At 67.9% G+C, this 47,189-nt stretch carries 31 protein-coding genes; 15 read left to right on the forward strand and 16 right to left on the reverse strand.

Going from position 1 to position 47,189, the window contains the following annotated elements; genetic code table 11:
* Window positions 1-104: 104 nt before the first annotated feature.
* On the reverse strand, window positions 105-1,424 hold the full coding sequence (locus LLH23_18365) for an FAD-dependent oxidoreductase (GenBank protein MCE5240428.1): 1,320 nt from the start codon (window positions 1,422-1,424) through the stop codon (window positions 105-107).
* Between the two features lie 175 nt (window positions 1,425-1,599).
* Between LLH23_18365 and LLH23_18370 the strand changes: the two genes are divergently transcribed.
* The 3 genes from LLH23_18370 to LLH23_18380 are packed head-to-tail and all read left to right on the forward strand — an operon-like array spanning window position 1,600 to window position 3,726.
* Complete coding sequence (locus LLH23_18370; GenBank protein ID MCE5240429.1) at window positions 1,600-2,856, forward strand: alpha-L-fucosidase; 1,257 nt, start codon at window positions 1,600-1,602, stop codon at window positions 2,854-2,856.
* A 31-nt stretch (window positions 2,857-2,887) separates the two neighbouring features.
* Window positions 2,888-3,202, forward strand: coding sequence for a hypothetical protein (locus tag LLH23_18375; protein ID MCE5240430.1), 315 nt, complete (start codon window positions 2,888-2,890; stop codon window positions 3,200-3,202).
* Complete coding sequence (locus tag LLH23_18380) at window positions 3,199-3,726, forward strand: hypothetical protein (GenBank protein MCE5240431.1); 528 nt, start codon at window positions 3,199-3,201, stop codon at window positions 3,724-3,726. Before LLH23_18375 ends, LLH23_18380 begins: the two co-directional genes overlap by 4 nt.
* 21 nt (window positions 3,727-3,747) lie before the next feature.
* Here the strand turns inward: LLH23_18380 and LLH23_18385 are convergent, their stop codons facing one another.
* Together LLH23_18385 and LLH23_18390 are read right to left on the reverse strand one after the other, a co-directional pair.
* The gene (locus tag LLH23_18385; GenBank protein ID MCE5240432.1) at window positions 3,748-6,486 is read right to left on the reverse strand and encodes a hypothetical protein; all 2,739 of its coding nucleotides are present in this window, start codon (window positions 6,484-6,486) and stop codon (window positions 3,748-3,750) included.
* A gap of 46 nt (window positions 6,487-6,532) precedes the next feature.
* Window positions 6,533-9,745, reverse strand: coding sequence for a hypothetical protein (locus tag LLH23_18390; protein ID MCE5240433.1), 3,213 nt, complete (start codon window positions 9,743-9,745; stop codon window positions 6,533-6,535).
* Window positions 9,746-9,970: 225 nt separating this feature from the next.
* Here LLH23_18390 and LLH23_18395 point away from each other — a divergent pair, with 225 nt between their 5' ends.
* Window positions 9,971-12,040, forward strand: a complete 2,070-nt coding sequence (locus LLH23_18395) for a hypothetical protein (protein MCE5240434.1) — start codon at window positions 9,971-9,973, stop codon at window positions 12,038-12,040.
* Between the two features lie 82 nt (window positions 12,041-12,122).
* Here the strand turns inward: LLH23_18395 and LLH23_18400 are convergent, their stop codons facing one another.
* The 3 genes from LLH23_18400 to LLH23_18410 form a co-directional block, all read right to left on the reverse strand.
* Entirely contained in the window at window positions 12,123-14,039 is a 1,917-nt protein-coding gene (locus tag LLH23_18400) for a hypothetical protein (protein MCE5240435.1), read from the reverse strand.
* A gap of 24 nt (window positions 14,040-14,063) precedes the next feature.
* The gene (locus tag LLH23_18405; protein ID MCE5240436.1) at window positions 14,064-15,902 is read right to left on the reverse strand and encodes a carbon starvation protein A; all 1,839 of its coding nucleotides are present in this window, start codon (window positions 15,900-15,902) and stop codon (window positions 14,064-14,066) included.
* A 187-nt stretch (window positions 15,903-16,089) separates the two neighbouring features.
* Window positions 16,090-18,213, reverse strand: a complete 2,124-nt coding sequence (locus LLH23_18410; GenBank protein ID MCE5240437.1) for a hypothetical protein — start codon at window positions 18,211-18,213, stop codon at window positions 16,090-16,092.
* Window positions 18,214-18,353: 140 nt separating this feature from the next.
* Here LLH23_18410 and LLH23_18415 point away from each other — a divergent pair, with 140 nt between their 5' ends.
* Entirely contained in the window at window positions 18,354-20,897 is a 2,544-nt protein-coding gene (locus LLH23_18415; GenBank protein MCE5240438.1) for a glycosyl hydrolase-related protein, read from the forward strand.
* Complete coding sequence (locus LLH23_18420; protein MCE5240439.1) at window positions 20,894-22,456, forward strand: trimethylamine methyltransferase family protein; 1,563 nt, start codon at window positions 20,894-20,896, stop codon at window positions 22,454-22,456. The genes LLH23_18415 and LLH23_18420 overlap by 4 nt, the downstream gene beginning before the upstream one ends.
* Window positions 22,457-22,548: 92 nt before the next feature.
* Here the strand turns inward: LLH23_18420 and LLH23_18425 are convergent, their stop codons facing one another.
* The gene (locus LLH23_18425; GenBank protein ID MCE5240440.1) at window positions 22,549-25,113 is read right to left on the reverse strand and encodes a hypothetical protein; all 2,565 of its coding nucleotides are present in this window, start codon (window positions 25,111-25,113) and stop codon (window positions 22,549-22,551) included.
* 158 nt (window positions 25,114-25,271) lie between these two features.
* Here LLH23_18425 and LLH23_18430 point away from each other — a divergent pair, with 158 nt between their 5' ends.
* The 8 genes from LLH23_18430 (at window position 25,272) to LLH23_18465 (ending at window position 32,292) form a co-directional block, all read left to right on the forward strand.
* The gene (locus tag LLH23_18430; protein ID MCE5240441.1) at window positions 25,272-27,026 is read left to right on the forward strand and encodes an alpha-L-fucosidase; all 1,755 of its coding nucleotides are present in this window, start codon (window positions 25,272-25,274) and stop codon (window positions 27,024-27,026) included.
* Between the two features lie 8 nt (window positions 27,027-27,034).
* On the forward strand, window positions 27,035-27,556 hold the full coding sequence (gene folK, locus LLH23_18435; protein MCE5240442.1) for a 2-amino-4-hydroxy-6-hydroxymethyldihydropteridine diphosphokinase: 522 nt from the start codon (window positions 27,035-27,037) through the stop codon (window positions 27,554-27,556).
* A gap of 12 nt (window positions 27,557-27,568) precedes the next feature.
* Window positions 27,569-28,579: a type II secretion system F family protein gene (locus LLH23_18440; GenBank protein MCE5240443.1), complete on the forward strand. Its 1,011-nt coding sequence runs from the start codon at window positions 27,569-27,571 to the stop codon at window positions 28,577-28,579.
* 35 nt (window positions 28,580-28,614) lie between these two features.
* Window positions 28,615-29,466 carry a pantoate--beta-alanine ligase gene (panC, locus tag LLH23_18445; GenBank protein MCE5240444.1) on the forward strand — a complete coding sequence of 284 codons (852 nt, stop codon included), beginning with the start codon at window positions 28,615-28,617 and terminating at the stop codon, window positions 29,464-29,466.
* Window positions 29,467-29,823, forward strand: a complete 357-nt coding sequence (locus LLH23_18450; protein MCE5240445.1) for an aspartate 1-decarboxylase — start codon at window positions 29,467-29,469, stop codon at window positions 29,821-29,823.
* Window positions 29,820-30,656 (forward strand): carboxylating nicotinate-nucleotide diphosphorylase, encoded by an 837-nt coding sequence (gene nadC, locus LLH23_18455; protein ID MCE5240446.1) that lies wholly within the window; start codon window positions 29,820-29,822, stop codon window positions 30,654-30,656. Before LLH23_18450 ends, nadC begins: the two co-directional genes overlap by 4 nt.
* Window positions 30,657-30,727: 71 nt before the next feature.
* Window positions 30,728-31,882 carry a GDSL-type esterase/lipase family protein gene (locus LLH23_18460; protein MCE5240447.1) on the forward strand — a complete coding sequence of 385 codons (1,155 nt, stop codon included), beginning with the start codon at window positions 30,728-30,730 and terminating at the stop codon, window positions 31,880-31,882.
* A gap of 74 nt (window positions 31,883-31,956) precedes the next feature.
* Window positions 31,957-32,292: a hypothetical protein gene (locus LLH23_18465; GenBank protein MCE5240448.1), complete on the forward strand. Its 336-nt coding sequence runs from the start codon at window positions 31,957-31,959 to the stop codon at window positions 32,290-32,292.
* A 155-nt stretch (window positions 32,293-32,447) separates the two neighbouring features.
* Here the strand turns inward: LLH23_18465 and LLH23_18470 are convergent, their stop codons facing one another.
* The 4 genes from LLH23_18470 to LLH23_18485 form a co-directional block, all read right to left on the reverse strand.
* Window positions 32,448-33,635: an alpha/beta hydrolase family protein gene (locus LLH23_18470; GenBank protein MCE5240449.1), complete on the reverse strand. Its 1,188-nt coding sequence runs from the start codon at window positions 33,633-33,635 to the stop codon at window positions 32,448-32,450.
* Window positions 33,635-36,094 (reverse strand): hypothetical protein, encoded by a 2,460-nt coding sequence (locus LLH23_18475; GenBank protein MCE5240450.1) that lies wholly within the window; start codon window positions 36,092-36,094, stop codon window positions 33,635-33,637. Before LLH23_18475 ends, LLH23_18470 begins: the two co-directional genes overlap by 1 nt.
* Window positions 36,095-36,197: 103 nt before the next feature.
* The gene (locus LLH23_18480; protein MCE5240451.1) at window positions 36,198-36,722 is read right to left on the reverse strand and encodes a zinc ribbon domain-containing protein; all 525 of its coding nucleotides are present in this window, start codon (window positions 36,720-36,722) and stop codon (window positions 36,198-36,200) included.
* 77 nt (window positions 36,723-36,799) lie between these two features.
* Window positions 36,800-37,720 carry a hypothetical protein gene (locus LLH23_18485; GenBank protein ID MCE5240452.1) on the reverse strand — a complete coding sequence of 307 codons (921 nt, stop codon included), beginning with the start codon at window positions 37,718-37,720 and terminating at the stop codon, window positions 36,800-36,802.
* A gap of 228 nt (window positions 37,721-37,948) precedes the next feature.
* On the opposite strand from LLH23_18485, the gene LLH23_18490 reads away from it, so the two are divergent.
* The gene (locus LLH23_18490; GenBank protein MCE5240453.1) at window positions 37,949-39,076 is read left to right on the forward strand and encodes a hypothetical protein; all 1,128 of its coding nucleotides are present in this window, start codon (window positions 37,949-37,951) and stop codon (window positions 39,074-39,076) included.
* 209 nt (window positions 39,077-39,285) lie between these two features.
* Here LLH23_18490 and LLH23_18495 read toward each other — a convergent pair whose 3' ends face one another.
* The 5 genes from LLH23_18495 to LLH23_18515 form a co-directional block, all read right to left on the reverse strand.
* Window positions 39,286-42,726 (reverse strand): FAD-dependent oxidoreductase, encoded by a 3,441-nt coding sequence (locus LLH23_18495; GenBank protein ID MCE5240454.1) that lies wholly within the window; start codon window positions 42,724-42,726, stop codon window positions 39,286-39,288.
* Between the two features lie 40 nt (window positions 42,727-42,766).
* Window positions 42,767-44,014: an alpha-L-fucosidase gene (locus tag LLH23_18500; protein ID MCE5240455.1), complete on the reverse strand. Its 1,248-nt coding sequence runs from the start codon at window positions 44,012-44,014 to the stop codon at window positions 42,767-42,769.
* A 138-nt stretch (window positions 44,015-44,152) separates the two neighbouring features.
* Window positions 44,153-44,956 carry a hypothetical protein gene (locus LLH23_18505; GenBank protein ID MCE5240456.1) on the reverse strand — a complete coding sequence of 268 codons (804 nt, stop codon included), beginning with the start codon at window positions 44,954-44,956 and terminating at the stop codon, window positions 44,153-44,155.
* A gap of 21 nt (window positions 44,957-44,977) precedes the next feature.
* Window positions 44,978-45,529 (reverse strand): YkgJ family cysteine cluster protein, encoded by a 552-nt coding sequence (locus tag LLH23_18510; GenBank protein MCE5240457.1) that lies wholly within the window; start codon window positions 45,527-45,529, stop codon window positions 44,978-44,980.
* A gap of 143 nt (window positions 45,530-45,672) precedes the next feature.
* Window positions 45,673-47,115, reverse strand: coding sequence for a trimethylamine methyltransferase family protein (locus LLH23_18515; GenBank protein MCE5240458.1), 1,443 nt, complete (start codon window positions 47,113-47,115; stop codon window positions 45,673-45,675).
* Window positions 47,116-47,189 lie beyond the last annotated feature (74 nt).

A 47,189-nucleotide genomic window follows, 5' to 3' on the forward strand; every position in this document is an offset into this window, starting at 1 on the left:
GGCCTGCCCGAATGCGCGCGTGGGGACACGCGCGCCCACGCGACAACCACTTCGTCCACGCGGCAAACGCTTCGTCCACGCGGCAGCCACTGCCTCGCCGCGACCTACTCCGACACGTTCGCGCCGTTCGCCGCCAGCTTCTCCAGCAGCACTTCGGCCGGCAGTGCCCGGGGTGTGCAGGCTCTCTCCAAGCACAACGCCGCTGCGGTGCCGGCCGCCTCCCCGAGGGCCCGACACGTGGGCTCGATGCGAATGGCCGCCTGGGCCTCGAAGGTCGCCGATATGCAGCGCCCGGCCACCAGCAGATCATCCACCCCCAGTGGCACGAGGCAGCGGTACGGGATGTCGTGGTACTCGCCCGGCGGCAGCTTCTTGAGCGTGATGCCCACACCCGAGGGATTGTGCACATCCACCGGGTAGCTGCTCTTGGCGATGCGGTCGGGGAAGCGCGTGGGCTGCAGGCAGTCCTCGGCCGTCAGGACATACTCGCCGACGATGCGGCGGCTCTCGCGAATGCCCGGCAGGGGCGCGGTCAGCACCAGGTAGGCGTCGTCGAAGCCCGCCAGGTAGCGCCGGCAGAACTCCATGATCTTCGGGATGACCTTGCGGCCCTGGACCTGCACCTTGGTCAGGTCCTCGGCCTTCGCGCCGTTGACAAACGTGATGCGCGGGCAGTTGAAGGCGACCTCCCCAGGGCGGCCGGGGATGCTGAAAAACTGCACATAGCCGCCCTCCTCCGGGGCGAACACGCCGTCGGCCGTGGCCTGGTCCACAATGGCCTCGATCTTGGGGGCCACGGTGAAGCCTTTGGAGAACCCCATGGACAGCTCCGGCGGCTGGCAGGGCCGGTCGGTCAGTTCGGTGATCTTCACGGCGAGGGCGTCCAGGTCCACGTTCCCCAGGACGAAGCGAAGCGAAGCCGACTGGTTCAGCCCGTCCTCCGGCCGCCCGCTCTCACACGGCACGCCCGCCCGGAAGGCGATGTCGGCGTCGGCCGTGCAGTCCACGAACTGCCGAGCAGCGAACTCCTGCCGGCCGGACTTGTTGTAGGCGACGACACGCGTGAGGCGCCCGCTTTCGGTGACTGCTTCGGCCAGGAAGGTGTGATAGAGCAGCTCCACGCCCGCCTCCAGGGTCATGTCCTCCAGCACGTACTTGAGCAGCTCGTAGTTGAAGGCCGAGGACCGGCAGCCGCCGGGCCACGCCGCGAGCCGGTCAATGATCTCCTGGTGCATCCCGGTGATGAGCTGCTGGCCGCCGGCATGGTAGCTCATGTACGGGACGACGAGCGCCCCGGTCTGGCTGCCGCCCAGGAAGCCGAACTGCTCGACCAGGAGCGTCTTTGCCCCGCCCCGCGCGGCGGCGATGGCTGCACACGACCCGGCGGTTCCCCCGCCGCAGACAACAACATCATATCCACTCATGGTCACTGGCCTCACGGACGGTGCGTGATGACGGTTGCGTCATCCGCACCGGTTGGTTCGGGCTACACCGGCAAGGCACCTGCGCGCGGCGGTATGGAACCCGGCCAGCCGAACGGCAGGTGACAGCCTAGCAGCGGCGAACCCCTGCCCCATCACCTTTCAGCGCGAGGTCGTCATGTCCGACTATCTGCCCACCGCCGTCCCCACCGCCCGGCAACTGGAATACCAGGACTGGGAGATGGGCCTGTTCCTGCACTTCGGCATTCGCACGTTCTACGAGGGCCACCGCGACTGGGACGGCAAGCCCATGTTCTCGAAGGCCTTCGTCCCCAGCGCCCTCGACCCTGAGGACTGGGTCCTGTCAGCCAAGAACGCCGGGATGAAGTACCTGGTCCTGACCGCCAAGCACCACGACGGCTTCGCCAACTGGCCGAGTGAGTACACCGAGTTCCACTGCGGCAACTCGCCCTGGCGGAACGGCGAAGGCAACGTCGTGCGGGACTTCATCGCCGCCTGCCGCAAGCACGACATGCACCCGGGGCTGTACTACTCACCCGCGCAGTGGGGCGGTACGGTGGACTTCAGGGGCGACGCCAAGGCCTACGATGACTACTTCATCAACCAGATCAGCGAGATCCTCGAGCCGTACGGGCCGATTGACGTCCTCTGGTTCGACGGCTGCGGCAGCGCCGACCACGAGTACGACTGGCAGCGCATCACCGACCACATCCGCAAGCTCCAGCCGGAGGTGAACATCTTCAGCATGGGCACGGACCCGAACTTCACCTGGGTCGGCAATGAAGCGGGCATCGCGCCGGTGCCGAACTGGAACACGCGCGTGGCCGACCAGGGCGCGCCGATTGACGGGCAGCAGCCGGTCAAGTGGCTCCCGGCCGAGTGCGACTGCATGATGCGCTTCTCCAACTGGTTCTACAGCGATCAAGACGAGCACACCGTCAAGAGCGTGGAGCAACTCATGGGGCTGTACTACTACTCGGTGGGGCGCGGGTGCAACCTGCTCATCAACATTGGGCCCGACCGGCGGGGGCTGCTGCCGGACAAGGACCGCGCCCGGCTGCTGCAGTTCGGCGAGGAGATCCGGCGACGCTTCGGCCGGCCGCTGGCCACGCTGGACGCCTTCACGCGCGAGGGGGACACGTGGACCTACGCCTCCCCTGAGCCGTTCCTGGTGGATCACGTCATCACCCAGGAGGACCTTACGCGCGGCGAGCACGTGCGGCGCTTCGTGGTCGAGGCGGTGCTGACCCACGGGGGACCGGCGGGCACCATCTGCCTGTGGGAGGGGCAGAACCTGGGCCACAAGCAGATCTGCCCGTTCTCCCAGCTTCAGGTGCGTCAGATCCGCCTGCGCGTGACGGAGTCCGATGGCCCCGTCAGCCTGCGCGCCCTGGAGCTGCACAAGACGCGGTAGCCGCGGCGACCAAATGGGGTATAATGCGAGCATGATCGAGACCAGCGAGATCCCGAAGACGTATGAAGAGGCCGTCACGACACTCGCGCGCTGGCAGGGGGAGATAGCCGACCCGGATCTCGTCATCTACGCGTGCCTGGACCCCGAGCATCAGGTGGTCCGGCTGATTGAGATCAGCGCGGGCTTCGTCAGCACCAACCCGCCCCACCCCTGGGCACTGGGGCCAACGCCGTATTTCCCCTATAGGAGCGAAGTCTTGCTGCTGACGCCGGGGGACTGGGAAGCCAGCAGGATTCCAGACGACTGGGCCTGCCTGACGCGCGAGCAGGTGTGGCCTCAAGCATGACCAAGGCCCACGCGTTCTTCCGTCAGGCCGCCAGTGACTTCCGCGTGTTTGAGTTGCTGCTGTCGCAACCAGGCCTGCCGCAATGCCATGCACTCCACTATCTGCAGATGGCGAGCGAGAAGCTGGCGAAAGCGATCTTCCTGGCGGGCGACCCATCGTTCAACTACAGGCGCCATGCAGTGCTGCGCAACCTACACCAACCACTTCGGCGTCAGGACGTCTGCCGGATGCTCGGCTTCGGCAGCATGAAGCAGTACGAGGCCACGCTGAACGGACTAAGGCCCGTGCTGGACCAGATTGAGCACCTGTGTCCCGCCGTGGACGATGGCGCCGCCGCGGACACGACCCCTAACGTGGAGTACCCGTGGCTCGGACGGGACGGGCAAGCGGGCCTCACGTGGCTGGTTCCAGCCGACCACCAGTTCGAGCTTGTTGCGGAGTTGCTGAAGCCTCGCCACGCTGGCTTGACCGCACTGCAGTTCATCGCCCTGCTCCTGGAACGCCTCTCACCGATCATCGAGTGACAGGATGGCGGACAGCACTGTTCACGGCTTCGCCACCAGCCGATACCGCAGCGTCACCTCCTGCCCCGCCGTGAAGCGGGACGGCAGGCTTACCAGTGCGCGGCCATACGTGTGCTTGCCGTTGTAGTGGTCCACCGTCTCGTCCTGCCCCAGCGTCACGGCTAGCGGCTCCGCGAAGACGACACTGTGCCCCTGGCCGGCGGCGTCGCTGAAGCGTATCGTCGTGGCAGGCTTCCCGCTCTCGACCGGCTGGCCCTGTGCGTCCAGCAGCTTGACCTGCATGTCCGGCTTGATGTCCGTTAGCGGGTACGGCAGGCACTCCCACACGTTCTGGCAGGTGAAGTCCGCCTCGCTCTTGGCCGCAAGCGCACACTCGATGCCGTCATCCAGGAAGCGGTACGCGCGGCGGTAGGTCAGCGGCGTCTCGCGGATCTTCCCGGTCAGTTCCGCCGTGCCGCGCTCCGTATCCAGCTTGCTCTTCACGTCCATGTAATAGGGCCACAGCACCCGGTCCTCCCCCACCTTGACCAGTAGTGTGTTCGCCCGTGACGCGCCCCAGTTCTTGCTCAGCAGCGACACGCCGAAGCCCGGCGACCAGAACAGGCACAGGCCGTCGTTGTGCGGGTACTGCTCGCCGTAGTCCTTCGGCCGCACGCCCATCTGCCACTCCTGGTAGGCCACGCCGCAGTACAAGAAGGCATAGTAGGCAGGGCGCTTGACGCAGAAGAACTCGTCGCCGAAGTTGCGGGCAAAGCGCTCCTCGGCCACGCAGGGGAGCTTCCCGGGCAGGCACTTGTTCTCGTAGATGCGCCAGTTGGCGAAGTTGATGTCGAAGGCGCCGCTCGCCCGACCGGTATTGGCTGGCTCCTTCGCGAAAAAGTCGTCCGGCAGGTAGTGGGCCGCTTTGCGCAGGTCCTCCTCGGCCTTCCGCCGACCTGCCTCGTCAGTGATCGGCTCGTAGTACGCCCAGGTGCCGTGCCCCGGATAGCGCAGGCCAGCCTCGGGCAGGTTGTCCGACATCGGCCCCAGCCCCGCGCCGTACTGGGGGCCGACCCAATCACCCGGCGTCCGGTGGCAGTAGCCGCTGCTGGCCAGCCACGTGTCATTCGGCTCGGGGACGATGGTGTGGTTGAACAGGTTGTAGGCATTGCGCAGCGATTCGAGTAGGCGAGGGTCCTGGGAGTGGTGGTAGATCTCCGACAGCGAGTGGCCGGTGATGCCGTTGTAGGTGGCGTCGGGGCCGTTGGCCTCGGTCATGTAGCCGGCCGGGCGCTGGCCCTGGAAGAGGCAGTCTATCAGCCAGTGGACGTTGCGCAGGACCGCCTGCTTGTACTGCTCCTCGCCCGTCCCCTCATAGTAGCGCCACAGCCCGACGAGCAGGATCGTCCACTGATTGGTGCAGCCGCCAACCGTGCCGTACAGGAAGCGGTCCGTCAGCCGCTGCTGCCCGGCATGCCAGATGGCCTGCACGTCGGTGGGCACGTCCTTGTACACGAGCGAGAACGCCCCGCTCTGGGAGTGCTCCAGCGTGAAGGCATGGATGCCCACATAGTAGGTGTTGCTGATGTTGCAGTACTCGCCCTCGCGCAGGACCATCTGATCGAGCAGCGCGCCGATGATGATGCGGTTGAGCAACTGCGGGTTGTGGTAGTACGGGTTGAGGCTCGCCTGCATCCAGTACATCGCGGCGAGGTCCTTGTTGAGCCCGGCGAAGGTCTCCAGGCCGGTGCGGTCGTAGTCGGCCAGCGGGTTGCCGGCCTTGGCTTGACCCTCCTTGTCCTTCCAAGTCCAGATGGCGCCGAACCACGGACTCTTCGGGTCGAGGTTCTGGGTCGCCAGGATCGGCGGCAGACATGCCATCACGCCATAGTAGCCAAACAGCAGCGTGTTGCGGCCGGGCTCCTTCAGCAGTTCCGGCATCAGCTTGTCCAGCGGCGCGACAGGCACCGCGTAGTCCGACGAGGGGCGCTGCTTGTACTGCTGCAGCAGCTTCCAGGCAGCTACCTGGTGCCTGTGGAAGCACACGCTGCCATCCGGCATGACGTCCACGCTGGCGTGGATGGCCTTCGCGGCGTCGGCTGAGGGGCACAGGATGATCGGGTAGCCCTTGAAGTCCAGCCGGTAGAAGTCGCCCGTGGCCTGCAAGCGCCAGACGTGCTCCCCCGTGGGCAGCGCCACTGCGCCGTCGCGCTTCTCCTTGGTCAGCTCCAGCTTCGCCGCGCCGGTCTCATCCAGCAGCTTGAGGCTGTCCAGTTGGTCGGCGGCGGCGACCGGCAGCCTCGGCAGTCCCGGGGGCAGGTAGACGTAGGTGTCGGCGAACTGATCCTTGACGCCGGTCAGCCACTGCAGGTGGCCGAACACGCCGAACTCCAGCTCGGGCGTGGTCTGTAGCTCCACGGTCGAGCGTCCCCAGGACACGCTGTAGCCGCCGGTGACGACGACCTGGTACACGCCCGGCCCGGCGGCCGCGATCTTGCCCTGGTACACATCGGGCTCAGGCTTGGCGATGACCTCACCCGGGAACTCGTGCCGCAGCACCAGCTTCTCCTGCGGGTCGAACACCCGCAGCAGCGTCGGGGTCGGGCGATCTTTGCGCCAGGGCTGCATGACCCTGACGCCCAGGTCGAAGGCCTGCCCCGTGGGGTTGACGAGATAGAACGTCAGCCCGTCGTTGAGGCAGAACGGCCCGGGGAAGGGCTTGGCGGCGCAGGGGAGCGCCGCCAGGATGAGCGCCAGTCCGGCGATGCCAACGCGAGACATGCACCATCATCTCCTCAAGACGGTCTCGGGACGCGACCGCGCCCCGTCAGTACTCGACCTTGATGCTGAAGCTGCTCGGCCCGGGCTTCAGGATGACCAGCTCACGGGCGGGATCTGTCTCGGCATGCGGCCGACCGTTCACCAGCACCCGCCGCCAGTGCTTGCCTTCAGGATGGCGCAGGCGCAGGACAAGGCGCTGCCAGGGGTTGCGGGTGGGCGGGCGGACGGTCGCGGTCAGGGAGCCCTGGCCTACTGCCGAATCCACCCGGAGGCTCACCGGCCCGAACTCGGTCGGCAGGTTCTCCAGCCGGATCGTCTTGCCGTGCTCGAACCACGCCCGCGGAGTGCCGTAGAGCAAGCGCAGTTCTGTGTTCGGCTCGCCCCACTTTGCCGGGGCTTCCATGACCAGCATCTCCCGCAGCAGCAGCATGGCGACGGCGCTGGAGCACGGGACCGGGTCACTCATGTCCGGGACCCTGTACTGACTGCGCACGTGTAGGTCGCTCGCGTACAGCAGGTTCGTCTCCCGCGAGGCAAAGGTCGTGTGGTCCATGCTGAAGGCCAGGTAGGCGTAGAAGCCCAGCAGGAACTCGTTGACCTGGTCCTGCTGGAGCTTGGACAGCATGTAGCCCAGGCCGTACAGGCCATCGAGGCCGCCCGGCCCCACATCGCGACGGAAGCGCGGCAGCAGGCAGAACGTGCGGTTGTCCTGCTCCATCCAGTCCGTCAGGTAGCGCATCTGCTGCCCGCCCGGCTCCAGGGCCGTCAGGTCCAGCAGACAGCCGATGAAGAGCTGGTCGTAGTCGTTGCCGACCGGCGCCTTGGCGTAGAGCTGCAGCGGCAGGAACGGCGGCGTGCGGTCGCGCAGCACGTTGCCCTCGACGGCACGATCCAGGCAGGCGCGGTAGTCCGCCGCCTCCTGGCGATAGCGCTCCGCGGTAGTCTTGTCCCCCAGGTCGTCCAGCAGCCACGCTGTGTCCACAAGCCCCTTCCAGCAACAAAAGTTGGCATAGAGGGCGTAGCACTGCAACTCCGAGATGTCACCGCCATACGACCACTTCGGCAGCAGCCCCCAGTGCAGCGGCTTCTCGCCGTTCTCCAGCACCATCGTCCGCCGCCGCTGGGCGACCGTCCATTCGGCGCACTCGCGGATGAGCGGCAAGTGCGTCTCGATCCACGCCCGGTTGCGGGTGAGCCTGTAGAGCCGGATCGCGTACGAGGGCTGCAGCCCGTTGCGGTACTGCTGGTGCCGGTCGGCATACTTCTTGTACTCCGGCACCTTCACCAGGAACTGCGGCGTGAGGTACGTGTGGTCCATGTAGCGCTCGGCATCAGCGGAGAAGCCGGACTGCGCCAGCGCCATCATGGCGTAGCCCTCCTCGACGCCGTACAGGTTGCCGTCATAGACCGAGGGGTACGACCCGTAGGGCATGACATCGCCATCGGCGTTGATGAAGAGCTGGGTGAGGACAGCCTTGTAGAGGTTGTTGACGCGCGCCTCGGGCACCTCGACGACGGCCGCGGGCTTGAGGAGGCTGTCCCAGTACGCGACGGGCTGCTCGCCCAGCGTCTCGGCCAGCCGGCGCAAATCCGTGAACTCCGGGACCGCGGGCGACAGCGGTTGCACGACCTTGATGATGCGTTCGGCGTCATTGCCCAGCTCGAACGGGACGCGAACGGTGTTGGGATCACCGGGGAAGGCTTCGAGGTGCTCGCCGATCAGTACGACCTCGCTGCCGCGCAGGAGGCGGTCGCCCTGGATCGTCAGCGGCTGGCCTTTGGCGTCAAGGGTGAGGTTCACGGAACTGCGGAGGCGATCGCCCTCGCCGCTGCGCGTCACCAGCACGGTCAGCAGCAAGCACGGGCACGTCTCACCCGGCCCGGCGTACCCGACACCCGCCATGAGCGTCACCCCGAGGTCCGCCAGGCGCCCCGCAGTCACCGTCGCCGGCATCCAGCCCTGGGCCAGACAGCGACTGACGGTGTCCCTGCTGTCGGCGAGGCGCTCCCGCCTGTCCCCGAACGAGACCCGCAGCGGCACGCTGGAGAGGACGTCGCCGTCCCACGTCACGCCGACCTCGCGCTGGTCATCCTTGAGCCCTAGCAGCGCCCGGGCGGGTGTCATGGGGAGTGCGGCGGTCGCCAGCGCCTCGAAGCTCGGCTCCTGGCCGGAGGTGAGCTGACTGCGCGTGAAGGCGTCGCTGACCAGCCGATCGGGCCACACGTTGGGCGCCACAGGGAGGTACCGGTACGCCTCGATCTCGACGGGCGGAGGGCAGCCGGCCGGCCACGCGAACGCCAGGGCCGTCGTGACGGCCGGCTCGAAGGCGTAGGTCAGGCAGTGCCGGGCGTCGTCTCGCTGGAGCTTCAGCCCGGCCTGGACGGGCAGCCAGTGGCCGTCGGCGCCCAGCAGCATCAGCGCGGGCGCGGTCGGCGGCAGTGCCCCTGCGAAGAAGAGCGCGGCTCCGTCCAGGACATGCGGGATCGGCCACGCCACGCCGACGCGAGCGCCCGTGGGGAGCTGCTCGCGCAGCGCCGCCAGCTTCCCATCCACCAGCTCCGGGGCTCCCACGCCGTCCTGCTCGCGGCGTCCCCACACCACCCCACGCGAGGCGTCCGGCTGCGTCTCGTGTAGACGGGCGATGTTGCGTTCGAGCGTCACCAGCTCCAGGGCTTTCAGTTCGTCCGCCGTCAGCTTCCGCATCCCCTCCAGCCCTGGCCGGGCCTCGGGCTGCATCAGCGGTGTGATCTCCTGCAGCGCCAGGAAGCCCCGCTCCGCTTCGCCGCCCCGCGGGTGCTGCAACAGGCGTATGGTGCGCGCCGTGACTGCCGGGAAGGTGATGACGCTGTGTTGGGCCGTGGGGCGCAGCCAGTCGCCGGGGCCGGTCAGCGACACCCAGTTGGCGTCGCTGAGCATGGCGACCCGGACGGCCTTCGGCCACCACTGCGGCTTGGTCCACCACAGGCCGACCTGGTTGAGGGTCACCGGCTGCGGCCAATCCAGGCGCACCCAGTGCTCCACCCCGGCGGTCGGAGCCGAGACCCAGCTATTGCCGCAGTTGCCCAGCGCGTCCCGGTGGCCGTAGACCTGCGTGATCTCCTGGCCCAGGACGACCCACTTGCCGTCGGTGAGCACGCCCACGGCATAGCCCGAGCAGGTCGTATCCGCCGTCACGGTAGCGCGCGGCAGGGCGTCGGCCAGGGCGACGCCCGTGCTCAGCGCCGCCACCAGCAACAGGGCCAGTCCGGGAGTGGTCATCAGCTTCCTCCAGCACCAGGTGTCCGGGCATGTTCCGCCAGCCGGGGCGGCGCTCCTGCGTGACAGGAGGAGTCGGCCGCCGGCGTGGTGAATAGGCCGGGCGGACCTGAGCGAACTGCCCGAGGTGACGCGTTGCCCTCCGTTGTGACTCCCGAATCTCATGCCGCCCACGTGCCGTCGCGGGCGAGTAGTGACCCGACCCATGACCACACCAGCCATGGAGCGGTGACACTCCGCGCCGTCATCATCGCGGTCGTGCTGTCCCTGCTCGTGACCGCGTGGGCCAAGCAGGCCGAGCTGGTGACGCTCACGAGCCAGATTTCCGAGAGTACGCCGCCGATCGCGTCCATCCTCGGGCTGTTCCTGCTGCTGGGCGCGACGGGGCTGCTCAACAAGCTCGCGGGGTGGGCCAGCCATAGTCCCGCCCGGGCCCACATCGGCCGTTGGGCCCATCGCCTCCGCCCCTCCCCCGGTGAGATGCTGGTGGTGTTCGTCTTCCTGGCCATCACGGCCGCCATGCCCGGTGTCGGCCTGTTCCGGCAGGTCATGCCCTGCCTGATGGTGACGCAGTACTTCGGGATGCCCACCAACCACCTGAACGAGATGGCGGCCAACATCCCGACGGCATGGGCGCCGACCGACCCGGAAGTCGCCCGCGTGTTCTGGGAGGGTGGGGATACTGCTGTGCCGACGTTCGGCCTGGAGGGCGTGCCCGTCATCGGGCCGGTGCTCGAGGCTACCTACCGCTTCCTGGCCGGTCCCCTGCTGATCCCCTGGCAGCACTGGCTCACCCCCTTCCTCATCTGGTCGCTGTACCTGAGCGCCTACTTCATCAGCGCCTTCTGCTTCATCACGCTCTTCCGCCGCTCGTGGGAGGAGGATGAGCGCCTGACGTTCCCGGTCTCGAGCTTCTCGGTCGAGATGATCCGCCCCGAGGGCAGCCTGCTGTCGGGCCATAGCTTCTTCCGCGACCCCGTGGTGTGGATCGGCTTCTCGCTGGCGTTCATCTACAACCTGACCAACGCCCTGAAGGTCTTCAACCCGGCGTTGCCCGCGCTGGGCATCTCCTATTCCCTGGGCAGCCTCTTCACCGAGTCGCCCTGGAACACGATGTCCGGGTTCTCGATCTTCTACAAGCCGGAGATCCTCGGCCTAGGCTACCTGGTGCCCTCGGACGTGCTCTTCTCCATCTGGTTCTTCACCATGGCCCAGTGGATCGTGCGGCCCTTCGCCAAGATGGCCGGCTACACGCCCTCCGGGTTCCCATTCATGGCCCAGCAGGCCCAGGGCGCGTTCATGTTGCTGGCCGTGTACTTCCTCTACCAGTCACGGCGCCGGCTGTGGGAAGTCGTGCAGAAGGCCACCGGCAGTGCCCCGCACGTGGATGACAGCACCGAGCCCCTGCCCTTCGCCGTCTCGTTCTGGGTCGCCCTCGCGGGCATGATCGTCGTCTTCACCATGCCGATGCTCTTCGGGGTTGCCTGGTGGATGTCGGTGATGTACTTCGGCATCATGTTCGCGATCCTGCTCGTGTACTGCCGCAACCGCGCCGAGATGGGCTTCCCGGTCGTGTGGGGCTACCCGCTGTACGCGCAGCGGTCCTCGATGATCAACTTCCTGGGCAGCGCCGCCTTCCTGCCCGGCGGCGACAGCCAGTCCTTCACGCTGCTCACGATGTTCTCGTGGCTCCAGCGCAGCGTCAACCAGGCCATCACCAGCACGGGCGTGGAGGCCTTCGTCTCCGCCCACCGCCTCGGCCAGAGCCGCCGCACGCTCGCCAAGGTGGTCATTGCCGCCCTGGTCTTCGGCCTGTTGACCTCGTTCGTGGTCAACCTAGCGTCATACTACGAGTATGGTGGGCTGGTGCTGTCCAGCCCCGGCGGCAACGAGGGCGGGCAGATGACCCAGGAGGTGCTGAGCCAGTTCAACGCCATCTCCCAGTGGCTGGACCGGCCCGAGCAGGCCGACCCGCGCAAGATGGGCTACACCATCGGCGGGGCCATGATCGCGTTGGGCCTGATCGCGGGACGCCGCGCGTGGGTCCAGTTCCCGTTCCATGCCGGCGGCTATGCGCTGGCCAACTGCCACGGCAGCCCCTTCATGTGGTTCCCCGCCTTCGTCCTGTGGCTGACGAAGGCGCTGACCCTGAGGCTGGGCGGCGTCAAGCTCTACCGGCGCATCGCTCCGGGCTTCCTGGCCTTCACCCTCGGGCACTTCTTCTCCGTCGGTCTGTGGAGCTTCCTGGGCTTGTGGGCCGGTGAGTGGGTGCGGCGCTACATCGTGTGGTTCCTGTAGCGGAGGCGCAATACCAGGGCGGGGTGTCGGCGCAGCCGACGGGGACCCCGCCCCACCGGCCGGGACAGTGACGCGGCTGCGGCTACTCCACGATCAGTTCCTTCCCCGGCACGAAGAAGTGGAACACGATCCAGAAGGTCATGATGAAGCAGACGCCAAGGATGAGGCCGTAGGCGGCGGGCTTCAGGCGCTGGAAAGCCTGGTAGCCCGCAAAGCGCACCACCAGCATCTTCACGATCCACCCCAGGAAGATCGAGATCCAGTAACGCTCCGTCGGCCAGCCCATCCAGGCCACGTAGCCCAGAGGGTGGAACGGCCACCACACGAACCGTTGGCGCATCGAGACCAGGAAGAGCGTCGCGAGCCCCCCCAGGCCCAGCCCGACCCAGTCCTCCGCCCCCGTCTTGACCGCCCCGCGCAGACCTGACGCCAGTTGGTTCACCGTGCCCAGCCCGCTGCCTTGCGGCCACCAGCCCAGCCGGAAGACGCCGTAGTGGTAGATCACGGCGGGCACCGCGACATGGCAGACGATCAAGGTCAGCGCGACAGCCACCATCAGGAAGGCGATCGTGCGCACGCGCGGCGTCTCGATCAGTGACCCAAGCTTGAGACACTGGAAGGCCTGCGGCATGAACTGGGTCGCCGTGCCGCGGATCTGGGTCCAGCTCATCATGGTCATCAGTGTCAGGTTCAGCGGCCCGATCTGCCGCACGCCGATGAGCCGGAAGAGCATCTGGTCGAGGCGGAAGGGGCTGGAGTAGATGTACATCCCCGCCTCGCACACGACGCGCGAGGCGACCATCGAGACCAGCGGGAAGAGCCCCATGAGCAGCGCGGCCCACCCCACGGGCAGCCCCACCTGACGCGCCCACCACAGGATGAACACGAAGCCCCCGGCCAGCCCCCACAGGGCGAGGCGTTCGCCCCTCGTGGAGGCCTCCTGGCGTCCGGCGGCCTCTCTCGCCGGTGTGCGAGTGAGCCTGCCCAGGGCGTCTTCGGCCACCGCCCGCAGGTAGTGGCGCGCGGACCACAGGAGCGTCAGGGCCAGCACCAGGTAGCCGCCGGCCGTCTGCATCTCGGCGAACTGCGCATGGTTCGTGCGCAGGCCCATGCTCATGCGCAGTGCCGCCTGCCCCAGGCGCAGCAGGTAGAAGAACCACAGGCTGAAGGCCACCTCGTGCGAGAGCAGGTAGGAGATGCCGACCATCTCGGGGTACAGGTGCAGGGGCATGTAGTTGAACGCCACGAGCGAGCCGCCGCCGAAGAGGCGGCCGCTGTCCTTCTGCAGGTTCAGGTCGGGCACCGCCGGGTAGTAGCTATGGAGGCCCTTGGTCAGGAAGGGGATCATGGCCGCCGCAAAGGTCGTCCACAACAGCCAGTTGCGCAGCAGCGGGGAGGCCTCCGGCTGCCCCTGGGTCAGCTCCATCGGCACCTGAATCAGGGGGTACAGCAGCCGCTCCTGCTGCTCCCAGCGCCGCGCCAGCAGGGCCGACAGGCACAGCAGCATCCAGTACAGGGCCAGCATGAACGGCGTCCATACCAGCAGCGGCACAAGCCACGGGCGCCACGGAACCCCCCGCCCGGCCGGCAGGCCCTCGTAGGCCCAGCGAATCGCCGGCGCATCGCGGTCCTTGCCCGGCACCAGCAGGGGGCTGAGGTCGTCCAGGTAAGTCTGCGGCGGGACGATCTCGGGGATGGCGTAGTAGACGACGGCGAGGGTGTTGAGGTAGAAGTGCTGGGCGTAATCCTGGCCCGGCATGGCGGCCATGATGGCCAGGAGCATGAAGATGACCAGCAACTCACGTCGCGACAGGGCCCGTCCGGGCATGAACTTGCGCCACAGGATGTTGCCCACGATGAGCAGCAGTAGCAGCGCCATGACCCCGCGCGGCAGATAGCCGGTGCCCAGGATCTCGTAGCGCAGCATGACCGCCACGCAGCCGGCCACGGTGAAGCCGATGACCAGCAGCAGGCCGATGATGACGGCGCGGGCGCTCATCGTGGGGTAGCCTTCGGTCGGGGGCTAGTCAGCAACCTCCGTGCCCTCCACTTGAGCCATCAGGTCCTGGTCAGACACGATCTCCGGTAGCGGAGCGCACGTGCCGCACAGCAACTGCCGCCAGTTGCGAATGCACTCCCAGCAGATGACGACCGCGAGGATCATCATCATGACCGTGAGGGAGCCCTTCAGGTAGTCCGGCGTCGCCCCCAGCAGCATCTTCTGGCTGAACTGGAGGCCCGAGTCGAAGACGGTGACGGACAGGACCACAAAGGGCAGGAACGTCGTGAGCGCATAGGACTTCTTCGCCGCGTGGCGGAGAATGTACGACGTGCCCACGGCGAGGGCGACGACGGCCAGCAACTGGTTGGCGATGCCGAACATCGGCCAGATGGTGGCAACCGTGCCGCCGTGCACGAGGATGAACCAGGCGAAGCTGACCGCGAAGCTGGTCAGGATGACGCCGGGCATCCACGTCCCGGTCTTCAGCGGCGCATAGGCGCGCCCGACGACCTCTTGCAGGATGAACCGCGCCACACGCGTCCCGGTGTCAATCGTGGTCAGGATGAAGAGCGCCTCGAACATGATCGCGAAGTGGTACCAGTACGACATCATCGTGCTCATGCCCGGGAGGTTCTTGAAGATCTGCGCCATGCCCACGGCCAGCGTCACCGAGCCCCCGGTGCGCCCCACGAGCGACTTCTCCCCCACCTCCTGCGCGATGGCCCCGACCTGCCCGAGGGCTTCCGCCGTGGCGTGGTACTTGCTCGGGTCGGCGTTGATGGTGAAGTAGTGGTCCGGCAGCAGCGTGCAGGCCGCCACCAGGGCCAGCAAGCCGACGAAGCCCTCCACCAGCATCGCGCCGTACCCGATGGGCCGGATGTCCATCTCGTTGTTGATCATCTTGGGGGTTGTCCCCGAGCCGATCAGCGCGTGGAAGCCCGAGATGGCCCCGCAGGCGATGGTCAGGCACACATACGGCCACACCGGCCCGGGCACGACGGGCCCGCCACCGTGGATGAACGAGGTCGTGGCCGGAATGGCCAGGTGCGGGTTGACGATGAAGATGCCGATCGCCAGCATCGCCACCGTGCCCAGCTTCATGTAGGTGGACAGGTAGTCACGCGGGCACAGCAGCATCCACACCGGCAGCACCGCGGCGATGAAGCCGTAGATCGGCAGGGCGTACTCCAACTGCGACTTGCTGAGTGTGAACCACGAGGCGATGGCGCTGTGGGAGATGGGGTTGCCGGCCGCGACGGCCGCCAGCAGCAGCACCACCCCGATGATCGAGGTCTCGGCCACCCGTCCGGGCCGCACCTTGTAGAGCCACTGGCCCATGAGCAGCGCAATCGGGATGGAGCACGCGATGGTGAACACGCCCCACGCGCTCTCGCTCAGGGCATTGACCACGACCAGCGCCAGGCCGGCCAGGGCAACAACGATGATGAAGAGTGTGGCGAAGGCGGCGCACCAGCCGGCGGTCTTGCCCAGGTAGCGCTCGGTGATGCGGGAGATGGACTCCCCGCGATTGCGGACCGACGCGAACAGGATGATGTAGTCATGCACGGCGCCAGCAAAGATCGCCCCGATCAGGATCCAGATGGCGCCCGGCAGGTAGCCATACTGCGCCGCCAGCACGGGCCCTACCAGCGGCCCGGCCCCCGCGATGGCTGCGAAGTGGTGACCGAAGAGCACCCAGCGGTTGGTCGGGTGGTAATCCTTGCCGTCGCGCTGGGCATGGGCGGGCGGCTGGCGGGACGCGTCGAGCACCGCTACCTTCGTCGCCAGGAAGGCGCCGTAGTAGCGATAGGCCAGGGCGAAGGCGCATAGCCCCAGGAGCAGGAGATAGACTGAGGGCATGGCGGACCCTCCGTGTCAGGAATGCCGGCGAGCAACCGGCGAGATGATACAACCTGCGCCGATGCAACGGCAAGAGGGCAACCGTCTGGCAGGGGCGCCCCGGCCTGCCTGGGCTGAAGCAGACGTACGGGCGGGGGACCAGCCCCCGCCCTACAGGACGCCGCCAGCAGAAGGTCTCAACCAGCCGTCAGCGCGTCAGCTTGTAGACATGCCGCTCATACGGGCCGAAGCTGTCGCTCCATGTGCCGCCCTGGGCCTTTACGCTGCGCCCCTCGAAGACGACCTCCGCCTGCGCCGCCTCGCCTGCCAGCGTTAGCTTGCCCTCGACGGGCTCGCGGCCGGTGTTCACGGCCAGTACCCAGGTCGCGCCGCCCTCGCGGTAGCTCGCCGTCAGGACGGCCGAGGCGTCACACTGGACCGCCGCGGCCGTCTCGGCGCTGCCCAACGCCGGGGCCAGGGCCGCCATCTCCACGCACATCGCGCGCATCTCGTCCCAGCACTGCTGCGACCGCGGCACCTGCGCGAACCAGTAGATGCCCCGCGCGCCCTTGATGAGCGAGCCATAGACCATACAGGACAGCTCCCGCGGCGTCGGCTCGCGATCCATCCAGTAGGCGTAGCCCGTGCCCTGCAGCCACATCCACACCGGCTTGTGCTCGGGACGCGCCGCGGCCGCCATGGCGGCGACACCATTGATCGCGTGCAGCGGCTGGCCGTGGGGGATCGGATAGATGTCCGTGGAGTAGATGTCACCCATGTGGCCGGTGAGCTTGTTGCCCAGGTAGTTGATGAGCGCCGGGTGATCGGGGTCCAGTTCGTGCGCCAGGTTGAGACGGGCGTTCGCCTCGGCGAAGCGCTCGCCGCTTGGTTCATCGAAAACATACCAACATAGCAGAGCGGGATGGTTCTTGAGTGTGGTGATGTGACTGCGCAGCCTCTCGAGGGGGATGTTGCCATCCATCCAGGGGATGACGCGCAGGCCCAACTCGGCGGCGTGGTCGAAGTAGCTCTTCAGCTCCTCGGTGGTGATGGACGCCCGGATCTCAATGCACACATCGGGGAAGCCTGCCTGGGCGACGACATCCAGCATCTTCAGGTCGGAGATGAACTCCAGTCCCAGCGCGTGCATGAGGTAGGGCTGGCCGTTCACCAGGAAGCGCCCGGCGTTGTCTATCGTCACCTTGGTGGGCTGGACCGGCCCGGTCGTCTGGCGCCCGGCAGCGACCTCGGGGGTGCGCCGGGGCGCAGACCAGTCCACGCCCTGCTCGCGCTGGCAGAGGGCCTCGTCGCCAGGGTGCGGGTGGAAGTCGTCCGACGCCTGGCCCGTCTGTTGCAGCTGCACGTCGTCCATCCACAGCGTGCCATCACCCTCGGCGCCGATGCGCACCATGACCTGCCGTCCGGGCGCCACGCCGGCCACGGCCACGCGCCCCCACTCCTTGCCGGCCTGGCTGCGGCCGGTCTTCCCGCCCGCCGACAGCGTCACCGGCACCCCCTCGCGGTCGGCCTTCACCCAGGCTGAGAGGGTGTAGTCGCTGACTGGCTTGTCGCGCAGGCCGAACCAGGCGGAGACGGCCTGCAGCCGCGGCAGGCCCGGCTCATTGATGAGGCGGAGGCTCTGCTTGCCGCTGCGCACCACGGTCGTGTCCAGGCTGAAGTGCCGCCGCCACAGGTCCATGTCCGTCGCCCAGGGCAAGTTCCCGACGCCCCAGTGGCCGCTGCCCCAGGCGTAGGGCAGGGGACCGGGAACCTCGAAGCCGCCATTGCGCAGGTAGTTCCGGTGCACGTCGCGGGCATCGGCTCTGAAGCCCCGCAGCCGGAAGGTGATCGGCCCGGGCGCCGAGCCCCACATCGAGAACCGGAAGCGCTCGACCTTGTCCCAGCCGGTCGGTGCGTCCTCGGTGCCGAAGTCATCCAGTTCCCAGGTCGTGCGCACCCACGCGGTCGAGGCCGGCGTGCCGGCAATGCGTGCATACCAGCCGCCGGGCGTGCCGAAGTAGATGCCCAGCGTCCCGGCCCGCTCGGCGCCCTCCACACTCACCTCCACACTCACGGCCCCCACCGCCGACAGGTCCACCGGCCCCACATAGTCCCAGCACAGGCGGTCGCCGGCCGTCTTGTACTCACCCTTGAGCACCAGGCAACTGCTGCCGTCCGGTAGCTTCTCGACGGCCACCGGCGGCGAGCCGAACTGCGGCTGCCACGCTTTCTGCGCGGCGGCGGTGTCGGGGAAGCTGCAGATGTCGGGCACGTCGGTCCAGGCACACGCGGCCATGAAGCACACCAGCGAGGGCAGCAGGAGGGATTTCATGGGGACGGCTTCCCCGACCGGAGCGGCCTCACCTGCCCGGCGGGCGGCAGGTTGGCGCAGGGCAGACGCGGAAAGGCCCTTGTCACCGACCGTCACTGCCCGTCCGCCGCCACACTACTCCTCGCCGGAGGGCCGCCATCATGTCCGACCACCGTCTCCACCTGATCTGCAACGCACATCTCGACCCCGTGTGGCTGTGGGAATGGGAGGAGGGCGCGGCCGAGGCCATCTCCACCTTCCGCGTCGCCGCCGACCTGTGTGAGGAGTTCTGCGCTCGCGGGCGAGCGCCTGGCTTCGTCTTCAACCACAACGAGGCGGTGCTCTACGAGTGGGTCGAGGAGTACGAGCCGGCGCTGTTCAAGCGCATCCAGCGGCTCGTGAAGCAGGGCAAGTGGCACATCATGGGGGGCTGGTTCCTGCAGCCGGACTGCAACATGCCCAGCGGTGAGTCGTTCGTGCGGCAGGCGCTGTACGGGCGGCGGTACTTCCGGGACAAGTTCGGCGTGCGCCCCACGACCGCCCTGAACTTCGATCCCTTCGGCCACAGCGTGGGCCTGCCCCAGATCCTCGCCAAGTCGGGCTACGACTCGTATCTCTTCTGCCGGCCGGGCCAGGAGGACTGCCCGCTGCCCGCCGCGCAGTTCGAGTGGGTTGGCTGCGACGGCTCCAGCGTCCGCGCGGTGCGCATGGTCCACTATAACTCCCCCCTGGGCCAGGCCCGCCAGAAGGTCGAGAACCTCGCGCCCCAACAACCTGCGGACAAGCCCGGCCTCATCCCCTGGGGCGTCGGGGATCACGGCGGCGGGCCGTCCCACGACGACGTGCAGGCCCTGCAGGCGCTCATCCGGGAGCGCCCGGACCTGAAGATCGTGCACTCGACGCCCGAGGCCTACTTCGCCGAGCTGGCCGCCTCCGGGGCGAAGCTGCCCCGACACGACCGCGACCTGAACCCCTGGGCGGTCGGCTGTTACACCTCGCAGGTGCGCATCAAGCAACTCCACCGGCGGCTGGAGAACGACCTGTACAGCCTGGAGAAGATGGCCTCGGCGGCGTGGCTGGCCGGGCTGATGGCATACCCCGCGGAGGAGATGAGGCCGGCCCTACGCGACCTGCTGCTCTGCGAGTTCCACGACATCCTCCCCGGATCGTCCCAGCAGCAGGTCGAGGAGATGTCCCTGCGGGTGCTCAGCCACGGCCTCGAGATCGTCTCGCGCCTGAAGGCCCGCGCGTTCTTCGCGCTGGCCGCCGGGCAACCCACAGCGAGGGCCGGCGAGATCCCGATCATGGTCTACAACCCACACCCCTTCCCGGTCCGCACCACGGTCGAATGCGAGTTCCAGCTCGCTGACCAGAACTGGCAGGATGCCTTCACGCTGCCGACGGTCTACCAGGGCCGCAAAGCCCTGCCCTCTCAGCCCGAGAAGGAACTCAGCAACCTCAACCTGGACTGGCGCAAGCGCGTGGTGTTCGACGCCGTGCTGCAGCCCTCGCAGATGAACCGGTTCGACTGCAAGCTGCAGAGCCTGCCGGCCAAGCCTGCGCCGGGCGACTACCTGCAGGGCGAGGCCCTGGTCGTCAAGACAGACGACCTGGAAGTGCATGTGAGCACGCAGACCGGCCTGCTCGACTCGGTTCGCGTGGGTGGGGCGGAGGTGGTCGGACCGGGGGCGGGCGAGCCGCTGGTGATGCAGGACAACGAGGACCCGTGGGGCATGAGGGTCCACGGCTTCAACACGCTGACGGGGCGCTTCAAGCTGCTCTCCCCCGCTGCGGCGGCGCGCCTGGCCGGGGTCCACGCCAAGTCCCTCGCGCCCGTGCGTGTCGTCGAGGACGGCGCCGTGCGCGTGGTCATCGAGGCGCTCTTGGGCTACCGCAACTCGTTCATCTGCCAGCGCTACAAGATCCCGAAGGCCGGGACCGAGGTGGAGATCGAGACGCGGGTGCAGTGGGCGGAGAAGGACCAGATGGTGAAGCTGCAGGTCCCCTGTCGCGTGGGTGGGCGCCGGGACGCGCCCACACCTGCGGGTTCGGGGACGCACCCGCCCGCGCGGTTCGTCGGCCAGACGGCCTTCGGGGCCTATGCTCTGCCCGACAGCGGCGATGAGGCCGTGTCCCAGAAGTGGGTTGCCGTTGTCGGCGACGAGCAGGCCCTGACCTGCATCAACGACGGCACCTACGGCTCCAGCTATGCCGACGGCCTGCTGCGCCTGACGCTGTTGCGTTCCGCGGCCTACTCGGGCCACCCCATCGGCGACCGGGAGATCGTGCCTCAGGACCGCTTCACCCCGCGCCTCGACCAGGGCGAGCGCCTGTTCCGGTTCTGGCTCAACGCCGGGCCGACACAGGAACGCCTGGCCGCCGTGGACCGCGAAGCGCTCGTCCACAACGAGCGCCCCATGGCGCTCTCGTTCTTCCCGTCGGGGGCGGGAGACAAGCCCGGCCCGTGTGCGCTGCTGAGCGACGAGGCTGTCCAGGTGACGGCCCTGAAGCGGTCCGAGGATGGCCGGCGCCTCATCGTCCGCCTGTTCGAGCCTACGGGGCAGAAGCGGACGACGACGCTGAGCCTTCCGGCCCTGGGCCTCAAAGCGAGGCTGCGCTTCACCCCCTTCGAGGCGAAGACGCTGGCGGTGGACCCGAAGTCGGGCTTCTTCAGCTCAGTGAACCTCATGGAGGAGGAGCCGTGAGGGTTGCCTACCCGCAGTACACGCCGCGTGTCACGCCGGAGATGATGGCCGAAGTGCGGCAGACGGCCACGCGGCTACTCGCCGAGGTCGGCTTCGTCGTCGAGCACGAACGCTTCCTGGACCATCTCCGGGGGCGCCCTGGCCTGAGATTCGGCGGCCAGCGCGTGTACTTCGACCCGGCGCTGAGCAATGAGTACCTGGACCGCCACGTGGCCGACCTGCGCCGGTCACTACTGGCAGGGGACAGGGCTGCCGGGGCGGCCACACAGGGGGAGGAGCTCGCCCTGGCTGCGTCCGGCTCCACGCGGCAGGACTGGACCCTCGCCATCGCCGGCTACTCCATGGCCCTGCTCGACCCCCGCACCGACGAGGTGCGGGAAGCCACGTGCGACGACCTGCGGGACTGCATCAAGCTAGCCCGCTCCTTCGGCATCGGGGGCATGTACCCGCTCATGCCACAGGATGTGCCGCCGCTGCTGCGCACGCTCGCGTGCTTCCGCGTCTGCTGGGAGAGTGCCGACAACATCGAGCCCTATGACTACCAGCAGCCCGAGCAGGTCCCGTTCCTGCTGGACATGCACCGCCTGATGGGCAAGCCGATGGACATCACCTTCACGGTGCCCACGGCGATGACCCTGGACGCGCGCGACCTCGATATCTTCCTGTCAGTGTATCCCTTGTGGAATGGTACGCCCGACACTCCTGTCGGGCGCGGGGCGCCCGAGCGCCCGACAGGAGTATCGGGCGTACCATTCAACTGGCGCATCCTCGACTACGGCATGCTCGGTATCACGAAGCCTTGCAGCGCCCTCGGCTGCGCCACCATGCAACTGGCCGAGTCGCTGGCGGTGCACATGCTGCTGAAGCTGTTTGATGACACCGTCGAGGCGCCGCTGATCATGACCGCCGGGCAGCCCACCGACTTGCGCCATGTCTGCTGGGCTTTCGGCTCGCCGCGGCGGCATGTCTTCTCGCACGTGAACTCCTGGCTGGCCCCGGCGCTGTGCGGCCTGGAGCCCGAGGAGTATGTCGTGGCGGGGGTGCTTCTGGAGACGGCTTCAGCGGCCACCGACGAGCAGGCGGCGCTCGAGAAGATGGCGTCGGGGCTGCTCGGGGCCCTGCAGGGCGCGCGACACTTCGGCTATGCGGGTGTGCTGTGCGTGGATGACCTCTTCAGCCCGACGCAGTTCGTCATTGACGTGGAGATGGTCGCCTACCTCCGGGAGCTGATTGAGGCCTTCGACCCCCCTCCCGACCTCCTCGCCCTCGACGGCCTGTACGACGAGTGCCGCGAGGTCGGTCTGGGCCTGGATACGTTCCTGTCACATCCCCACACCGCGCGCCGCTGCCGCAATGTCATGCCCTCCTCCGACCGCCTCGTGCGCGAGAAGCTGCGTTCGTGCCTGGCACACCACCGGACACTAAAGGACCGAGCGCGAGACGAGGCGCTGGAGAGGATCGCGGCGTGTCCGGAGTTCGTGCTCGATGAAGCGAGGCGGGAAGGCCTGGCGAGGATCTACGCCGAGGCGGAGAAGGCGCTCGGAGGGGCCGGCTACTAGCCGGCCCGCCGTCATGGGCCTGCGCTGCTCGGTGACACACGCTGTCAACGCCGGGCCGGCTGATAGCCGGCCCCTCCAGCGGCACACCCCCGCTACTCCCGCACGATCCACAGATCGCGGAAGTTCGCCGTACAGTCTGCTGTGCCGATCCCCAGCCGTCCCGGTCCCAGTGGCTGCGGATCGGTCCAGTCGAGCGCCTGGCGCCCGTTGATCGTGAGCGTCAGTTGCGCGCCCTTGCGTTGCACGACCAGGTGCAGATCGCGCGGGCTGTTGCAGTGGCCGCCCATGCGCACCGCAAACGCCGGATCGCGCGTCTCCGCCACGACCTGTCCCAGGCGCAGCAGTCGCGTCACCGTGCCCCCCTCCCCGGCGATCAGGAAGCGATACCCGCCGTCGAGTTCGGCTTGCTCCGCGTTCATCACCAGGCTGATGTCGTGGCACGGGAAGTGCTTGTGCTCGCGGTCCTCGTAGCCCTCGGAATACTCGCTCACCCAGACATCGAGTTGCCGCACGTTCAGCCGGGGCTGCACGTGGCAGGCCAGGGCCTGCGGCTGGCCTTTGGCCGTGTACCAGTAGTCCCAGGCGATGCAGGCCATGCCGGTGTGGGTGCCCCATTCACCGCTCACCGGCTGCCAGTCGGTCTCCTCGGACTTGAAGGCATAGACGGAGGCGCGCCGGTGCGCCAGTGTCACCTGTCGCGCCGACCACCCGGCGCCGGTGGCATAGGCCGCGCAGAGGCTGCCCGGCAACGGCTGCGGATCGTCGAACACCAGGGGTGTGCCGTCCGCCAGCGCCACGATGAAGCGCCCGTCGCGCCACAGGCGGAGCGTGGCCGGCGGCTTGGGGAGGGGCTTCTCGGTCACAGCCTTCTCGGCGCGGAAGAGTCTCAGGGCCTTGCCGTCGGTCTCCGCCCGGTAGCCGCTGCCCAGCGTGTAACCGTGGCTGTCGCAGGCGATGGCGACCCCGCCGCTGCCGCCGGGGTGGAGCTGCAGCCCCTCCACGGTCATGACAGCGTCGCCCGGACATGGCGAGTAGTACCAGAGGCTGGCGGGCTGCTGCCCGTAGGCCCTGGCGCTGAGCAGACGGTTGTCGGTGGGCCCGGCGCCGGTCCAGGTGCCACCGTTGGGCCGCCACACATAGCCCAGCACGAAGCGGCTCGTGTCGCTGTTCTCACCGGGCATGGGCGTGGGGACGCCGGTGACGGTGGAGATGACCGTGGGTGTCTCCTCGTCGCCGGAGGCCTCGGCGGAGCTGAAGCGCGCTTCGCCGTCGGTGAAGACGCCGCACGCGCCGCCGCGGTAGGTGAAGTCATAGCACGACAACCACCCGCCGGGGGTGGCGGCAGACAGGCGCCCGGCGAGGTGTGAGAGCGTCAGCCGGCCGGGACGGCCCTTGCCGGCGGCACTGGCGAGCGTTACGGCCTTGCCGTCGGTCACTCGCTCCAGCGCACAGCCGGTGGGGCCCATGCTTAGGCGGTAGCCGCTGTCGTTGCGCCAGTTGAGCAGCAGGCCGCTCGGCCCCCTGGCAGAGCGCAAGTCCACCCGCAACGCGTTGGCGTCGGCAGCCTTCAGCCACAGGCACGGACTGAAGGCCTGGGCCCGTCCGTTCAGGTAGCCGCAGTCGGTGTCCCATGCCCCCTGTGCGCCGCTCCAGTCGCCTCTGCGGGTGCTGTCGGCCTCGCGACACCACCGGGCCGGGCGCACGTCGAAGTCGTCAAAGCGCACCTCGCCCTTGCCCTCGGCCAGCAGCCCCACCTTGCCCCCGGCGCAGGGGATGCTGCTGTCGCCCAAGCGTGTTCCGTCCACGCTGCAGCGGATCGCCCCATCATCCACCTGGAGCGCCAGCTCGTGCCAGTTGCCCAGGCGCCAGGCGAAGGGCGGCGCCGGCAGTGCCGTCGTCTTCGGCTTCCCCTGCGACACGGTCGTCAGCTCGGCGATTCCCTGCTCGCCGCTGCCCGGACGCACAGAGAAGACGCAGTAGTTGTTCGCGTCCTGGGCGTAGAAGACCAACCCGGCGCGCACGCCTGGCACGGCCAGGACGGCGGTGCGCACGCGGTAGTGCTCCCAGAAGTCCTGCCCGGTCAGCGATAGCGCCTGCCCGTTAGGTGTCACCTGGTACCACGAGGCGGCGATGGGGCGGTTCTCAAGGGCCTTCAGGGGGTCGCGGTAGGTGCCGATACTCCACTGGCCGCTGACGGGCTCCCATACCGACTCGCCGCCCTCGGGGTCAAAGAACTCGTCATGGAAGGCGGCCGGCTCGACGGGCTGGACGTGCAACTCGGGCCCGCTCGCCCCGGGCGCCAGCATCACGGCCCCGGCAATGGTGCGATCCACGTACGTGCGCAGGAGCACGCGCCCCGCCGTCTCGATCTCCACCAGCGACTGCCGCCGTCGCACACGCACGGTCCCGCTCACAGCGCCGGTGACGGCCGCGAGCTGCCCCTTCCCCCGCTTCGAGACGGCGTTGAGCGTGGCGCCCTTGCCGGTGCAGCCGAGCGCCAGCCCGGCGCCATTCTGCCAGTCGAGCAGCACCTGCACCGCGCCCGCCTTCGGCATGGAGAAGGTGACATCATAGGGGCCATCCACAGGGGTGGACTCGCCGCCAGCCCATAGGCGGGGGGCGACGAGCAGGCAGCACGCAGCAAGCGCGATCCGCAAGGCGAGGTCCTCCGGGGCGAAGTCAGGAGTATGTTGCCTGGGGCGGGTGGTGGTTCCTTCCGTCCATGGCCCTGTAGCCCTCGGCTACGCCGGGGGAGGGGGCCGGGCCCCTCGGGGCGAATACGGCCGTGCATCTCCCAGCGAAAGGAACTCCCCCGATGCCTGACCACAACCACGACCCCCTGGCCTGGTGGCGCGAGGCCCGCTTCGGCCTCTTCATCCACTGGGGTATCTACTCGGTGCCCGCCGGCTTCTGGAAAGGCCAGCCCATCCCCAGCCTCGGCGAGTGGATCATGCACAACGCCAAGATCCCCCTGGAGGAGTACGCGCCGCTGGCCCAGCAGTTCAACCCGATCAAGTTCAATGCCGAGGAATGGGTCTCGGTCGCCGCCAAGGCGGGGATGAAGTACCTGGTCATCACCGCCAAGCACCACGATGGCTTCGCGATGTTCCACTCGCCCAGCAACCCGTACAACATCGTGGATGCCACGCCGTACGGCCATGACGTGATGAAGGACCTGGCCGAGGCCTGCGCGCGCCACGGGCTGCGGATGTGCTTCTACTACTCGCAGGACCAGGACTGGGTCGCAGAGGGCGCGTCGGGCCACTGGGAGGAAGTCCAGGACAAGGGCTGGCACGGCCACAAGCCCGACCCGGAGAGATTCGCCGCGTACCTGGAGAGCAAGGTGAAGCCCCAACTGCGCGAGCTGCTGACCCAGTACGGCCCTATCGGCCTGATCTGGTTCGACACGCCCGTGGCCATCACCAAAGAGCAGAGCCAGATGCTCAAGGAGTACGTCCACAGCCTGCAGCCGGACTGCCTGGTCAGCGGCCGCGTCGGCCACGAGCTGGGCGACTACGGCAGCCTGGGCGACAACATGATCCCGGCCGGGCCGGTCGTGGGCGACTGGGAGACCCCGGCCACCCTCAACGACACCTGGGGCTTCAAGAGCGACGACCACAACTGGAAGTCGGTCCAGGACCTGCTGATCCTGCTGGTGGACCTGACCAGCAAGGGCGTCAACTACCTGCTGAATGTCGGCCCGACCAGCGAGGGCCTCATCCCCCGGCCGAGCATTGACCTGCTGCTGGCCATCGGCCAGTGGATGGACGTGAACAGCGAGGCCATCTACGGCACGCAGCCCAACCCGTGGCCGTTTGAGTTCCGCTGGGGCAGAGTCACAGCCAAACAGAACAAGCTCTTCCTACTGTTCTACGAGTGGCCAGCGATGGTTCTGGGGCGTGTGCACGAAGACTCGAACCGCCCCGGCGGCTGGGCTGGCCAGCACGAGCTTGTGGGGCTGCGTAGCCGTGTCAAGCGGGCCTATCTGCTGGCGGATCCGGGGAACGCCCTACCGTTCATACAGGATGGCGATCACGTGACGATATCGCTCCCTGGTGTGGCTCCTGATCCGTTGGTGTCGGTCGTGGCGCTGGACTTCGTCGGTGACCTGGACGTGGACACGAGCATCTACCAGCAGGCCGACGGGACGGTGACGCTGCCGGGCTACCTGGCCGACATGCTCAAGGGCCCGGACAGCGGCATGGCCCTGAGCCGCAACGGGATGGTCAGCGGCTGGAGGGACACCGCGAGCAAGCTGCAGTGGCAGTTCAAGCTGCTGGCGCCGGGAACGTTCACCGTGAGGGTCGTTCTGGGCTCACCGTACCATCGCCGCCCGCCGGACGGGGGCCACGTGCTGCGGCTGACGGCCGGCGAGGCCACAGTGTCCGGCGCCGTCACCTGTGACGAGCAGGTCCAGAGCCCGCGCGCCCAGTACCTCCCGGAGTACGCCGGTACGCTGGGGCAGATCACGCTGGACACCCCCGGCACGGTCACCGTCGCCCTGGAGGCCGAGCAGATCGCCGGCGAGGCCGGCATCACCCTGGCGGCGGTGCAACTGGTCCCGGCATGAGCGACAGGATGACCTGCTATCTGAGCCTGGGCTCGAACCTGGGGGATCGTGCGCGCGCCCTGGCGCAGGCCCTCGCCCTGCTCGACGCCCACCCGGACATCCATGTGCGTCAGGTGTCCCCCGTCTACGAGACGAAGGCCGTGGCCGACGAGCCCCAGCCGGACTATCTCAACCTGGCGGTGGCCGTGGAGACGAACCTGGAACCCCCGGCGTTGCTCGCCGTCATGCATGACATTGAGCGTCGTCTGGGTCGCACGCGACCCTACCAGAACGCGCCGCGCACCGTTGATCTCGACCTGCTCGTGTGCGCCACAGAAGTTGCGCCGGGTGGTATAATGTGCGCGACGGCGGAGCTGACGCTGCCGCATCCGCGGATGCTGGAGCGCCAGTTCGTGCTGCAGCCGCTGGCCGACCTGAACCCGGACCTGCAGGTCGGCGGCGCGCCCCCCGTGGGCGAGCTGGTGGACCGCGACGATCCTGACGTGCGGCGGCTGGGCGAGCTGTCTGAGTTGATCGGCGAGGCCCGATAGGCGGGAACCCTCATGTTCGGCAGCCTGAGATTGGTCGAGAGAGTACACCTCTTCCGTGAGTTGGCGACCCTCGTCAATGCGGGGATGTCGCTGGGCATGGCGCTGTCGTCGCTCGAGGAGCGGGGCGGCTCGCCGGAGCTGCGGGTGGCGCTGCGCGACGCGGCGCGGAGCGTGTCCTCCGGCAAGCGTTTCTCCGAGGTGATGGCCCGCCATCCAAAGGTCTTCTCGGAACTCAACGTCGCGCTGATCGCTGCCGGCGAGGAGGGCGGGCACCTGGATGAGATGCTCACTCTGTCGGCCGACTACCTCGAGCGCGACCTGGAGTTCCAGCAGACGCTGGCGCGGGAGACGCTCTACCCCAAGCTGCTGCTGGTCGCGGTGGTGCTGATCCCGCTGGCCACGCGCATGATCATCGCCGGGCTGACGCTGAGCCTGGGGCAGGCGCTGCTGGTGGGCATCAAGTTCGCTGCGGTGGTGGGGCTGTTCGTCCTGTTGCCGCTCGGCGTGCTCTACATGGTCTACCGTCGCTACTACCACTCGACGGCCCAGGGCCGGCGGACGATAGACGACCTGAAACTCCGCGTGCCCATCTGGGGCGCGGTGTCGGCGAAGCTGGCGTGGGCCCGCCTGTGCCGGGCTCTGTCAGCCCTGTACGGGGCGGGGGTCAACATCCGCTCCGCCGTGGGCATTGCCTCGAACACCGCCGCCAACCGGGCGATCGAGGAGGCCCTGACCGGGACGGTGCCCGCGCTGGAGCGCGGCGAGAAGCTGAGCGATGCCCTGGCCAAGACAGGGCAGATCCCGCCGCTGGCCTTGAGCATGCTGCGGACGGGCGAACAGACGGGACAGATCGACTCGACCATGGCCAAGGTCGCCGACTACTTCGAGGCCGAGGCCTTCACGACGGTGCGTAAGGGCATGACGGCGATCGTGCCCCTGGCGGTCATCTTCTTCGGGGTGGTCGTGTTCATGATGGCTGCTCAGGCCTATGCCGGCTATTTCAGCGGCCTGCTCAATCAGTAACAGCGGGGCCAGGACAGGGAGTTGTCAACGACGGTATGCGGATCGAGAAGCGTATTGCGGGCGTGCGCGCCTTCGTGCAGGCGGCGCGACGCGAGGGTAAGTCAGTGGGCCTCGTGCCGACGATGGGGGCGCTGCACGAGGGCCACGAGGCGCTCATGCGCCGCTCCTGCGGCGACAATGATGCGACCGTAGTCAGTGTGTTCGTCAACCCGACCCAGTTCGGGCCCCAGGAGGACTTCGCCGCCTACCCGCGCGACCTGGAGCAGGACCTGCGCCGGGCTCAGCGCCTGGGGGTCGAGCTGGTCTTCGCCCCGGACGTCGCGGAGATGTACCCCGAGGGTGCCTCCACGACCGTGACGGTGGCGGGGGTCAGCGAGGGCCTGTGCGGCCACTTCCGCCCGGGGCATTTCACCGGTGTCGCCACGGTCGTCGCCAAGCTGCTGAGCATCGTGCAGCCTGACCGCGCGTACTTCGGCGAGAAGGACTACCAGCAACTGCAGGTCATCCGGCGCATGGTCACCGATCTGGCCATGCCCGTGCACATCGTGCCCGTGCCCACTGTGCGTGGGGCCGACGGTCTGGCGATGAGCTCGCGCAACGCCTATCTGAGCCCGGCCGAGCGCCGGGCGGCGCCCCGCCTCTATCAGGCCCTACAGCAGGGGGCCAAGGTCGCGGTCGGGGGCGGGACGGGCGGGGCAGCGGTCGCGGCGGCGAGGGCAGTACTGGATGCAGAGCCGCTCATTAGGGTACAATACCTGGTGGCGGTGGACCCCCAGACACTGCAGGACAAGTCGGAACGGGGGCGGCCGCTGGTACTGGCCGCAGCCGTATACCTGGGCAAGACGCGACTGATTGACAACATCACCATCAACGGCGAGACGAAGTAGATGCTCAGAAACATGGCGAAGAGCAAGATCCACGGGGTGACAGTCACCCAGACCGAGCTGCAGTACGAGGGCAGCATCACGATAGATGCCGACCTCATGCGGCCGGCCGACATCCTCCCCGGCGAGCGCGTGCAGGTCGTCAACCTGGCCAACGGGGCGCGGCTGGAGACGTACGTGATCGAGGGCCCGCCCGGCTCGGGCACGATCTGCCTCAACGGCCCGGCCGCGCGGCTGGCGGCCGTCGGCGACAAGGTCCACATCATCTCCTACGCGCTCTACGAGGACGCCGAGGCGCGCGCCCTGCACATGAAGACGATCCTGGCCGACGCCGGCAACCACCTGCGGAGCGAGGCATGAGTGCGGACCTGCAGGCCATCGTGGCCCGGGCACTGGCGGAGGACATTGGCCCTGGCGACATCACCAGTGAGCTGGCGGTCCCGCCCCACGTCCGGGCGCGGGGCTGTTTCCTGGCCAAGCAGCCCGGCGTACTGTCCGGCCTCTACGTGGCCCAGGAGTGCTTCCGCCAGGTGGACCCCACGGTGGAGTTCCACGCCCTGACGTCGGAAGGCAGCGTCTTCAGCGCTGGGGACCAGCTCGCGGAAGTCGCCGGCCCGGCCCGCTCGCTGCTGACCGCCGAGCGCGTGGCCCTCAACTTCCTGCAGCGCCTGTGCGGCGTGGCCACGCTCACACGCGAGTTCGCCAACCGGGTCGCCGGCACCAAGGCCCGCATCGTGGACACCCGCAAGACGACGCCGGGACTGCGGCTGCTGGAGAAGCGGGCCGTGCGCGCCGGGGGCGGGCACAACCACCGCTTTGCGCTCTATGACGGCGTGCTGCTCAAGGACAACCACATTGCCGTGGCCGGCGGGGTCGCCCCGGCAGTAGCGGCGGCGCGGGCGGGGGCGCCCCATACGCTGAAGATCGAGGTGGAAGTCACCTCGCTGCCGCAGCTTGAGGAAGCCCTGGCCGCCGGCGCGGACGTGGCCCTGCTCGACAACATGACGCCGGCGATGATGGCCCAGGCCGTGGCCCTCGCGGGCGGCCGCCTCCTGCTGGAGGCGTCGGGTGGCATCAACCTCGACAACGTGGCCGCGGTGGCCGAGACCGGTGTAGACCTCATCTCCGTCGGGGCGCTGACGCACTCGGCCCGCGCCATTGATATCAGCCTGGAGCTGGAGCCCGAGGCGTAGGACCGCCCTCGGTCGCCCAGTTGACGCGGGCCCGGCCGCACGGGGTTCGCGACCTGCAAGTGGGGCAAGCCATGTTCCTGATCCCCTGTCTGCTCCTCGCCGCCGCTGTGGCCTGGGCCGCGCCCTCGCCGCCGCCCACCAACCTGGCCCTGAACTGCCCGTATGTCACCAACGTGCAGACCTTGCCCGGCTGGAACGGCCTGGTGGACGGGGCCAAGGACTCCGACTCCGCTCCCGGCTGCTTCGCGACCGCCAACGTCACGGGGTACCCCAAGTACACCGTCATTGACCTGCAGGGCGACTGCACCATCAGTAAGGTGGTCGTCTACAACAGCGCCAACGGCAACACGCGCACGGTCTCTCTGGCCTGCTCGGCCGACGGCCGCACCTACAAGAAGCTGCGCGATCCGGACTTCATCTTCGCGCGCAACAACGCCATGGCGCTGACGGTCAGCTTCCAGCCCCGCCCCGCGCGCTACGTCCGCGTCACCTTCGTGGACACCTGGCAGGGCGGCCTGGGCGGCAACAACTGTCTGTTCCTGCGCGAGGTGGAGGTCTACGGCACGCGCGCGGGCGCGACGCCGAAGCCGGACCCCTTCGCCCTCGCCGCCCACCAGGCGCCCCTGGTCGCAACCCGGGCGGAGGCGATCTTCAAGCGCTACTGTCTGGACGTCCCGGGTGACCTGCGCGTGACCGTCGTGGGCGACAGCTTCACTGCCGGCGCGGACCAGGATACGCACTGGGCCCGCATCGCAGCCGCCGAACTCGCCAAGCTCTTCCCGGAGAGGCGCGTCGTGCTCACCGGCGTGGGCGGCGATGAAAGCGCCCTGGCCTATGGCCTCGACTGGGCCACCGACCACCGGGGCATCCTGGCGCCCGATCTCATCATCGTGGCCTATGGCACGAACGCTGCGCTGGCCGGGGCCAGTCTCGATGAGTTCCGCAGCAAGTACCAGGCTCTGATTAGTGAGCTGTTGGAGAACACCGGCGCCCTGGTGGTGCCACTCACGCCGCTGCCGTTCCTGCCCCCGGAGACACGGAACTCCGGTGGCTACGGGGCCATCGTGGAGCAGATCGCACTGGCGGGCGGACTTCCCCTCTTGCGCACATCCGCCGTACTGGGTAAGATCCCGGGAGAGAAGTCCCTGCTCTATCTGGACAACACCCACCTGAGCCCGGCGGGGCATCGGGCCGTCGGTGAAGCTCTGTCAGACCTGCTACGCTAGCCCGCGCGGCCGCACCCCTCTGGCCGCACGGGACGCTGGTACTCGCATCAATCGCAGAAACGAGATGAGGCCTGATGCGCACCATCGGTGGCATCCTGCTGGGAATCCTCCTGTTCTTCCCTGGCGTGGAATTCCTGCGGTGGCTCATGGTCAAGGTCCTCGGCGCCTACGACGCCATGACTCTGACCGACGGCTGCCTGCTGATGATCATGATTCTGCTGTGCGTCCACCTGGTGAACTCCCGCGGGCGGACGGCGGAGCGCGCTCGGCGGTCGGGTCGTGAGGCCGACCGCTTCGAGGAGCCGCAACTGCAGTACCTCCCTGGTCACGAGCGCCCACGCACGACCCGCCGCGGCACGACACGCAGCCGGCGCACGACCACTCGCCGGAGCGGGGACGACCGGCGCTAGGGCAGGACCGACCGAAGCCAAACGGCAGGCCCACGCCGGGCCTGCCGCTTTCGTCTGGGTGAACCTGTCCGGGAAGGCATGCGGCTCTGGAGAGCCGCGCTCCAACGGCCGCGTCCGAACCCCGAGTCCTGAGTCCCGAACCCCCGACCCGCGCCTTACCTCAACCACCTATCGAGCCAGGCGAATGCCTTGTCCTGCATCTCGGCATTGAACTCGTGCGGGCCGTCGTAGGTCACAGGCTCGAACCGCCCCTTGGCGCCGGCCTTGGCGTAGACGGCCGCGATCTTGTCGTACGCTGCCTGCACACCCTCGTTGGTGAACAGCCCGTCCTGCGTGCCCTGGATGCACATCAGCGGCTGCGGCGCGTGCATGGACACGACATCGGGCAGGTCCATGAGCTGCTGCAGTCCGGGCACCACCGCCCAGAAGCCGATGGAGGTGAGCTTCTGCTGCAGCATCGCCGGGTAGCTGCACATCCACCCCACGACGACCGCCGCCTTGATGCGCGGGTCCAGCCCGCACAGATGCGCCGAGCGGAAGCCCCCGACCGACAGCCCGCAGCAGCCGATGCGGTCGGGGTCCACATCCGGCCGTGAGGCCAGGTAGTCCACGCTGCGCATGTCGTCGGTGAACATGATCCCCGCCCACGTGGTGCCACTCTCGAAGACGCCGATGGCGGTCCGGGGCAGCAACTCCCCGGCGCGCCGGTTGAAGGCAGCGACCTGTTCGGGTGTCATCTGCTCGCGGTCCTGGTACTCCGGCGGGTCGCCCGGCAGGATCATCCGCCGCTCGCCCCAGTACATCATGTCAATGGCCATGACCACATAGCCGCGCTTGACCAACTCATTGCCCACGCTACGCCCGCTGTAGCCCATCTCCTTGAACGCGGTCAGCGCGGGATGCGCGTTGGGGAGGCCGATGACCTTCTCCTTGCCCCAGACAAAGAACGCGCCGTGATCGTGTAGGAGCAGGACCGCGGGGTGCTGCTTCTGCCCGTCCTTCGGAATGAGCACATACGCGGGCACGCGGATGTCGGGGGTGGTGTTGAAGGTGATCTTCTCGCGCACATAGCCGCCGCAATCCACGCGCTCGAGGACCTCCGGCCTGGGGGCACACTTGGGCGGGTTGTAGTGCAGCAGCTCCCGCACCTTCTTCCGCGCCTGGCGCTGCCATTGCTCCACATCGGTGAAGCGCGGGCTCAGGAAGGACAGCGGGAACTGCGCGGGGACCTGCGACTGGATGAAGGGGTACAGGGTCCCGGCCTGGGCATCGGGGACGGGCGGCGTCTGGGCCATGGCCATCGCTCCTGACAGTATCGCGACGAGGCAGATCAGCGTGCGCATCACTGGATCTCCCATGTGTACTTGCGTCCGTTGGTGCTCGGGTCCGAGCCATCACTGGCGGCGAACCACAGCGTCGTCCCCCAGTGCGCGAACAGCCCCTTGCCCTCCTCGCGGATGCGCACGTGCGCCGTGTGCGCCGGGCCCAGGGGCTTGCCATCCTCGAACATCAGCAGCGTGGAGGGTGGTACGTCCTTGACGCCGTCGCCGGGGTAGAGCGGGCCGAGGTCATACTGATACAGGTGGCCGATCTCGTGCCGAATCTGCGACGGCGAGATCACCCCCTGCAGCGCCATCAGCCAGCGGGCGCCGTCCCGCTCCATGGCTCGCCAGCCGGGCACATCGTCCTGCGGCATCGGCGTCTTGGTCGCCACCAGCGCCAGGTAGTCCAGGTTCAGGCCTAGCCCGTTCTGGTTCGCCAGCCGCAGCGTGTGCTCGCCGGCCGTGAGCGCCAGCGCCACTGGCTTGCCCTTGGCCTGCAGGCACGTTACGCCCCAGTTGTCCATGAGGTCCGAGCCATAGCCCCCGGTGGTCGGGAAGGCGAAGTCGCCACGCTGCTCCCCGTCCACGCTCAGCGCCCGCGCCGAGTCCACCGGCACGGCGTAGCGAGCCAAGAGGAAGTACTGGTCCGCCACCGGCACGTTAACTTCCCACTCCAGCCAGTGCCCCTGCGTGTCCGCATGCGACAGCGACAGCCCGGACGCGTTGAGCTTGTCGTTGCGTACGTGCATCTTGCCGCCCCCCTCGGCCGCGAACTGCTCGGCCTCCACCCGCAGGATGAGGCCCCACTGCCTGAGCCCGAAGTCATACGGCGCCGGAGGCAGTTGCAGCGTCCGTCGGCTGGAGCTGACGTGGCCCTGGCTGTCCTTCACGGTCAGCGTCACCGGCAGGGGCCCGCCGTGCAGCATCGTCTGCTTGACGGTCGCGCCGGTCGCCGGCTTGTCGCCGATCCGCCAGGAGTAGGACGCGATCTTGCCCTCGGCCGCGCGCGACGTGGTCCCGTCCAGCACGACCTCGGAGCCGGTCGACGTCGCCGTAACCGTCGCGTCGAACTGCGCCAGCACCTGGTTCAGCAGGTTGATCCGCGCGTAGCTGATGCCGGCCACGCCGCTGGCCACGCCGAGCAGATCCAGTGTGGCCGACGGCGCCGACCCGCCCCGCTCGGTGGCGGTGAAGAACGAGGTCATGGGGTACTGCAGCGCCACCCGCACCGGGTCACTGTGCGTCCCGTCGGGGTAGATCTCCATCAGACGGTTCTCGGCAACAGCCTTGCCCTGGGCGTCCGCGCCGCTGGTGTAGTAGAAGACGAACAGGCGGCCATCGGGCGTGGCCTGGAAGCGCCCCCAACCGGGGATCAGCTTGCTCTCCTGCTTCTCTCCGCCGAACGCCAGCCGCGTCTTGTGCACCACCTTGCCCTGGTCAATGATCCCGTACATCAGGGCATACGTCTGCGGCTCGTCCGGGAAGAACTTGTCGCGCACGCGCGTATCCCAGACGCTCTGTTCCAGCCACAGGATGTGCGCTCGCCCCTGACCATCCAGCCACAGGTCCAGATTGCTGATGTGCCCGCAGGTCTTGTCGCAGTCGGCGACCTTCACCCATTCCGCGAAGGGCTGCCGGGTGATGTCCGGGGTCCAGCAGTAGTACAGGCGCCGGAAGTCGTAGTCCCACGCCTTCCCCTCGTGCAGCACGAGCTTGAACTCGCGCCACTCGCGGACCCACTCGATGATGTCGCTCACGCCCATGAGGTGGGCGGCGCGGTTGCGGAGGGCCATGTTCTGGTAGCAGACGCGGATCGCCTCGGGCTTCTCAAACTCCGCGCCCCACGGCATCTTGATGGTGCCGCACCTGCTCCACTTGCCCGCGCGGTCCAGGAACGCCCAGTGGCTCTGGTCATAGCCGGTGTTCTGCAAGTACAGCGCCTCGTGGCTCTTGCCGTCCACGGTGAAGCCGCGGTAGGAGTGCTCGCAAAATGGTGGGGTGCCTTCCCACTGCGGCAGCGACACCTGCGGCGGGGCTGTCAGCTTCCTGGTATCGAAGATGAGCAACTGCGGCTGGGCCGACCCGTTGTAGGCGTCCGGCTCCGTGAGCGTGGGATCGCTGGTGAGCAGCAGCCGGCCATCGTCGAACAGCCCCAGCGGGCAGGGCTCGCGCTGGCGGCCGGTGGCGTCTTTCTGCATGAGCTGCCAGCCCCTGGCCCCGCGCTGGAAGACCATCCAGCGCACGTTGTTGAGCGGCTTTTGGTCCGGGATGGTCTCGATGCCGCTGGCGAACAGGTCCTGCCCCCGGCGGGCGATACACGTCGAGCCATAGCACCACATCGGCCCGGCGCCGTTGTTGGCCGGCGGCGTGGTGTAGACTTGTTCCTCGGCCTCGACCGTGGGCAGCAGCGGGGCGGCGGCGTGGGCGTCCATGGCCCAGATCACTCCCGTCAGGCAGAGTGCGGCAGCAAGGACCTTCATGGCATCCTCCGAGCAAAACGAAACGGCGACTCCACCTTTCGATGAAGCCGCCGCTCCTCCCTCCCCTAACGCGCTGAGCGCGTTGCGGGCAAACTGCGTCGCCTCACTGGTGCGTTGCGAGCGACACGACGCCGACGATAGCCGCTACGACGACCAGGACGCCTACGAATGCGGTGGCCTTGACCATCGTACGGGCTTCTGCCGCATCCCGAAAAACCAGCCCGGGGATCGACTCCGGGCTGCGCCATCCTCGAATGAACCCGTAGATGCAGGCTGGGAGGACAAAGTACAGTACAAAGCGATAGCCCGCGGGCACGCGGTCGCCAGTGATGATGATCGGCACCGCCACCGCGCCAACGAATATCACGACGCACAGGGCCATGTACAATGCCCTGAGCCCCTTCTGGACCTGCGCCACGTACTTCACGTCCGCCGCGGCTTGCTTTGGCGACACCGCCCCTCGCCCGCCTCGCCGCGGGGCGGCGATTGCCGTCAATTCCGACGGGGCTGCCGAGGTCGTCGCCGGCGCAGTCGCCGTGGCCGCCGCCAGCTTCTCTCCGCAGTCCAGGCACTGCTTGTCGGTCTCGTAGTTCTCCGCACCACACTTCGGACACGTGACACGCTTCATGGGAAGTCTGCCTCCGACGTTCTGTGCAAGACACGGGAAGCAATGCGCGCCATTCCACGTTGCGGGCGTGGTCCGCCTTAGCTCATGTCAATCTGCACGTCGCTGGCCACCGGGCTCCACATCGTGTAGTCGGTCTTGGCCGTCTGCAGGATGGAGCCGGGGACGTACTTGTTCGGGTACACGTGCGCCGCCAGGCGGGCGATGAACCGCTGCCAGCTCATGGTCGTCCCGGGGCCACACATCCCGTCCAGCCAGAAGCTGCGGTGCTTGGCGCCCAGGATGTCGGCCGGGGCGATCGAGGCGGCCTTGGGCGGAACCCAAGACCAGTCGCCGCCGAAGCTGTGCAGGGCGTTCTGCATGATCGTCATCGGGTTCAGCTCGACGATCTGCGCCTTGGCCTGTTTGTACTCCTCAAGGTCGGCGTAGTTGTCGCCCAGGTGCGCCTCGAAGAAGGCGATGTGGCCGCACCAGCCGATGCCGCCGTAGCAGCAGTCGGCCCCGCCGGTCGCGGCGATCATGTCTGAGTAGCTGTTGATGTTGCCGGTGTTGGGGAAGTGGATGTTCTCGGCCTTGGGCCGCAGCTCCTCGCGGATCTGCCCGAAAAAGCTCCCCATCATCGAGGTCGCAAAGGAGCCTTGCCAGTCCGGTGGCGCGGTCTGGCCGTTCTCGTCGGCGTACTCATCCATGTTGAAGGTGATAAGGTGCTTGCAGTCAATGCTCAGCCGGTTGATGATGCTGGCCGCGATGGCGTACTGCGGCACGGGTCCCACCGGCAGGATCAGCACGCACTGGCGCCCTTCCTCCGCGGCCGACACGATGCGACCGACGATGTCGAGGGCGAATTCGGCATAGAACACGGCGATGCTGTCAATCAGCCGGATTTTGAAGTCGGGGTTGCTGTGCTTGCAGATGTCTTCTTTCTTGATGGCTCGTACGCGCGCACACTCTTCCTTGTCGCGGAACGAGATGAACTTGCTGAGTTCGGGTTGGAACGCCATGTCTCTTGCCTCCCTGCGGATTGCCAAGTGCTGCCAGTGCATTCGCCGCCCCTCCATCAGAACCCTTCCTGCCGCCAGCCTCGATCATCCCTGTCGGGCGGCCGAGGAGCGACGCCCGAGCAATACTGCGACGGTTGTGCGGGAGACGAAGGTGGTGTCTGCCCGGATGGCGCATTGCTTGGCTTTGCCGCCTACATCACATGCCGTGCCGTTGAGGGAGGGTTTGGGTTGACCGTTGTATTGAGGAGCCTCGCCGTACTGCTGCTGGGCGCCGTGTGCGCCATGCCCGTCAGGGCGGAGACCATCCGCCTCGCCGATGGGACACCGATCACTATTCGTCTGCTGCAAGAGCTGAAGTCGGGGCGGAACAAGCAGGGAGAGGCGGTGCGCTTGCGGGCCGCCGAGCGCATCAGCGCTCAGGGCCAGGTTCTCGTCGAGGCCGGGGCGCAGGCAAGCGGCATGGTGACGCAGTCCAAGGGCGCGAAGATGCTCGGCAAGGCCGGGAAGATTGACTTCGATGCCCGCTGGGTGGAGGCCGTGGACGGTTCGCGCATCGCCCTGCGCTCGGTCATCAACAAGAAGGGCAAGAGCTCTGAGGCCTGGGTTATCGGGGCCACGATCCTCTTCGCCTGGCCGGCCATGTTCTTCCGCGGCTCCAACATCACCGTCCCTGAGGGCTTCGAGTTCGCCGCCTACGTGGACGGCAACTTCGAGGTCAAAGCCCCGCCCCCCGGCACCGCACAGCACCCGCAGGCCGAGGGCGCGGGCCAGGCGGCTGCCCTGCCGGCCAACCTGCAGTCCCTGAATGTCTCCGACGTGACTGCCCTCAAGCTCGACGACAAGAAGAGCCTCGTCGCGTTCTACGCGGAGAACCCGAACGCTGACGTCGGGCTACAGAATGCCCTGGTGACGCTTTCGGCCGTGGACGACAACGGCAATCTGGTTGGCACCAATGCCAGCCTCAAGATGTACGAGCCCGAGAAGACCATCTACTGGCTCGGGCCGCGGCAGAGACAGCTCTTCGTGAAGCAGATCAGCGTAAGCAGCGGCTATGCGCGCGTCGTGGTGCACGTGAGTGAGTCGTGGGTGCCATGGCGCGAGGAGCCACCGAAGGTGACTGTCATCTCGACGGGCCTCAAGGGGGACAAGATCATCGGCGAGGTCCGCAACGAGTCGGCCACGACCACGAGCATCGAGGTCGCCGCAGTCGCGAAGGAGAGCGGCAAGATCGCCGCCGCGGCCTGCGGCACTGTCGAGAAGGTGCCGGCGGGCCAGAGCAAGACCTTCAGCCTGTCGGTCGCCGGGGTGGTCCCCGCGGGCGCCATGTTGGAGGCCACGGCCCTCGCAGCGAAGTAGGCTAACCGCCGACAGACACAGGGGCAGTCCCTCGCGGGGCTGCCCCTGTTGCGTTCTCTGCTGCGCCCCGGGTGCAATGGGGCACGGTCGGGCACGAGATCAACCGGGCGAACTCGGGCTCAAACGCCCGACCTCGTGCCCCCTGCTGAGTCTGCGCAATCGGGGGCAGCTTCCGCCTCGTGCCTGCCGATTTGCTTCTCGGGCGCGACCTACTCCCGGTACAGGCGCACCTCATAGACCCGGGCCGCCGCCACGCCGTTGGTGGCCGTGACAGTCAGGCGCAGCTTCGTCAGGGCCAACTCGGCGAAGTGATGCACCCGGTGCCGCTGGTAGTTCCCGGCCACCTTCGCCAGCGACTGCCACTCGCGGCCGTCGCAGCCGGTCACCTCGTAGTCCCGCACGCACTGCGGCACCAGCGCCACATCGTGGAAGGCGTTGTTGACATCCGTATCAAACGTCAGACTGACGGTGTTGGCTGACACGGGCCGGTCGAACTGCAGCTCCGCCCACTGCGGGAGGGCCTGGGCGGGGTCGGAGGCCCACAGGCCCGGGTCGCCCGCGGTGGGGCGCGTGAGGCCATCAGTCAGGTGCGCGACGGCGAAGTCGCCCGGCACCCGCAGCGGTGGCGTCGCGCATACGGCGTAGTACTGCCCGGGAACGGGTGTCCACTTCCCCGCGGCGGCATCACCATACGCCCGCAGAGACCCGCCGGGCCCCGCCTTCATCAGCCGCCAAGACAGGTCCTCCGTCTGTGGCAGCCAGCACAGCAGGAACGGAGCTTCGTTCGCCGGCGGAATGTCAAAGCGCACCCAGTGCTCGCCGGGTGGCACCTCAGCGGCGCTCGTGACGGCCTGCGGAGCGGCGCCTGGGAGGGCATCGGCCCGCGCCATCGTCGCCACGTGCAGGGACAGGCGGAAGGGTGTGGGGCGAGTGGACTTCAGGAGCAGTTCGAGGGCACGGGGGCGCTCCCCGGCCGGGAGCACCATGGCCCGGTCACAGGTCATGGCGTGCGTATCGCCCGGGCGCACGTCCTCGCGGCCGAACAGCTCGCAGTCTGCCCGGCTGGAACACGCCAGGCGCGAGGCCTGCGGCGCCATGTTGTCGGGGTCGGGTACAGCGAGGCCAGGGATGTGCTGGTCCTGGCGGATCAGCAGGCGCTGGAGTTCGGCCAGATGCTCCTGGCCTACGGCGCGCGGTGTGGTCTGGTGGCGCAGCGCCAGGGCCGCCGCCGTTCCCGCCGCCTGTCCCAGCGCGGCCAGCGTCCCCTGGACGCGGACCGACCCCAGGGCGATGTGGGTTACGCTCACATCGCGGCCCGCCATGAGCAGGTTGTCCACGTTCGCTGAGTACAGACAGCGGAAGGGGATCGTGTAGATCGGCACGTGGGCGTTGGTATCGAAGGCGCCCTCCTCCGGCGCCGAGTAGATGCCCTGGGGGTGGTGCACATCCAGCGGCCAGCCGCCGTAGGAGATGGCGTCGGGGAAGACCTTCCCGGCCTGGCAGTCGTTCTGGGTGAGAAGGTAGTCGCCGATCAGGCGCCGTGTCTCACGCTTGGCGTCGTAGATGGGCACGGACACCAGCTCGTACTGGGCGGCCTCCGCCTTTCTCTCCCAGCGGTTCTTGATGTAATCCCAGTAGCCGTAGGTGATGCGGACCAGTTCATCGCGCGCCTGCTCGGGGTTCCACAGGTCGTCCACGTCCCCGCGGTGCTCCATCCACCAGTTGCCGCCGGCCAGGTGCTGGATCTGCCGGCCGTAGCCGGCCATGCTGTCGAAGCGCGGCGCCCAGGGCGGCGGCGTGTAGGGGCTGGGCTTGCCGGTGTCCGCAGCCCGATATGACAGCGAGGTCCCCCCCATGATGCAACCGCTCATGGTGATCGTGTCGGCCGCCGCCGGGGCCAGGCTCTCACCGAACTCGCTGCGGGCCTCACGCCCGAGGCGGAACTTCGCCCCCGCGTAGTACCCCAGCCAGCCATCGCCGGTGCAGTCTATGAACATGCGTCCGGCGTACTCGCTGGTCTCCCCGGTCAGAGCATCCACCGCGCGCACCGCGGCGATGCGCCCCGGGCTGGCGAGACGCGCCGCGACGACTCGCTGGTTGAGGCAGACGGTCAGGTTGGGTTCGGCTCCCGCCAGTTCGGCGAAGGCCCGGCTCATCTGCGGGTAGCCGAAGCGGGCCTTCAGACGGCCGGCCTCCTCGATGATGCCGCCCTCGCGGGCATTCGCGTGACAACTCGCGGCGCCGTTGATGGGCACGCCGGCCTCGGTGCTGGCGTTTCCACCCAGGACGGGGCGGTCCTGGATGAGCGCTGTCTTGGCGCCGTTACGCGCCGAGGCGATGGCGGTGCAGCACCCGGCCGCACCGGCGCCGACGACGATGACGTCCCACTCCCCGCGTAGCCGCGGCGCCAGCGACAGCCCCGTGAGCCGCCCCCGCTCGAGGGTGGTGTCATCGAGCTTCTCGGGCGGACGATAGGCAAGGTCGCGCGTCAGGAGGATGGCGTCGCAGCGGCCATAGTACCCGGTCAAGTCGTGCAGCGCGATCGTGTTGGCGCCGGCCTTCAGTTCGACCTCACCGCCGTCTTCCCACAGCCACGCTCCGCTGGGCGCCCGGCCGAAGGTGTTTGTCGCGGCAGTCCCGTTGACCAGGACCGTGAACTGGCCAGGGGAGTACTCCTGCAGCCAGTTGCGGCAGCGCACCCAGAGGCGGTAGCGGCCCCCCTTGTCCAGCGTGAAGCCCGTGGTCGCGTCGGCTACAGGCCTGCCGATGCCGTTGGCGAGCAGGTATGCGGAGCCCATGAAGGCGACGAACTGCGTGTCGAGCGTCCAGCCGCCGTAGTCTGCGAAGTCCTCCGCATCCACCCACAGGAAGCCGTCCACCACCATCTTGATCTCCCGTGGCGGCTTGCGGAATGGCGCGGGCCGTTGACCGATGGTGATGGGCTGCATGGGTGTGTCCCTCTCGCGGGCGAGCGCAGCCAGGCCGGTCTCGTAGCGGCCCTGCACCTCTGCTGCCGGCAGGGCGTGGCTGAGGATGCGGACCTCATCCACGTCGCCCCGGAAGAAGTAGTTCCCCGGTCCCGAACCAACGTAGCACTGCAGCGGCGTCGCCTCGATCTGCACCGGCCCCGTCAGACTGGCGCGGGCGTCCTCGCTGCCGTTGACATACAGGCGCAACTCACCGTTGGCGCACGTACCGACGAGGTGGAGCCACTGACCAACCGGCCAGTCGGTGCGGGTGGAGGTGCAGAACTGCGGCCGCCCCGCCTGCCACACAATGAACCCCAGACGGTTGCCGGCGAAGCGCAGGGCATAGTGCCCCTCTTTGCGGATGACGGCGGGGTAACTCGGGAAGACACGATCCTGCAGGCGCACCCAGGCCTCGAGAGTGAGGCCGGGGCCGACAGCAACAGGGGCGCCGCCCAGGCAGACGGCCTGGCCCTCGCGTCCGTCGAAGGACAGCGCCTGCCCGGCCACGCCCTTGACGACGGTGGCGTAGCGCACCGTCAGGTCGTTGCCGAGGCCGGAGCGGTCAGGGATGATGTCCCCGCGGACCTGGTCAGAGTCCCAGGCGGCGACGAGGTCCGCCGCCGCCTGGGGTTGCGGCACACACAGCAGTGCCAGGGGTAGAAGCCAGCAGGCGTGAGGCATCCTCGTTGGCATCGCGGTGGCCCCGGCGTCCCAAGTGCTGCTACTTGATCTTCCCCCACGGGTCCTTCGGCAGGATCACACAGCCCGCGCCCAGCGTCTGCTTCGGCTCGCCGCTGAACTTCAGCTCGATCACCGTGCACAGCGGGTCCGGGGCATCTGCCGGTACGCCCTTGAGCAGCACCCGATCCTTGTCCTGCACGACCTTCAGCTTCTTGCCACCCATGACCTTGGCGGACTCGATCTTGCAGTGCAACCCGCCGATGGAGAAGTCACACCCCGGCCAGCGGTTCACGTGGTAGTACAGCGTATCGCCCTTCCGGGTGAAGGCGCCCAGGAAGGTCCACTCCTGCTGCATCGGGTCGGTGGCCGGGTAGATGCTCTCCCCGTACTTGTCCAGCCACTCGCCGACCTGCTTGAGGATCTTCGGCTGCGGGTTGGGGATGACGCCCTCGGGCGAGGGGCCGCAGTTGAGCAGCAGATTGCCGCCGCCGGCCGCGACTTGCCGCAGCATCCCCAGCACCTGCCGCGCGGTGCGGTACTCCGGCTCGATGGGCCCGTAGCCCCACGAGCCGTTGAAGGTCATGCAGGCCTCCCACGCCCCTTCCTGGGCCACGATGTGCTCCTCGGGGGTGCCGAAGTCGCCGGGAATCTGGTTGCGGTTGTTGATGATGATGTCCGGCTGCAGCTCGTACACCATCGCGTTCATCTTCTCGGACTCCCAGCCCGCGGCGTCCAGTGGCCAGGAGACGTCGTACCACATGATGTCAATCTTGCCGTAGTTGGTGCACAGCTCCCGGATCTGCCCGTGGATGTAGTCTATGAAGCGCCGCCGCGACTTCTCGTTGAGCTTGCACTTGGCACCATCGGGATGGTGCCAGTCCATCAGCGAGTAGTAGAACCCGACCTTGAGCCCCTCGGCGTGGCAGGCCTCGACATACTCGGCCACGAGGTCGCGCTTGGGGCCGCGCTGCTTGGCGTTGTAGTCGGTCAGCGCGCTGTCGAACAGGCAGAAGCCCTCATGGTGCTTGGTGGTCATTACCATGTAGCGCTGTCCGGCGGCCTTGGCGAGCTTGGCCCACTTGCGTGCCGGCCACGGCCCCGGCTTGAAGCTGTCGGCCAGCTTCTCATACTCCGCCAGCGGAATGCGCTCGCGGTTCATGACCCATTCGTGGCGTCCGAGCTGCGAGTACAGTCCCCAGTGGATGAACATCCCGAACCGCGCCTGACGGAACCACGCCAGACGACGCTCGCGATCCTGCTCGACAGTGAGTGGCTTCTTGGCTGGCATTCTGACCATCCTCTTCGGTCATGTTCGGCGCTTGGGTCGGGGGTTCAAACCCCCGCCTATGGGGAGCGCCCGGAGACCGCAAGCGGTCTCAGCGGGGCGTGAAGGACACGTCGTACGGTCGCACTGGGTGTGACCGTATCAGTTGCAGTCACCGCACAGGCCGCCGCGGCACCGAACTCGGGAGCCATTGCTCATGTGCGAAGCATAGACCCGCGGCGAGTGCTGGAGATCCTGATCCTCAGGATGCCCCCACCGTGGCAGGTACATGATCATCTCCTCCAGGTTCTGAAGAGCGTCGTTGGAAGCCGCGTACGGCTCCAGATCCCCGCCTCGGACAGTCAGACACGCCGCGACTCTGCCCTGCGGCCAATAGACAGCCACGATGTGGTCGGTCTCGATCGTGACTTTGTCTAGGAACACTGCCGCCTGCCGCTGCCACTTCGCCACCTCACGCCGCGTCTCGCGCCTCGTGATGATGAACACGGTGACCGGCTCGCCGCGCGGTTCAGCGGTCTCTCGGCTCAGGCACTCGCGCCAAGCGTCGCACGTCTGGTCGCCTTCCCAGGTCTCACATATCTCCTGCTTGTCCGAGTCGTAGATAAGGGCGTCCCCCCAAAGCCACATCGGAGCCTTCCCGCTGCCCCATGGGTTCTTCACAGGGTACTTCTCCAGCTTGCCGGGCCTGTAGTGTGCGGCGAGAGCGAGGCGCTGTTCGCTCGGCAGCCGCTTGGCTCCCCTCATGCTCGTGAGGGCCGCGTTGACGATGGGCCACTCCACAGCCTGCTTGTGGGCATCCGGGGCCGCGGGGGGCGTGTAGGTGACGCGAGGTGCGGTCTGCTGGACGCCGTGCCGTCGCTGCTCCGACACCACGAACCAGTTGGCAGCGAACACGAGGCCGATGAAGGCGGCGATGGCCACGCCGCATGTCTTGAGGTCTTGCACCTGACGGCCTCCTTGCGGGCTCTACACTCTCCCCCCACTCACAATCTCCTCCACGAAGTCCAGCAGCTTCCCAAAGGACGGATGCTTCGGCGGGTCGTTGTTCCATTCCCGCGCAAAGCGCGCGTGCGTGTTCCATTCGTCCTGATAGCGGGCGATCTCCTGCTTGATCGCCTCGTGATCCACCTCGTCCAGGTCGAACCGCCGTGGGCAGAGCGTGTCCTCTTTGTGCTTGACGACATCGCCCTGGTCGGTGAAGGGATAGACGCGGCAGGTCCCGGGCCGCAGGTCGTAGATCCCACAGCGCCGGTGGCCGCCGATGTCCAGCAGGAAGGAGCAGCCTCGGTCCGCGCCGTCGGGCGGGAGCAGGGCCAGGGCGATAGGCTGCTTGCGGATGAAGAAGGCGAAGGGCTTCTCCCGGGGGTCCTCGTCCACGTAGCGCGCGAGGAAGTCATGCACGGGCAGGTCGAGGGCGCGATGGATGCGGGCCACATCCACGACGTTGAGCGTCACGGCCAGGTCGGTGCAACAGGCGCCGGGGCACATCTGGCAGGGGTTCGGGTGGGTCTTGGGCATGGGTCTCCGTGATCCGCAGTGACGTGTCGCGTGTCGCACGCTTCCCGAGCCGCGTGTCGCGTGGGCGCGCGTGTCCTCACGCGCGCAACCTCCGCGGCCAACGTCGCGCGCGTGAGGACACGCGCGCCCACGCGGACCGTGGCCTACACACCGATCTGCCGCCGCGCCTCCGCCACGACCGCCTCCACTGCCCGCTTCTCCTCGTCGGTCAACGGGCACTGGTTCTCGGCCTCGGCGGCAACGCGCCTGGCCTTGGCGCGGGCGTTGTCAATCATCGTCCGCGGGTCCTGCGCCCAGGCCATCGGTACGCGGCGATCCACCAACTCCGGCAGCCACAGCTCCTCGCGGAAGTGCCGGGCCGTGTGGTCCTGGTTCAGGAAGTACGCCCCTTTCGGGGCGATCTCGCAGATGACTTCTTCGGCCAGCTTCTCCGCCCCCACGGCGATCCCCTGCAGCAGGCGCTCGAAGTAGCCCATCAGCTCGAGGTCGAGCATGAGCTGGGTTACGCTGCCGATATCCGAGAAGGCCGTCACGCCGAGAGACCCCCAGCCGCGCACCCCGCCGCAGATGCCCCACATGCACGACAGCGCCTTCTCCATGACCGCCTGCGCATCGGGGCGCTTGCTGGCCGTGCCCGGTCCGCCAAAGCCGTGAAACTCCCCGCCGAACACATACGCCCCCATCTGGCGCGCCCCCAGGGCCAGCAGGTCCATGTCCGGTCCGCTCTGGGTGTGGATGCCCACCTTCATGTCGAAGGGGCAGGGGTGGGCGATCCAGCCGATGAGCCGGTCGTCGAGCGCCAGACTGATGACATTGCACGCCAGCACCTCGGCCGTGCACTGCACCAGCGCCCCGGCCAGTGTCACCGGTGTGGCCGTCCCGGCCACGGGCATCGTCATCATGTTGAACGGCTGCCCCAACAGCTCCCGCGCCTTCAGCCCCACCTCGACGTTCTCGCGGGTGATCATGAAGGGGGTGTTGACCCAGCACTTGGCGACGAACGCCGGGGCGCGCTTTGCCTGCTCCGGCGAGCCGCTGCTGATGGCCTGCAACTCCAGGAAGTACGGCAGCAGGTCGGCGTTGTACACCGACACCGTAGTGGCGCGCTTGCTATTGAGCAGATTCGTGGCGAAGGTATGCAGGTCGCAGATCTGCGGCGGCACATCCTGGGGGATGAACGTGGGGTGGGCCCGGCCCAGGCGCGGGAAGTGGTCGCAGATCCGCGACCACTGCGCCAGGTCGGCTGTGGTTGCCGGCCGTAGCGCCTCGGTCTCCAGGTCGCAGCAGACGAGCGCCTGCCCGGAGGCAGCATAGCTCAACTCGTTGGTCGTCACTTCCGCGGGCCGGCAGGGCCCCCGTTCCTGACGACTCTGCTCGATGCGGCCAAGCACGAGATCGCGCACGGGCTCGGGAAAGCTCACGCGCTCGCCGTCTATGGTGCAGCCGAGGTCGCGCAGGGGTTGGAGGAATTCCTCCGGCGCCTGCACCCGCAGCGGCACCCGGGCCCACACCCGCAGCGCTGCCTGCCAGATCTGCTCCATCTCCGGCTCGTTCAGGACCGACATCGTGTGAGTCAGCAAATGCATGGCTTCCTCCGGCCTTCTCAGGGCGAAGGCGGACGGGGACTCGGCCGCCGGCCGTGGGGCCCGCCGCACACTTG

Source organism: bacterium (assembly GCA_021372615.1).
In the GTDB taxonomy this organism is placed as follows: Bacteria; Armatimonadota; Zipacnadia; order Zipacnadales; family UBA11051; genus JAJFUB01.

What these genes read in the sequence shown, in the direction of transcription:
- LLH23_18365 (MCE5240428.1), bottom strand. Translation starts at nt 1,424, where the DNA reads ATGAGTGGATATGATGTTGTTGTCTGCGGCGGGGGAACCGCCGGGTCG.
- LLH23_18370 (MCE5240429.1), top strand. Translation starts at nt 1,600, where the DNA reads ATGTCCGACTATCTGCCCACCGCCGTCCCCACCGCCCGGCAACTGGAA.
- LLH23_18375 (MCE5240430.1), top strand. Translation starts at nt 2,888, where the DNA reads ATGATCGAGACCAGCGAGATCCCGAAGACGTATGAAGAGGCCGTCACG.
- LLH23_18380 (MCE5240431.1), top strand. Translation starts at nt 3,199, where the DNA reads ATGACCAAGGCCCACGCGTTCTTCCGTCAGGCCGCCAGTGACTTCCGC.
- LLH23_18385 (MCE5240432.1), bottom strand. Translation starts at nt 6,486, where the DNA reads ATGTCTCGCGTTGGCATCGCCGGACTGGCGCTCATCCTGGCGGCGCTC.
- LLH23_18390 (MCE5240433.1), bottom strand. Translation starts at nt 9,745, where the DNA reads ATGACCACTCCCGGACTGGCCCTGTTGCTGGTGGCGGCGCTGAGCACG.
- LLH23_18400 (MCE5240435.1), bottom strand. Translation starts at nt 14,039, where the DNA reads ATGAGCGCCCGCGCCGTCATCATCGGCCTGCTGCTGGTCATCGGCTTC.
- LLH23_18405 (MCE5240436.1), bottom strand. Translation starts at nt 15,902, where the DNA reads ATGCCCTCAGTCTATCTCCTGCTCCTGGGGCTATGCGCCTTCGCCCTG.
- LLH23_18410 (MCE5240437.1), bottom strand. Translation starts at nt 18,213, where the DNA reads ATGAAATCCCTCCTGCTGCCCTCGCTGGTGTGCTTCATGGCCGCGTGT.
- LLH23_18415 (MCE5240438.1), top strand. Translation starts at nt 18,354, where the DNA reads ATGTCCGACCACCGTCTCCACCTGATCTGCAACGCACATCTCGACCCC.
- LLH23_18430 (MCE5240441.1), top strand. Translation starts at nt 25,272, where the DNA reads ATGCCTGACCACAACCACGACCCCCTGGCCTGGTGGCGCGAGGCCCGC.
- folK (MCE5240442.1), top strand. Translation starts at nt 27,035, where the DNA reads ATGACCTGCTATCTGAGCCTGGGCTCGAACCTGGGGGATCGTGCGCGC.
- LLH23_18440 (MCE5240443.1), top strand. Translation starts at nt 27,569, where the DNA reads ATGTTCGGCAGCCTGAGATTGGTCGAGAGAGTACACCTCTTCCGTGAG.
- panC (MCE5240444.1), top strand. Translation starts at nt 28,615, where the DNA reads ATGCGGATCGAGAAGCGTATTGCGGGCGTGCGCGCCTTCGTGCAGGCG.
- LLH23_18450 (MCE5240445.1), top strand. Translation starts at nt 29,467, where the DNA reads ATGCTCAGAAACATGGCGAAGAGCAAGATCCACGGGGTGACAGTCACC.
- nadC (MCE5240446.1), top strand. Translation starts at nt 29,820, where the DNA reads ATGAGTGCGGACCTGCAGGCCATCGTGGCCCGGGCACTGGCGGAGGAC.
- LLH23_18460 (MCE5240447.1), top strand. Translation starts at nt 30,728, where the DNA reads ATGTTCCTGATCCCCTGTCTGCTCCTCGCCGCCGCTGTGGCCTGGGCC.
- LLH23_18465 (MCE5240448.1), top strand. Translation starts at nt 31,957, where the DNA reads ATGCGCACCATCGGTGGCATCCTGCTGGGAATCCTCCTGTTCTTCCCT.
- LLH23_18470 (MCE5240449.1), bottom strand. Translation starts at nt 33,635, where the DNA reads ATGCGCACGCTGATCTGCCTCGTCGCGATACTGTCAGGAGCGATGGCC.
- LLH23_18475 (MCE5240450.1), bottom strand. Translation starts at nt 36,094, where the DNA reads ATGAAGGTCCTTGCTGCCGCACTCTGCCTGACGGGAGTGATCTGGGCC.
- LLH23_18480 (MCE5240451.1), bottom strand. Translation starts at nt 36,722, where the DNA reads ATGAAGCGTGTCACGTGTCCGAAGTGTGGTGCGGAGAACTACGAGACC.
- LLH23_18485 (MCE5240452.1), bottom strand. Translation starts at nt 37,720, where the DNA reads ATGGCGTTCCAACCCGAACTCAGCAAGTTCATCTCGTTCCGCGACAAG.
- LLH23_18495 (MCE5240454.1), bottom strand. Translation starts at nt 42,726, where the DNA reads ATGCCTCACGCCTGCTGGCTTCTACCCCTGGCACTGCTGTGTGTGCCG.
- LLH23_18500 (MCE5240455.1), bottom strand. Translation starts at nt 44,014, where the DNA reads ATGCCAGCCAAGAAGCCACTCACTGTCGAGCAGGATCGCGAGCGTCGT.
- LLH23_18510 (MCE5240457.1), bottom strand. Translation starts at nt 45,529, where the DNA reads ATGCCCAAGACCCACCCGAACCCCTGCCAGATGTGCCCCGGCGCCTGT.
- LLH23_18515 (MCE5240458.1), bottom strand. Translation starts at nt 47,115, where the DNA reads ATGCATTTGCTGACTCACACGATGTCGGTCCTGAACGAGCCGGAGATG.